The sequence below is a fragment of the Chryseobacterium sp. TB1-D10 genome (assembly GCF_059803555.1).
In genome coordinates this window covers 57,672-115,342 of sequence record NZ_JAPFHB010000005.1, presented here as the reverse complement: position 1 = coordinate 115,342, position 57,671 = coordinate 57,672, and the positions used below count along the sequence as shown (strand labels likewise).

The 57,671-nt window shown below is 36.2% G+C and carries 45 protein-coding genes (2 of these 45 cut by a window edge); 1 reads left to right on the top strand and 44 read right to left on the bottom strand.

All coding sequences use genetic code 11. The features are described 5' to 3' along the window. From OPU68_RS08490 to bglX, 8 genes are all read right to left on the bottom strand, one after another. On the bottom strand, window positions 1-136 hold the beginning of the coding sequence (locus OPU68_RS08490; protein ID WP_498473557.1) for a response regulator. It extends 230 nt beyond the left edge of the window; 136 of the gene's 366 nt are visible here — the first part of the coding sequence; it begins with the start codon at window positions 134-136; its stop codon lies off the left edge, out of view. Window positions 137-154: 18 nt separating this feature from the next. Then, window positions 155-3,763 (bottom strand): response regulator, encoded by a 3,609-nt coding sequence (locus OPU68_RS08485; RefSeq protein WP_498473556.1) that lies wholly within the window; start codon window positions 3,761-3,763, stop codon window positions 155-157. 4 nt (window positions 3,764-3,767) lie between these two features. Further along, entirely contained in the window at window positions 3,768-5,234 is a 1,467-nt protein-coding gene (locus OPU68_RS08480; protein WP_498473555.1) for a hybrid sensor histidine kinase/response regulator, read from the bottom strand. Between the two features lie 286 nt (window positions 5,235-5,520). Continuing rightward, the gene (locus OPU68_RS08475; protein WP_498473554.1) at window positions 5,521-7,986 is read right to left on the bottom strand and encodes a glycoside hydrolase family 31 protein; all 2,466 of its coding nucleotides are present in this window, start codon (window positions 7,984-7,986) and stop codon (window positions 5,521-5,523) included. A gap of 33 nt (window positions 7,987-8,019) precedes the next feature. Next, entirely contained in the window at window positions 8,020-8,841 is an 822-nt protein-coding gene (locus OPU68_RS08470; protein ID WP_498473553.1) for a sugar phosphate isomerase/epimerase, read from the bottom strand. Then, on the bottom strand, window positions 8,841-9,668 hold the full coding sequence (locus OPU68_RS08465) for a phytanoyl-CoA dioxygenase family protein (RefSeq protein WP_498473552.1): 828 nt from the start codon (window positions 9,666-9,668) through the stop codon (window positions 8,841-8,843). The genes OPU68_RS08470 and OPU68_RS08465 overlap by 1 nt, the downstream gene beginning before the upstream one ends. A gap of 22 nt (window positions 9,669-9,690) precedes the next feature. After that, entirely contained in the window at window positions 9,691-11,121 is a 1,431-nt protein-coding gene (locus tag OPU68_RS08460) for a glucoamylase family protein (RefSeq protein ID WP_498473551.1), read from the bottom strand. After that, window positions 11,109-13,376, bottom strand: a complete 2,268-nt coding sequence (bglX, locus tag OPU68_RS08455) for a beta-glucosidase BglX (RefSeq protein ID WP_498473550.1) — start codon at window positions 13,374-13,376, stop codon at window positions 11,109-11,111. Before bglX ends, OPU68_RS08460 begins: the two co-directional genes overlap by 13 nt. A gap of 187 nt (window positions 13,377-13,563) precedes the next feature. Here bglX and OPU68_RS08450 point away from each other — a divergent pair, with 187 nt between their 5' ends. Further along, window positions 13,564-14,454, top strand: a complete 891-nt coding sequence (locus OPU68_RS08450) for an AraC family transcriptional regulator (protein WP_498473549.1) — start codon at window positions 13,564-13,566, stop codon at window positions 14,452-14,454. Window positions 14,455-15,566: 1,112 nt separating this feature from the next. On the opposite strand, the gene OPU68_RS08445 is transcribed toward OPU68_RS08450, so the two are convergent. The 36 genes from OPU68_RS08445 to OPU68_RS08270 all read right to left on the bottom strand — a co-directional run. Further along, window positions 15,567-18,110 (bottom strand): multicopper oxidase domain-containing protein, encoded by a 2,544-nt coding sequence (locus OPU68_RS08445; protein WP_157450500.1) that lies wholly within the window; start codon window positions 18,108-18,110, stop codon window positions 15,567-15,569. A gap of 1 nt (window position 18,111) precedes the next feature. Beyond that, on the bottom strand, window positions 18,112-20,151 hold the full coding sequence (locus OPU68_RS08440) for a copper-translocating P-type ATPase (RefSeq protein WP_498473548.1): 2,040 nt from the start codon (window positions 20,149-20,151) through the stop codon (window positions 18,112-18,114). Window positions 20,152-20,241: 90 nt separating this feature from the next. Then, window positions 20,242-20,712, bottom strand: a complete 471-nt coding sequence (locus tag OPU68_RS08435; protein ID WP_028123603.1) for a heme-binding domain-containing protein — start codon at window positions 20,710-20,712, stop codon at window positions 20,242-20,244. Then, the gene (locus OPU68_RS08430) at window positions 20,713-21,375 is read right to left on the bottom strand and encodes a DUF3347 domain-containing protein (RefSeq protein WP_028123602.1); all 663 of its coding nucleotides are present in this window, start codon (window positions 21,373-21,375) and stop codon (window positions 20,713-20,715) included. Window positions 21,376-21,415: 40 nt separating this feature from the next. Next, on the bottom strand, window positions 21,416-21,937 hold the full coding sequence (locus OPU68_RS08425; protein WP_028123601.1) for a DUF305 domain-containing protein: 522 nt from the start codon (window positions 21,935-21,937) through the stop codon (window positions 21,416-21,418). Window positions 21,938-21,947: 10 nt separating this feature from the next. Next, entirely contained in the window at window positions 21,948-22,832 is an 885-nt protein-coding gene (locus OPU68_RS08420; RefSeq protein ID WP_498473547.1) for a DUF3347 domain-containing protein, read from the bottom strand. Between the two features lie 206 nt (window positions 22,833-23,038). After that, window positions 23,039-23,239, bottom strand: a complete 201-nt coding sequence (locus OPU68_RS08415; RefSeq protein WP_028123599.1) for a hypothetical protein — start codon at window positions 23,237-23,239, stop codon at window positions 23,039-23,041. A 277-nt stretch (window positions 23,240-23,516) separates the two neighbouring features. Beyond that, complete coding sequence (locus tag OPU68_RS08410) at window positions 23,517-28,730, bottom strand: helicase-like domain-containing protein (RefSeq protein WP_498473546.1); 5,214 nt, start codon at window positions 28,728-28,730, stop codon at window positions 23,517-23,519. Next, entirely contained in the window at window positions 28,720-29,406 is a 687-nt protein-coding gene (locus tag OPU68_RS08405) for a hypothetical protein (protein ID WP_168638712.1), read from the bottom strand. The genes OPU68_RS08410 and OPU68_RS08405 overlap by 11 nt, the downstream gene beginning before the upstream one ends. A 79-nt stretch (window positions 29,407-29,485) precedes the next feature. Continuing rightward, window positions 29,486-31,468 (bottom strand): hypothetical protein, encoded by a 1,983-nt coding sequence (locus tag OPU68_RS08400; RefSeq protein WP_498473545.1) that lies wholly within the window; start codon window positions 31,466-31,468, stop codon window positions 29,486-29,488. Between the two features lie 17 nt (window positions 31,469-31,485). After that, on the bottom strand, window positions 31,486-32,193 hold the full coding sequence (locus OPU68_RS08395) for a hypothetical protein (protein ID WP_212650790.1): 708 nt from the start codon (window positions 32,191-32,193) through the stop codon (window positions 31,486-31,488). Next, window positions 32,186-33,058: a M23 family metallopeptidase gene (locus OPU68_RS08390; RefSeq protein ID WP_498473544.1), complete on the bottom strand. Its 873-nt coding sequence runs from the start codon at window positions 33,056-33,058 to the stop codon at window positions 32,186-32,188. Before OPU68_RS08390 ends, OPU68_RS08395 begins: the two co-directional genes overlap by 8 nt. Before the next feature lies 1 nt (window position 33,059). Further along, complete coding sequence (locus tag OPU68_RS08385; protein ID WP_076395289.1) at window positions 33,060-35,051, bottom strand: type IV secretion system DNA-binding domain-containing protein; 1,992 nt, start codon at window positions 35,049-35,051, stop codon at window positions 33,060-33,062. A gap of 51 nt (window positions 35,052-35,102) precedes the next feature. Then, a complete protein-coding gene (locus tag OPU68_RS08380; RefSeq protein ID WP_040995607.1) occupies window positions 35,103-35,342 on the bottom strand; it encodes a hypothetical protein in 240 nt (79 codons plus the stop codon). 82 nt (window positions 35,343-35,424) lie between these two features. After that, window positions 35,425-36,294, bottom strand: a complete 870-nt coding sequence (locus OPU68_RS08375; RefSeq protein ID WP_076395287.1) for a DUF4138 domain-containing protein — start codon at window positions 36,292-36,294, stop codon at window positions 35,425-35,427. A gap of 4 nt (window positions 36,295-36,298) precedes the next feature. Further along, the gene (traM, locus tag OPU68_RS08370) at window positions 36,299-37,507 is read right to left on the bottom strand and encodes a conjugative transposon protein TraM (protein ID WP_028123319.1); all 1,209 of its coding nucleotides are present in this window, start codon (window positions 37,505-37,507) and stop codon (window positions 36,299-36,301) included. A 34-nt stretch (window positions 37,508-37,541) separates the two neighbouring features. Next, the gene (locus tag OPU68_RS08365) at window positions 37,542-37,895 is read right to left on the bottom strand and encodes a hypothetical protein (protein WP_498473543.1); all 354 of its coding nucleotides are present in this window, start codon (window positions 37,893-37,895) and stop codon (window positions 37,542-37,544) included. A gap of 2 nt (window positions 37,896-37,897) precedes the next feature. After that, window positions 37,898-38,512 carry a conjugative transposon protein TraK gene (gene traK, locus OPU68_RS08360; protein ID WP_028123317.1) on the bottom strand — a complete coding sequence of 205 codons (615 nt, stop codon included), beginning with the start codon at window positions 38,510-38,512 and terminating at the stop codon, window positions 37,898-37,900. 23 nt (window positions 38,513-38,535) lie between these two features. After that, window positions 38,536-39,783, bottom strand: a complete 1,248-nt coding sequence (locus OPU68_RS08355; RefSeq protein ID WP_028123316.1) for a TraJ family protein — start codon at window positions 39,781-39,783, stop codon at window positions 38,536-38,538. Window positions 39,784-39,785: 2 nt separating this feature from the next. After that, the gene (locus OPU68_RS08350) at window positions 39,786-40,616 is read right to left on the bottom strand and encodes a hypothetical protein (RefSeq protein ID WP_498473542.1); all 831 of its coding nucleotides are present in this window, start codon (window positions 40,614-40,616) and stop codon (window positions 39,786-39,788) included. 6 nt (window positions 40,617-40,622) lie between these two features. Then, window positions 40,623-41,288 carry a hypothetical protein gene (locus OPU68_RS08345; RefSeq protein WP_072410593.1) on the bottom strand — a complete coding sequence of 222 codons (666 nt, stop codon included), beginning with the start codon at window positions 41,286-41,288 and terminating at the stop codon, window positions 40,623-40,625. Window position 41,289: 1 nt separating this feature from the next. Beyond that, window positions 41,290-42,015: a hypothetical protein gene (locus OPU68_RS08340; RefSeq protein WP_228400878.1), complete on the bottom strand. Its 726-nt coding sequence runs from the start codon at window positions 42,013-42,015 to the stop codon at window positions 41,290-41,292. A gap of 8 nt (window positions 42,016-42,023) precedes the next feature. Continuing rightward, window positions 42,024-42,749 (bottom strand): hypothetical protein, encoded by a 726-nt coding sequence (locus OPU68_RS08335; protein ID WP_228400879.1) that lies wholly within the window; start codon window positions 42,747-42,749, stop codon window positions 42,024-42,026. Beyond that, complete coding sequence (locus OPU68_RS08330) at window positions 42,736-45,810, bottom strand: TraG family conjugative transposon ATPase (RefSeq protein ID WP_072410589.1); 3,075 nt, start codon at window positions 45,808-45,810, stop codon at window positions 42,736-42,738. Before OPU68_RS08330 ends, OPU68_RS08335 begins: the two co-directional genes overlap by 14 nt. Next, window positions 45,782-46,096, bottom strand: a complete 315-nt coding sequence (locus OPU68_RS08325; RefSeq protein ID WP_034975939.1) for a DUF4133 domain-containing protein — start codon at window positions 46,094-46,096, stop codon at window positions 45,782-45,784. Before OPU68_RS08325 ends, OPU68_RS08330 begins: the two co-directional genes overlap by 29 nt. 1 nt (window position 46,097) lies before the next feature. Beyond that, window positions 46,098-46,418, bottom strand: a complete 321-nt coding sequence (locus tag OPU68_RS08320) for a DUF4134 domain-containing protein (protein ID WP_371462110.1) — start codon at window positions 46,416-46,418, stop codon at window positions 46,098-46,100. A 135-nt stretch (window positions 46,419-46,553) separates the two neighbouring features. After that, window positions 46,554-47,147 carry a hypothetical protein gene (locus OPU68_RS08315; RefSeq protein WP_123902439.1) on the bottom strand — a complete coding sequence of 198 codons (594 nt, stop codon included), beginning with the start codon at window positions 47,145-47,147 and terminating at the stop codon, window positions 46,554-46,556. 34 nt (window positions 47,148-47,181) lie between these two features. After that, window positions 47,182-47,877 carry a ParA family protein gene (locus tag OPU68_RS08310; RefSeq protein ID WP_051259641.1) on the bottom strand — a complete coding sequence of 232 codons (696 nt, stop codon included), beginning with the start codon at window positions 47,875-47,877 and terminating at the stop codon, window positions 47,182-47,184. Window positions 47,878-47,925: 48 nt separating this feature from the next. Beyond that, entirely contained in the window at window positions 47,926-49,413 is a 1,488-nt protein-coding gene (locus OPU68_RS08305) for a relaxase/mobilization nuclease domain-containing protein (protein ID WP_168638723.1), read from the bottom strand. Further along, complete coding sequence (locus OPU68_RS08300) at window positions 49,410-49,772, bottom strand: hypothetical protein (protein ID WP_028122617.1); 363 nt, start codon at window positions 49,770-49,772, stop codon at window positions 49,410-49,412. Before OPU68_RS08300 ends, OPU68_RS08305 begins: the two co-directional genes overlap by 4 nt. A gap of 37 nt (window positions 49,773-49,809) precedes the next feature. Continuing rightward, window positions 49,810-50,133, bottom strand: a complete 324-nt coding sequence (locus OPU68_RS08295) for a bacteriophage spanin2 family protein (RefSeq protein WP_028122616.1) — start codon at window positions 50,131-50,133, stop codon at window positions 49,810-49,812. Between the two features lie 10 nt (window positions 50,134-50,143). Continuing rightward, on the bottom strand, window positions 50,144-51,235 hold the full coding sequence (locus OPU68_RS08290) for a phage tail-like protein (protein ID WP_498473541.1): 1,092 nt from the start codon (window positions 51,233-51,235) through the stop codon (window positions 50,144-50,146). An 83-nt stretch (window positions 51,236-51,318) separates the two neighbouring features. Next, on the bottom strand, window positions 51,319-52,104 hold the full coding sequence (locus tag OPU68_RS08285) for a phage tail-like protein (protein WP_498473540.1): 786 nt from the start codon (window positions 52,102-52,104) through the stop codon (window positions 51,319-51,321). A gap of 462 nt (window positions 52,105-52,566) precedes the next feature. Continuing rightward, window positions 52,567-54,612 (bottom strand): heavy metal translocating P-type ATPase, encoded by a 2,046-nt coding sequence (locus OPU68_RS08280; RefSeq protein ID WP_498473539.1) that lies wholly within the window; start codon window positions 54,610-54,612, stop codon window positions 52,567-52,569. Between the two features lie 18 nt (window positions 54,613-54,630). After that, window positions 54,631-55,887, bottom strand: coding sequence for an efflux RND transporter periplasmic adaptor subunit (locus tag OPU68_RS08275; protein WP_027379089.1), 1,257 nt, complete (start codon window positions 55,885-55,887; stop codon window positions 54,631-54,633). 1 nt (window position 55,888) lies between these two features. Next, window positions 55,889-57,671, bottom strand: the end of a protein-coding gene (locus tag OPU68_RS08270; protein WP_498473538.1) for a CusA/CzcA family heavy metal efflux RND transporter. The gene runs 2,582 nt beyond the window's last position; 1,783 of the gene's 4,365 nt are visible here — the last part of the coding sequence; its start codon lies beyond the right edge, outside the window; the stop codon is at window positions 55,889-55,891.

The window sequence follows — 57,671 nt, the reverse complement described above, 5'->3', positions numbered from 1 at the left end:
TATCTTCTTTTAAAATCCGGATTGCTTCATCTGCCATCATACAACTTTCGAGTTGGTATTTACGGGCTTTCAGGGTCAATCTCAGGGCAAAAATATTATTAGGATCATCATCCACAATTAAAATCTTTTTACTCATAAAAAATTTAAACAGTTATTAGTTTTCATATAGCCAGACACGCAGCAAAGATAGCAATTGATCTATATCTACAGGTTTTGTGATGTAATCTGATGCACCAGCCTGCAGACATTTGTCCCGATCACCGATCATAGATTTTGCGGTAACTGCAATGATAGGTAACTTTTTATATGAAGGCATCTTCCTGATCTCCTGAATGGTTTCGTAGCCATCCATCTCCGGCATCATCATATCCATAAGAACTACATCGATATCAGGATTTTGTTTAATTTGTTCCAAAGCTTGTTTGCCATCCATCGCCAATACCACTTCTACTTTGTATTTTTCCAAAGCTTTTGAAAGTGAGAAAATATTTCTAACATCGTCATCAGTTACGAGTATTTTTTTACCGCTCAATACCTCTGTCAATGAACCTAAAGTTTTGTTTCTGATGATTTCTACAGAGCTGTTTTTTTCTTCAACCAAATGCAAAAACAAACCAACCTCATCCAGAATTCTCTGGTAAGAGTGTGCCGTTTTCACAACGATAGAATCTGCATATTGTTTTATTTTCAGCTCCTCGGATTTGGATAGATTCCTTTCTGTAAAAATGATAATCGGCAAATTTTCCAGTCCTTCATAGGTTTTTATTGATTCTATGATTTTATAGCCATTTCTTCTATCCGGTCCAATGTCCAGAATCACACAATCCGTTTTGTCTGATGTGAGGGCTTTCACACTGTCTTCCACATTATCTTCTATGGAAAGTGAGATATTAAAATTGCTCAAGAAATATGACAATGCACTGGCATGTTTAGCATTTTCCTCTACAATCAGCACCTTTTGAGGCGATCTTTTCAGCGCTTCCTCGATTTTTTTGAAAACCTGCGTCATCTGCTCCATTGCAACAGGTTTATTAATGAAATCTATTGCTCCTTTCATCAGACTCTGCTGTCTCACGTGCAGAGAGGACATCATGTGAACAGGGATTGGTTTTGTCTGAGGGTTCGCTTTCAACTCATCCATAACCTGCCATCCATCTTTAACAGGAAGCTGGACATCCAGAAGAATAGCTGCGGGACGATATTTTAAAGCTGCAGAAATGGCGTGGTCTCCTCTGACTGCAACGATACCTTTGTAATTTTGAAGACGGGCATATTTCAATAATGCAACCGCAAAATTGGTATCATCTTCTACAATCAGAATGACTTTATCATCTTCCGTAATATTGTCACGGTCATCCGCTACATCTTCCGGAATTTCCAAAACATTGATGGCTGTTGAAATACCATATTCATTATAGTCTATGATGCTTTTGTTTTCCTCTGCCTCTTGCAAAAGAACATCGTCCAATATCAGATTTCTTTCAATTTTGTCAGCTTTAGATTCTTCATCTTTTGGAATAATGAGGCTGAATTCGCTACCTTCATTTACTTTACTTTCCACAACCAACTCTCCTCCCAACAATTTGGCAATTTCACGGCTGATGGATAGTCCCAGCCCTGTGCCGCCAAACTTTCTCTGCGTAGAGCCATCTGCTTGCTGGAAAGCTTCGAAGATCACCTTCTGCTTCTCAACTGGAATTCCTATTCCTGTATCTTTTACAGAGAAAATAATATAATTCTGATTCTTAGGATCTTGTTTTATATTCAAATCCACGCTTCCTTCTTTTGTGAATTTGATAGCGTTGGACAACAGATTCCTCATCACCTGATCCAGACGCAGACGGTCTGTTTCAATGATTTCCAGATTATCCTCGACATTGATATTGAATTCTATTCGCTTGTTTGTAGCAATAGGTGTCATCAGGTTTTTTAGATCCTTCACAACATCTTCCAAGAAAACTTCCTGATATTCCAGAGACATTTTCCCCGATTCTATTTTGGCAAGATCTAATATTTCGTCTATTAATGTCAAAAGGCTAGTTCCGGAACTTTGGATTACTTTGGCGGATTCTATCTGGTCTTCATTTAGATTATTATCAGAATTTTCTGCCATTAATCTTGACAAAAGCAAAATTGAGTTCAAAGGTGTTCTCAATTCGTGTGACATATTGGCAAGAAACTCAGATTTATATTTTGTGCTTAATTCTAACTCTTCCGCTTTTTTCTGAATTTCGTTGTTTCGCTCTGCTATCAGATGATTTTTCTCTTCCAGTAGTTTTGAACGCTCTTCTAATTCTGTATTGGTCTGCATCAGTTCTTCCTGCTGTACTTTCAGCTCCTCTTCGGAAGCCTGAAGTTTTTGGGTCTGTGCTTCCAGTTCTGTGTTCAGGTTTTCCAATTCAGAATGTTGAACTTGTAATTCTTCAGATTGTGCCTGAGTTTCCTCTAGCAATCGCTGTTCCTGTTCTCTGCCTTTTGCAGCACTCAGAGCCATTGCAATATTTTTGCAACTCTCTACAAAATAATCGATCTGCTGCTCATTGAAATTCGATGCGGAACTCAATTCTACGACGCCAATACTTTCTTTATGCAATAATATCGGAATCAGTACTATAGCATTAATTTTTACTTTGCCACTTGCGAACGAAATTGCAAAATCATTTTCATTAAGGTCATTATAGACCTTGGGTGTTTTCTGAATAAAAACCTGTCCAACCATTCCCTCTCCAAGGGCGAATGATTGCCTCATCGAATTTTCTAATCCGAATGCTGTGGTAAGCTTGAGTTTGGCATCATCAACTAAATAAATAGCACCGTTTGTGCAATTTCCGTACTCGATTAATTGATTTAAAGAGTCTATTGTTACCTGACTTACAGATTTGTTTCCGACCAACGATTCATTGAGCAAAGCCAAACCTTTCTGATGCCAGTCGCTCTTATTTATCTTATCGAATGATTCTTTCAGGGAATCCGTCATGTGATTTAGTGATTCTACCAAATCTCCAAGATCACCGTCAAAGTTATCTACCAGTCTTTGGCTGTAATCACCGTTGGAAACTCTGTTCGCCACCTGCTGAATCACACTTACACGTTTGGAAATTTCCAGATCTTTAGCTTTCAGTTCTTTTTCAAGTTTATCTCTTCTCAGCAAATCATTTCTGAGCTTGATATAGAAAAATACGGTAACGGCAATGGCGGCCAATGCAGAAAATATAATGAATAAAACTGTTGTATTGGAAGATCTATCCAGATCTTTGTTTTTTGTTGCCAGTTGAGCCTCTTCAAACTGTACAAAATTGTGAACCAGAATCCTGCATTTGTCCATATAGACTTTGCTCAGCATCATCTGATCCTGGGTCATTGTAATTCCGTTGCGCTTGTTTTGGACGAACTGTTTTATGTTACTCATATTGCCGTCAACATTCTGCTCAAGGCTTTTCAAGCGTTCAAGTTGCGCTTCGTTATCAATATCAAAAGATTTGGCTAATTGTATTGCCCTGGAATATTCTTTAATGCTGCGATTATAAGGTTCGAGAAAATTCTCTCGCCCCGTCAGTTGAAATCCTCTATTTCCAGTTTCTGCATCCAAAAGAGCAATTAAGACATCTTTTACGGCAGTCATAGATTTTCTGCTTTTGGAAACATTCTCGCGGTTTTCCATCTGTTTTTGGATGCTCCAGTAAGATGCGATGGAACTCGAAATTAGTATTATTAAAGAAAATCCAATCCCGAATTGTAGACTTCTGATAACTTTTTTCGGCATAAAATTAATTTAAAGGTAATGTGAAATAAAATGTAGAACCTTCTCCTACCACGCTTGATAAACCAATTGTCCCATCGTGCTGGCTGATGATTTCTGAACAGATGTACAACCCGATTCCCATTCCCTGGAATTGCAAGGATGACTCCTCTACCCGGTAGAATTTTTTGAAAACCGCATCCTGCTTGAAATCGGGAATACCAATTCCAAAGTCTGTTACGCTTACCCGCACTTCATTTTCATCTACAAAAGTTGTGACGATGACCTGGTTATTTTCCGGGGAATATTTGATGGCATTGGTCAGGAAATTAATCAAAACCTGCTCTATTCTAATCTCATCAAACGGAATAAGAATATCTGGAATTAAACCGTGACGTGTGATTTTCACCTTATCATCGTGTGTTTGAATAATTGTATCAATAGCGTTGCTAATAACGTGATCCAAGTTGTTTCTTTTTTTATTGATCTTCAGCTTTCCATTTTCAATTTTGGAAACATCCAATAAATCGGTAATCAGGCTATTCAGCTTTTCAACTTGAGATAAAGCCTTTTTTACATAAGTGGCTTCCGAATTTTCTTCATTGATTTTCAGTTTACGTTCCAGAAGCTGCATATAAGCTTTGATACTTGTCAAAGGAGTTTTGAGCTCGTGGCTGGCAATACTCAAGAATTCATCTTTTTCCTTTTCTACCTTTTTCTGGTCGTCTATATCTGTAAAAGTTCCTACCCAGTTTTTAATAGATTTCCCATCAAAAACAGGAGACATTCTCAGCAAATGAAATCTAAAATCTCCAGTTTCTCTATTCCTGATTCGAATCTCTAATTCAAGTGCTTTCTTTTTCTTTCGGCAACGTTCAAATTCCAGAAGAATACTTTGATCATCGGCATGTGTTTCCGGAAAAACTTTTTCAGAAGCCGAATATTCGTACCATTTACTATTCACAAAAGTTACTGCGCCAGCCGCATCCAGAGTAAATGCGATCTGTGGCAAAGCTTCCAGCATGAGATGAAAATGATCTATTTCAGATCTCATCGTGACCTGAGCTTCTCTCCTTCCCTGTACTTCCAGTTCCAGACTTTGCTGGCTTTTTTTCATCGCCAGATTATTCTCCTGCAGATTGTAAAAAGTTTTGACCTTGAGCAAAAGAATATCCGGATCTATTGGTTTTGTGACATAATCTATCCCGCCGGAAGCATAACCTCGGGTGATAAATTGCTTGTCTGTATTGACGGCTGATAAAAAAATGATAGGAATATCTTTGGTTTTGCTATAACCGGCGAAGGTTTCAGCCACTTCGAAACCGTCCATTCCTGGCATCTGTACATCCAGGATGATGAGGGCATAATTATTCTTCAGTGCTTTTCCCAAAGCTTCCTCACCTGAATCCGCCGTATCTACTTGAAAATCTTTGGACTCCAGTAGTTTTTTTAATGAATAAATATTGTTCTGATTATCATCAACGATTAATATCATGATTTATAAATGATCTGTAACTGATTATATTTTACTTTTTCAAAAATACTCACATATTTTCAAAAATTAAGCCATTTTTAAGACTTAAATAAAATAATAAATCATTATACAGAAATCAAAACAAAAAATTATATTTTATTTTTTCATTATTCTCAATTTAAACACAAGACGGTTTGATAAATGATAAATCAAAAATATATTGATCAAATGTAATTTTACTGGAAATCATTCTTACACTGCTATTAACATCAATAGAATATATGTGTAAACTTCATTTTTATCATAACTAGTAATTAATTATAATTTCTTCGTCTTTATTATCGATAAAAAGAACTTGTGAATCTCTTATTTCATTTTGTTTTCTCATATTTTTTAGCGCTGCAGCATCATAAAAAATCAGATCCAGATTAGCTAAGGGATCAAAAAGTTTACATTGTTCTTTTTTAGCATTCAAACCAGAAGAAATGCCATTGAAACCGTGCAGTATAATTTTTATTTTTTTGAAATTTGAGCTAAACTTACTTTCTGCTTTGAAAAATCGGATACTTCTTTTTTGAGGATCAAATTCTATATTCCTTTTATAAAAGTCACCTTTTTCATAATTTAGCGTTTCGCCGTCATCTTCGTAATATGAAAAAGTATTGATTTTACCACCATTGTAGATATGCAGCTGTAAAGTATCATTTGGTTTTTCCTTGGTAGATTGTGTCACATTCTGCAAGGGAATTATAGATGATTCTTTTACAAAAATAGGCAGGTGATACGGGTCAAGCTCTATCAGCTTTTCCTGATTGCCTTCGATTTTTTCATCAGTAAAAATATTATAGAATTTGCCTTCCGGAAAGTAAACTTTCTTCTGTTTATCTTTTCCCATCACGGGCGCAATCAGAAACGCATCTCCGAAGAAGAACTGATGCTGATAATTGACATCATAAATCTTGGAATCCAAAGGATAATCTACACATAAGGCTTTGGAAATCGGCATTCCGTTCTTTGAGGTTTCATAAAATTTTGAATACAGATATGGCATCATCTGATATCTGAAACCAATATAAGACTGTGAAATCAGTTCATTGTCTTCTCCATAGCTCCAGGGTTCATTGGCGGCGGCAAACTGCTCTCTGTGATTTCTGAGATAAGGCGAAAAAACACCCACTTCTACCCAACGTCTGTATAATTCTTTATTACCATCGCCAATGTAGCCACCCAAATCCGGTCCAACAAAAGGAATTCCCGAAAGGCTCATTTGGTTATTCAGCAAAACACCCAGGAGAATATGCTCATCCTTGGCCTGATTGTCTCCGCTCCAAACTGTGGCATACCTTTGTACACCGGCAAAAGCGGAACGTGTCATTACAAAAGGTCTTTTATTTCCGCCATATTTTTTGAATGATTCAAAAGAAGAACGCGCCATCAGAAAACCATAAAGATTATGAGATTCTGCGGTATTGGATTTTCTTCCGTTATAGTCAAAAACTACATTGTCCGGCATCATCTGGCCATCAATAGCTGGCTCATTCATATCGTTCCAATAACCATTAATACCGACATCCTGATAAATCTTCATCTGGTCTGCCCACCACTGTCTGGCTTTTGGATAGGTAAAATCTGGAAAATAGTTTGTATTCGGATAAATATCAGTAATGTATTTTTCGCCGTCCTGATATTTCAGAAAAATATCATTATTGATTCCATCATTATAAGCATCGTAAGTCGGGTCTATTTTGATACCAGGATTTACGGAAGCGGTCAGTTCGATGCCTTTGCTTTTAAGTTCTGAGGCCATTTTTTTCATATCCGGAAACTTTTTGGTATCGATGCGGAAGGGTTCATATTCCACAAGATAATCCGCATCCAGAACAATGCCGTCTAAAGGAATTTTTTTCTTTCGAAAAGTGTTGGCAATAAAATTTACCTGGTCTTCATTATAATAGTTGCATCTGGATTGCTGGTAACCAATACTCCATTTTGGCGGAAGCGGCATTCTTCCTGTAATCGAGGTATAATTTTCTATGACTCCGGCAACGGAATTATTGTGAATGAAGAAATAATCCATATCTCCGCCATCGAAACTGACGGACATAAAACGTTTATTGGATGCTCCAAAGTTGAAAGTGCCCTTAAAGCTGTTGTCATAATAAATCCCATATATCTTATCCTTCAGAATTCCGATGTAAAAAGGAACGCTGATATACATTGGAATCCTGGGATCATCATATTTGTAAAAATCCGTGTTCCAGGTGGTCACAATGGTTTTGTTTCTGTCAAGATTTCCCAATGATTCGCCCATACCAACAAAGCGTTCTCCAAAATGCTTCTTGTAAACCGTTACTTTGTCTCCCTGAAATGTTGTCCCCAAAGCTTTTCCATCCAAATCTTCATTGATTACTTCGCCTTTGGCGTTTTTATAGGTTATTTTGAAATAAGGTTTTTTCTGGATTTCCGCTGTAATCTCTTTTGTGGAAACTGATATGGAATTTCCGTAATCCAAAATTTTGAAATCGGAAAAATCAGGAATTTTTTCATCAACCAAAGCAAAAGAAAAATCCTCAATATTTTTACCTTTTGAAACCTGGATTCTGAAAGTATTGTGATTATAAACGGATACTTTGAAAAAATGCTTTGCTGTATTACCTTCCAGCCCGTGAGCGGTCTTATGATATTGTACAATTTCCCCAACAGATTCTTGTGCGGAAAATAGCTGACCAATTACGATACTGAAAAAAAGCAATTTGAGTTTAAAAGAATTCATAAAAGATAATGATTATTTGTTTTTAAACATTTTTTAATTGAAAGTTGTTTTGATTAAATCTTTCATCGCCAGATTCAGCTCCCATTGATTGGCGACCGGAACATTACTGAATGGAAGACTTGGCAAATAAGGCTCTGGACCAAACTCTGTAAGAAATGTAAAACTTGATTGATTACCATTCGCTTCAATGATTTGTTTCCACCAGTTTAAGAATTTTTGTCTGGTGCTATCCCATTCCGGCGCCATAAAGTGGTTGACCTGTGGCGCCTGAGGAAAACCGATTCTCGCGTGTACGTGTCTAACTCTTGGAAATATTTTCTCCAAAATGAAATCTTGACCAATTAATAAACTTTCTGAAACATTGCACCAATGAGACAAATCCGCTGTCAGTTCCATCTCAGGATATTTTTCCAGATAATCCAATGTCCCGAGACTATGGAATGAAAACTTGCCCCGATGTGTTTCGTGCAGAATACGGATTCCGTTTTCATTGGCAAGGTTATCTGCACAGTCTATAAACGCACAATTCTCATCGAAACTGAAAAAATCGGCACCAGTCTGTGCATTGATAAAATCCGGCTTCAGAGATATAACCTGTTCCAATCTTTTTTTATAGCTTTTCAAATGTTGCTTAAAACCTTCATCTTTGTAATCCAAAACTACCTGACCAACAAAAGAAAACTCTTTTTCACTCTTTATGATTTCCAGTTCTTTCGAGAATTCGGAAATATACTGGGAATTTTGAGGCATATTGATTTCAACACCGTCATAATCATTAGATCTTACAAAATCTAAAAATGTTTTCGCTCGCCAGGATTCGCTTCCCCATTGTGTAGCAAGGACTTTTATCTTCATTATTTCAATGCTTCGTCCTTATCCTTCGAGAGAAAATCTGTGTTTTCTGATAGACCTTCCGTTTTCCAATTCATCATCGCATCATCCGGAACTGTTTCTATCGGTTTGATGCAACTGAGATTAGGCTCATTATAGGGAAAATTGGAAGCACGGTTGTAGCAGGAAATCAAGCTCCATCTTGGGAATTCTGATGTGTTGGCTTCTGAGCGGTGCAATAAATTGGAATGAAAAAATAAGGCATCTCCCGCTTTTAGCTCTACATAGATATGCTCCATTGTTTTAAGAGCCAAATCAACATAATGCTGAGAAGCACCAACCTGCTCACCAGAGAAACCGTGCTCTATTCTGCCCATTTTGTGAGTTCCTTTAATCACCTGCAGGCAACCGTTTTCTCTATTGGCATCGGTAATGGCAACCATCACGGACATCATCTGGTCGGGAAACAGGAATTCATTTTTGTACCAGTAGCCATAATCCTGATGCCATTCCCACGCACCGCCAACTCTTGGTTCTTTCTGCATCAATTTTGAGTGAAAATGACAGACAGGCGCATCGCCATCCAGAAGCGCATTGACATTGTTAATCATTCTCTCCGATTTTGTCAGAAGTCCATAAGTATCATTTGCTGGTGTGTACCAAAGACTGAGCTTTGTTTTCTTTCCAGTCTGGTCATTGAGGTCAAAGGCATTTTTTCGCATCACGTCATCATTGACTGCAATGTGATGTAGTTTCTCTGTCTCTTCAAAATTCAGAAATTGATTGACGATAATAAATCCATCTCTGTGATATTGCTCTATCTGATTTTTATTTAAAATGAAGCTTTCCATAATTATGTATAGATTAAGGTTTCTATTTTTTGATGATCGGACTTTTTGAGGTAAAACCGAGACGTTTAAGTCCATTCTGAATTTCCGGGATGTTCATAAACAATTTCCAAAAAAGCCCGGTTCTGTAGTTTTCTATCATCACGATAATCGGCCCTTGGTCAATAGCGATATAAGTATTGGAAGACCAGTTCTTACCAAGGTGGAAACCATCGTGAAAGCCATATTCTCCCCAGATTTTATCGCCTAGTTCTTCGTAGAAATAACGCATTGCCTGCATACTTTCCTTTGGCGTAAAAGGCATTGAGGAAATGGCTGCTGTAGGCTGTATCACACCCAAATCTGTCGCCGGACTATGTGCTACATAGCCTTTGTAACTATCACCTGCTGTCAATCCCCAGCATCTCTCACTGTAACCAACATGTTTTTTCGGATTTTCGATGCAATAGGCTCTGTTAATTAGCGTATGATTTCTCGTTTGAACTTCATAGGCAATATTCAAACTATCTCTGAGTCCTCTCGGGTCAATGCCCTGAAAAGTGTATTGTTCAAAGAAAAGCGGACCACCTTTATCTTCTTCATAATTTCCAAGCGGCAATTCGTAGCCATAATATTTTGTCTTGTTCTTGAATGTTGTTGCACCAGCCCAGGAACCGTCATAAGCTTCTTTCGGAATCGGATGCCATTTGGAGGACGCACCCATAATGTAAGTGATCAGTGCTTCATTATAGCCCCAGATTGGGAAATTCATATCAAATCCTTGCGTTGGCGACCAATGCCAGTAGAGCTTCTTTTCATTGTTGGTAAACCATTTCCAGTTGATGGCATCCCACATTTCGTTGACTCTCTTTTTAAGGTAAAGATCTTTGACGGTATTTTGATTGAAATATTCTCTTGCGCATAAAAATCCCATCATCAGGTAAGAGGTTTCCACCAAATCTGCAGCGTCATCCAACCTGCCAAATGCAATAGTCTTTCCAGTAGTACCATCCATAAAATGCGGAAAAGCTCCGTGGAATCGGTCTGCCTTTGTGAGAAAATCAGCGATCTGAATAATCCTGTCCAGACCGGCTTCCCTCGAAATCCACTTGCGCTCGACAGCTGCAATCGTGCTCATAATCCCAAAGCCTGTTCCGCCGACTGCAATAGCTTCCGGTCCGAAAGTTCCTTTGCTGAGATTAGGCTCGTCCCAAGCTTCATTGATATAATCCCAATAGTAATTACACTTAACCGTGTTGCTACGCTCTCTTGCCATTCCCGAAACCGGATGTCCATAGTGCCAGAAAAATCGGAATGTCTGTTTCTGTACGGTTTCCATCAGCTCTTCATCCGAAAGCCCTTTCTTCACACCTGATACAGGAATTTTTTCAGAAACATTGGCCTCATTTGGTTTTTGTGAATAAAACAATGACGAGCTCAAAAGAAATACAATGATTTTAAATTTTATTTTTGCCATAATACGGTTTTTGTGGTTACATTATCAGAATTGGTTCCTATCATAATATCGAATTCGCCTTCCTCCCAATCGAAAATTAATTCTTCATTGTAGAATTTCAGAAGTTCCGGCGTAATATCAAAACTTACAGTCTGGCTTTCTCCTTTTTTAAGGAAAACGGTTTTGAAACCTTTCAGTTCCTTTACCGGCCTTGTAATGCTGGCGACTTTGTCCCGGATGTAAAGCTGAACAGTTTCTTCACCATCATAATTTCCTGAGTTTTTGACGACGAGGCTCGCTTTCAATGTTTCATTTCCTTTAATCTGAATTTTTGAAAGATTAATTGAACCATATTCGAATTTTGTATAGCTCAGTCCAAATCCAAAAGGAAATAAAGGGTCGTTTCTTTCATCAAGATAATTGGATTTGTATTTTTCAAATCGATGGTCTGTAAACTCCAATGGGCGACCGGTATTTTTATGATTGTAATAAATCGGAACCTGGCCAAGTGAGCGTGGAAAGGTCATTGTTAATTTTCCGGAAGGATTTACTGCTCCAAACAAAACATCAGCAATGGCGTGGCCCGCTTCAGTCCCCGGAAACCAGACATTAAGAATAGCATCTGGCAAATCCACCATTTCAGAGAGATCCAAAGGTCTGCCTGTAAACAAAATTACGGTTAAAGGTTTCCTTAATTTCTTGAGTTCTTTCAACAGCTCCAACTGATTTATTGGAAACCTGATATCTGTTCTGCTGGAAGATTCGCCCGTCATTTCCGAAGCTTCTCCCAATATTAAAACTATTTTGTCAGCTTTTTTAGCAATATCGATGGATTCCTTCAAAAGCTTTTCAGGAGATTGTCTCGGATTTTCTTTTGTAAACTCAATATAAGAATTTTTCTCAAGGCTTAAATTTTCTGTAAGGTTGGCACCTCTTGCAAATAAATAATTGCCACTTTCCGGAAGTTCTTCCAGCGCTGATTTCAGTGTTATTGATTCCTTATAATCAACAGCGACAGCCCATGTTCCGGGCATATTAGCCTTGTCATCCAGCAATGGTCCTATGAAAGCTATTTTATCTGATTTTTTTAAAGGCAATGTTTGCTTTTCATTTTTCATCAAAACGAAAGTCTGCGCTGCAACTTCTCTTGCAACTTTACGATGTTCAGGCGTGAGAATATCTGTTTTCAATCTCTTCTCGTCAATATAACGGTAAGGATCATCAAACAAACCAAGATTATATTTCATCTCCAATATCCGCCTGCAGGCTTTATTAATATCTTCTTCGGAAACTTTGCCTTCGTCTAATGATTTTTTAAGCGTATTGAGAAAATATTCTCCCACCATATCCATATCTGTTCCAGCTTTCAGAGCTCTGGCAGACACGTGCTGGTTATTTCCAAGGCCATGAGCAATTAATTCTTTAATTGCTGTAAAATCTGTAACTACAAATCCATTGAATCCCCACTGTTTTCTCAAGACATCTGTAAGAAGCCATTTGTTAGCAGTAGAAGGAATACCATTGATATCATTAAAGGATGTCATAACTGTAGCAACACCTGCATCAATAGCAGCTTTATAAGGCGGAAAATAATCATTATACATCCGGTGAAGACTCATATCAACCGTGTTATAATCTCTTCCTGCTTCGGATGCGCCATATAGTGCAAAGTGCTTGACACAAGCCAGTAAAGTGCTTTTATCAGATAGATTGCTTCCCTGATAACCTCTCACAAAAGCTTGTGTAATTCTGGATGCAAGAAAAGGGTCTTCACCCGCACCTTCGGCTACACGACCCCAGCGTGGATCTCTTCCGATATCTGCCATCGGTGAATAGGTCCAGGTGATTCCATCTGCTGTTGCTTCTTTCGCTGAGATTGTTGCTACTTTTTGTACCAATTCAGGTTTCCAAGAAGCTGAAAGCGCCAACGGAATAGGAAAACCAGTTTTATAACCGTGAATGACATCCAATCCAAAAATAAGCGGAATCCCTAGCCTTGACTCTGCCACAGCAATGTGCTGGGTTTCTTCGATTCGGCTGAGACCTGTCATATTGAGTACAGCTCCAAGCTTACCTTTTTTGATGTAATTTTCTGCGTCGGAACTTACCGCAGCACCCGTCTGGATATCTCCGGGAGGGGAAATAAGATTTAATTGGCCTATTTTTTCTTCGATAGTCATCTTTTTCATCAGATCATCGATAAAGATATCTTTCTTACTCTGACCAAATGCTACAAAGAAGTTGATTGACAATAATAAAATACTGATACGTTTCATTAAAATTTTAATTGAGAAAATGAATAGAACTATAATTCAAATGTTGACTTTGATAAAATTATATCAATATCAATTTTATGACTGATATTATTATGTTGTAAACTAATACTTTTATGTCAGAAAATTACAATTTCACTATCAAGCAATATGATTATACCTTAATATTGTATTTATATGTCATGTACAGATGAAAAATAAGAAGAATATTTCTGCTATTCCGGCATTAGAACATCTCACCAAATCTGAAGATGAATCATTTGTTTATCGAGATTTCGAATATGATTATTTTCCTACGCCCTGGCATTATCATCCGGAATTTGAGATCGTTTTGGTAATTTCTAGTACGGGGAAACGCCACATCGGCAATCATGTTGAAGATTTTGGCCCTGGAAATCTTTGTTTTATTGGCAGTAATATACCGCATACCTACAAAAGTGATGAAAAGTACTACCAGAGAAAAAAACAGCTGAAGGCCAAATCTATTGTTATTCATTTTTCACTAGATACATTTGGTGACTCTATATATCTTCCTGAGTTCAAATCTATTTTGTCATTTCTTAAGAACTACAAAAGAGCTTTTGATATTACCGGCATCGAGCAGGAAAAAATTTCTGACCTCATGCGAAAAATGAAATATTTTAAATCACTTAAGAGATGGTATTCTTTAGTACAGATCCTTGAGATTCTTTCTACGTCTGATAATTTAAGTAATATTTTGGAAGATGGGACAGAGGGTTTTAATCCACTTGAATCAATGCGGCTTTTAAAAGTCTTCGAATTTGTAAAATATAATTACCATAAGCCTATAAAAATATCTTCACTATCAAGCTTGGTTCATATGACTGAAACATCTTTTTCCAGGTTTTTTATTCAGAGGACAAGACGCTCATTCACGGATTATCTGTTGGAATATAGATTGTCAAAAGCACAGAAATTAATCTTAGAAACAGAAGAAAACATTGAAAACATAGCTAATAGAACTGGATTTAATAATCTATCCAACTTCAACAGGCACTTCAAAAAAAGATTCGGAGATTCACCTAGAAATTATAGAATGGCGAAATATAAAACCAATTAAAATAATGGTATTTCAGATTTCGGTATTTGAAACTATTGAACTAAAACAAAGTGTGATTTTATTAATGAAAGACCTTCAATAAATCGTTGCTGAAATTACCGAAATAATGGATAAGGATCTTAAGGTGCTAAACTGAACAAGTTTTGTCTGAATTTTTAGTGACCATCTTAAACCTACTCCAATAAGTCACTTGAAGATTGTGCTTTTTAAGTTCTATTTGAACCGACATAAAACAAAAAAAAGCTTTAAAACATATGTTTTAAAGCTTTTGTACTACTTGATATTGTAGTTGCGATCCGGACGGGACTTGTTATTTTTTCAAAAAAGTCCTATCCATAAGCTTTATATTGTTCTCTTGTTTAAGAGGTCACCGAATAGGTCACTTTTTTAAACAATCAAAAGATCGTCGTTTTTACTGGTGCAAATATATGTATTTTTTAATAATTTCCAAATAATGGGTGCATTTTTTTCGCATATACTATGCAATCAGCACATAATCAATTATTTTAATTACTTTCCCATCTGCTATATATTAGGTGAGTTAGAAATAATCCTTTTATTTTTATTATCCAGAGCATTCTTCTCTGAAATAATGATTACCTCATCTTGTTTATTCTCTCTTTCAATTCTTCTAAAATAGCAAATCCATTACCGTTTGGGTAGCATAATATCCAAGAGTCCGCAATCATACTGGAACGTTTCTATCGTCTCTATTGCTTCACTGAAAGTGAGCGCAAATTCACAGATTAATTTCTCCCAAAAGATATTCTGCAATACTTTTTTTCTAATTCTTTCTCGTCTTCAATAATTAAGATTTTCATTTTGCTACTTTAAGGGTTCAATTTTGAATAAATTTTTAATTCTACAATACCATAAATTCATTATAAAATTATTATAGAAAAAAGACAACCGATCCAGATACCAATTTTAAAAAACATACATTATTTCCTGTTTTATAATTTGCTCCAGAACGGAAAAGAGGCTGTATTCCTACATAAAATATTGCTCATAAATATAATACAGATATGCGTACATATCTGTATTATATTACAAAGATTCAAGATGAATCTTAATAACTATTTCAACACCACGAGCAGGTTGTTGAATTTATTTTAGTAATTAAGAGATAAGCCTACTCCCCATCCCATATCACTATCATAATGTGTACGAATGCCCACATTTTTATTGATAATATATTTTAGTTCTGTCATATATTCCATATCGGTGTTGACCATAAAACCTGCTCTCAACCTTTTTGTAATGGGGATATCTTCACGCATTAAGGAAAGACGTACTATACCATCGTGATAGACTTCTGCCTGAAAGTTCACTAACATTGGCAAAGTGTACATAAAACCTAAACTAATGGCTCTACGTGTATCTTTTTCATTTTTCTGACCAAATAAATTGGTTTCGTGTTCATCCATACCCATTTTACGATACCTCCAGTCGAAACCGATGAATGGCATAAACCATTGCATTTTACCAATATATCTTCCTAAATGAGTTTCTATCTCATAGCCGTGCATATCATTATAACCTAAACGCCATTCTGTACCTAAACTCCATCTTGCATTTTGAAGCATTGCGTCACCATCATTTCCGTTAGTTGCAAAATCATTTTGTGCCATAAAATGAGGCATATTGCTTTCTCTTTGCAACATATTATATGCTTGTTTCTTGTCAGGCAAATTTGGATTTTGATAATCATCAACCGCAAATACCCTGTTCATTCCTGACATCATATGATAAAGGATATGACAGTGGAAAAACCAATCTCCTTCTTCGTTTGCTAAAAACTCAATAGTGTCAGTTTCCATCGGCATTATATCTAAAACATTTTTAAGTGGAGATTTTTCACCTTTGCCATTAATAACTCTAAAATCAAAGCCGTGCAAGTGCATCGGGTGTCGCATCATTGAGTTATTATGAATGGTAATTCGTAGAATTTCTCCTTTTTTTACAGGTATTTTATCAACTTCTGAAAGTATTTTATTATCCATACTCCACACATAACGGTTCATATTTCCTGTAAGGGTAAATTTCAATTCTTTTACTGGAGCATCTTTAGGAAGTTCCGTATTGGAAGGAGATTGTAACATTGCATAATTAAGGGTTTTAATTTCTCCCAAAGCATTTGCATTGTAACGGTTGGGATCATTTTCCATATTCATATTCATATTGTGTTGGCTATGGTCTTCTTTCTGCTTACTATCTCCTGTGATTTCAGGATACATTACTACGTTCATATCCATTTGGTTCAAGCTCATTTTCATTCCCATATCGTCCAAATCTCCGTTCATCTTCATCATATCGTTCATCATTTTCATTCCCTCAAAATATTTCAATTTAGGAAGTGGTGAAATGAGTTGTTTGATGCCATTACCTACGAAATAGCTTGCCGATTGTGTTCTGTCTTCAGTAGTAGCTAAAAACTCATAAGAAACTCCATCTTCAGGAATCGTAACAACTACATCATATGTTTCTGATACTGCAATGATTAATCTATCTACTTCCACAGGTTCTACATCATTGCCGTCATTTGCAACTACGGTAATTTTACCTCCTGCATATCGCAACCAAAAATAAGAGGATGCACCACCATTTGACACTCGTAATCTTACTTTATCTCCTGCTTTTAGCGTTTTGCCATCAACATTTTTTAAATCGGTAGTATGATTTCCGTTGATTAAAATTTTGTCATAATATACATCGCTTACGTCCATTGCCAACATACGTTTCCATTCGTTGGTTACTTTTGTTTTGAAATGACCTTCTTTGATAGCTTCTGCGTATGATTGTGTAGCATTTTTTTTAATAGCCGCCCAATCATTGGCATTATGTAACATCCGATTAATGTTATTGGGATTGAGGTTTGTCCACTCGCTTAAAATGATGGGTACAGTAGGCAAATCATCTATTCCTTCTCTAAAAGTTTTATCATCCTCACGCTTTTTCATCACAAAACTACCATACATACCAATCTGCTCTTGCAAACCAGAATGTGAGTGATACCAGTGCGTGCCATGTTGGATAATCGGAAAACGATAGGTATAAGTATCGCCCGCCTTAATTGGTTTTTGTGTAAGCCAAGGCACACCATCCTCTTTATTGGGTAAAAAAACGCCATGCCAATGCAATGATGTACTTTCTTTTAATTGATTATGTACGACAATTTCGGCTGTATCGCCTTCTGTAAAAGTGAGTGCAGGCATAGGTATTTGACCATTTACGGCAATAGCTCTCTTTTCTTTCCCTGCGTAGTTTACTAGTGTATCTGTTACATATAATTCGTATCGAACTGTTTTTGGAGGTTTTGTGTTTACAATTCTTTTTACGGTTTGAGGCTTTTCTTTTTGCATAGACATATTGTTCATTTTGTCCACCTTTTTCGGCTGCTCTTTTGGAGGCATCTGCATTTCATCATTTTTTTTGTTTGATGACTGCTTTACCGTTTTAGCCTTTTCTTTTATCAATTTCATACCACACTTTGGGCAGTTGCCTGGTTTTGTGGCGTGAATTTCGGGATGCATCGAGCAAGTATAAGTTGCCTGTTGAACCTGTTCTTTTTTAGTCATATCCATACCTTTCATATCCTGTGATTGTGCACAGGTGTACGTTGCAACGATGAATATTATTAATGTTATCTTTTTCATTTTATTTTTTTACTTTTAAAAAACTTGCATTGATTGCAACTACGACTGTGCTAACCGTCATTAAAACCGCACCTGCGGCTGGGCTTAACAATATGCCTTGCTTGTACAAAACACCTGCTGCCAAAGGCAATGCGATTACATTGTAACCCGTAGCCCAAATTAAATTCTGTATCATTTTACGATAGGTGGCTTTGCCAAATAAAATAAGATTTACAACATCCTTAGGGTTACTGTTCACTAAAACAATACCTGCGGTTTCGGCTGCAATATCACTACCGCTGCCAACTGCTATACCAACATCTGCAATTGCCAGTGCTGGTGCATCGTTTACGCCATCACCTGTCATAGCTACGAATTCGCCATTGCTTTGCAGGTCTTTTATCTTTTCTAATTTTTGATGTGGTAATACTTCGGCAATAAAACTATCCATACCCAAAACATCGCTTACACTTTTTGCTACTTTGTTATTATCACCGGTAAGTAAAATAGATTTGATATTATTTTCTTTCAAGGTCTTTATTGCTTCGGCAGCTTCAGGTCGAATTTCATCTGACAAAGCAATATAACCTGCCAACTCATTATTTACGATTACAAACACAACCGTTTCCGTACCGTTGGCATTAAAGCCTTCGGGAATTGCTAAATTATTTTCTTTTAAATATCCCGGACTGACTACCAATATTTTTTCGCCTTCAACCGTTGCTTCAACCCCTTTGCCTGTTATGGCATTAAAGTTTTCCGTTTCAGGAACGGTGATCGATAGGTCTTTTGCTTTTTGCAAGATGCCTGTTGCAATGGGATGTTCTGATTTTTGTTCTAATGCAGACGCAAGGCGAATGATTTCATTTTCATTGAACTCTTTTTGCAGCGAAACAATTTTTGACACTTCAAATCTTCCTACAGTTAATGTTCCTGTCTTGTCAAAAACGATAGTGGTTATTTTTCTTGAATTTTCAAACGCTGTACGATTTTTAATAAGTAAACCATTCTTAGCTGATAATGCTGTTGATTTTGCAACAACCAATGGTACTGCCAAACCCAAAGCATGAGGGCAGCAAATAACAATTACGGTTACCATTCTTTCCATTGCAAAAGCCAATGATTGCCCTGTAAGATACCAATATAAAAATGTGGCAATGCCTGTAACCAATGCTATAATCGTAAGCCATCTTGCTGCTTTGTCTGCTAATAGCTGCGTTTGTGATTTTGATTTTTGTGCATCGTCTACCAATTTGATAACCTGTGATAAGTAAGAGTCTTTTGCGGCATGGGTAACGGTAACTTTTATAGAACCGTTGCCATTGATTGCACCTGCAATTACTTTATCGCCTTTTACTTTTTGTACTGGTTTGCTTTCGCCTGTAAGCATACTTTCGTTCAGGTAGCTTTCGCCTTCTAATATTATTCCATCTGCTGCTACTTTTTCGCCTGGCTTTACTAAAATAATATCGTTCTCTTTTAGTGTGTCGGTTTTTACATCATGCACCATGTTGGGCATTACCATGTGTGCATCGGCTGGCATTAACTGCACCAATAATTCTAATTCTTTTGATGCACCTGCAACAGATTTCATTTCTATCCAATGCCCCAAAAGCATGATGAGTATAAGGGTTGCCAATTCCCAAAAGAAATCCATGCCCTGTAACCCAAACACAATTGCAACGCTGTAGATGTACGCAACTGTTATGGCGAAGCCGATTAAAAACATCATGCCGGGGTTCTTTGCTTTTACTTCGTCAACCAATCCTTTTAAAAATGGAAAGCCGCCATAAAAAAACACAACGGTTGACAATGCAAAGAGTATGTATTGCGAACCTGCAAACTGCCAATCAACTTTTATAAAATGTTGTATCATGGTTGATAGCAACATGATTGGAATGGTTAGGATGAGCACGACATAAAACCTTTTTTTAAAATCGGCTATCATCATGGCATGATGGTTATGTCCTGCCATTTCCATTGATGGGTTTGCTCCATGATGCATATTGCTCATTTTATGCCCTGCACGGGTTTCTTTATTTTCTGTATGTTGATGTTCCATATAAATAATTTCATTTGCAACAATCCTGTTTATGAATAAAGATTGCTTTAAAAATGCTGATTAATATTTGTTTAATTTTTCGCATTGTATTTAATTTTCTGTTGAAAGGCTGTCTGCTGTTTTGTTCATCCAATCCACTATCATTTTTTTTTGCTCCATTGAAAGCTGTGCATTTCTGTGCATTATTTTATAAGAAGCTAAAGGCATTTGTTCGTCTTTAATTTGGTTTGCTATTCCTTTCAATTTACTTATTTGCCTTCGACTAGTAATACTGCCAAACTCACTAAAGTTTAATTTTTCTTTGCCATTATCAATATGCTTCTTCATCAGCCACGCAATTGGTTGAATGTTGGAATACCAAACATTATTGGTATTGTTGCTATGACAATCGTAACAGGCATTCTGTAAGATGTTTTGCACATTCGGCGGAACTGTATAAACTTTCGAAAAATCGGTTGTGTAAACCTGCCCTTTATTTACATTAAGGGCAGGTTGATAAAATTGTATTGCAATAAAAATAAACAGCACTATTGCCAACATTATCTTTAATACTCTCTTCATTTAGAACTCTTTTTTTACAGAGCCACAAGTAAGCATCTTGCTACCGTAATAAGGATTTTTTATTGTCTTAGCTTCGCTAATCCAAACAGCACCTTTACCATCATTATACATTGGGCAGAAGTCCTGATAAACTTTTTGAGTTGTGCCAAACAATACGATAAGGTCTGAAACATCTTTACTCAACATTGCTAAATGCTCTCTTTGGTGGTCTATCTTTCCCGCGTTGTCACCAATATGCTCAGCATTTTCTTTTGCACTCTCCGCAATGTCCATAAACTCCTTATGCTTGTTTGCGGCTATTGATTTCATATCTACATTGTTTATAGTTGTAAATAATTGCTTCCCTGCGTTAGCAGCTACTTTGTCATTATCTGCAACGAGTGCATTTTTTAAAACCAGATAATCTTTTACAATTGGTTCAATAGAGAAGTTTTGTGTCTGCTCTTTTGAAGCAGACTTTTCCATCTTTTGAGATACTGTATCTCTTGAAGTAACGGAAGGCGCTGTATCATTTTGTGTTGCTGTCGACAAATCTTGGGTTCTAGTTATCACTGTGCTATCATCGGCCTGCTGGTCGCTATTATTATTGGAAGATTGCTTACAGGAAATTGTTGCCGCTGCAACTGTTACTAATGTAATGACTGAGAAAATTATATTTTTCATTTTATTTAAATTTTGATATCATTAAAAGAATTTATCTTATTTATTTGTTTTCAAATTCATTTAGCTTCCGCTTCATAAATTCTATTTCTTGTGCTTGGGTTCTGAGTATGTTTTTTTGCAACTGTATTAGTTCGGGATCGGTAAGGTTTGCTTTTTCGGACATTAGTACTGCCGCTGCGTGGTGTGGTATCATTCCTTTTACAAACTCCTTATCACCAACAAATAATTGTTCTCGAATACCAAACCAAGAAAAGATGCCAACTGCAAGGGAAACTGTAATGATTGACCAGTTGATTTTTTTGTTTTCATACATTCCTTTCATTATCCATAATTCAATAACCAGCATTGCCGAAATCATCAGCAGGGTCATATATAAATTATTGATGTTCGGAATAAGATTATCAAATCCGTCTATCATAGCATACATAATAAAGTACATTGCTACAAACATTGCAACAGCCATTACAGCAAAGCGTTTGTACATTGCTAAAGAATTATTATGGTCATTTTCTGCACTCTTTTGCGTATGTTGCATTCCGTGTTGATTTTTCATACTTTCCATAACATTTTTTTTATTTGTTATTAATAGTTTCTTGTACACTGCCACAAGTGAGCATTTGAGAACCGTAATACGGGTTTTTAATGGCTTCTTCTTTACTTAACCAATTTGCACCTTTGCCATTGTTATACATTGGGCAATGCTGATAATAAACAGGTGTTTCCTGTTTTGAAACTTTGGCTAATTCGTACATATTGTTAGCCAGTAAAGCGAAAAATTCTCTTTGTTTGTTAACATCTTTTGCCACAGCAATTTTTTCTGCATTAGTAGTTAAATCTTTCATTATTTTCATCCAGACGGTATGTTCTTCGTTGGAAAGTTTTGTCATTTCTATAGCTTTTATTGCCTTTAATAATTCAGCAGCTTTTGCAGATGAAGTGCCTGCATCAGTTTTTACCAAAGCATCTTTCACTGAAAAATAGTTATCGAAAATAGCTTTCAGTTGTGGCTCATTTTGGGTAGTTGCCATATTTGTGGCTGGCATTTCTTTGGTGTTGTGGTTAGCGTGATCAGCTTTCATATCCATACCTGCATCTTTAGATGTGGCAATTGGTTTTAGTTCCCTGTCATACTGGCAACAACCTGATAACTTTGCATAAACATCATCAGGTGCTAAAAATTTTTCATTGTCGTACCCTGCTAAAGCAATACGTTTCAGTATTTCATCCTGGCTTGTTTTTTTATCATCGTATTTAAGTGTAGCCATTTTGGTGTCTTTATTCCAATTTACTGTGGCTACATTTTTTACATTTCCTGCTTTCTCGATTGTGGTTTTACACATTTCACAGTTACCATATACTTTCACTGTTTCTGTTTTTGCATTTTTAATTTGGGCAAAACTGCTTATGGCTGATAGTAATACGGTGATTACCATCAATATTTTTGATATTGACTTCATTTTGAATTTTTTAAATTATTAAGGGATAGAGAGTTTTACGAAAACTAATATTAGCTTTCGACAAGACATAACTGTGGCGTACAAGCCATCTTTTTAACCTATTTTAGGCGGTTGCCAAAAGGAATGGAAGCCCGATGAATAATAGGCTTGCTTGAAACCGAATTTTTGCGTTTTAATTTCTGCAAACTGGTTTTCTGTTTTTATATCTATAAGTATTGGTAAACCAAATGAAGATGAAGAAATGCTACATTTGCAAGAACTGTGTTTACATTTACCGTTGCAGCCGTGACCATCGTTGCATTTTTCACAGGACTTGTCCTTGCAACTGATTTTATCTTCTGATTTTTTGGATTGTTCTTTTGAGCAGGACTTTTGCTCTGTCTTAACTGCTTTTTTAGCACAAGCATAGGTTATGTTTGGCATTAGGAAAAAGCCCAAACACAATAAAATGACAAAGCTGATATGTTTACTCAAATTTTTCAACGCTACAAAATTATGAATAAATTCTTTAAATTGCTATATTTTATTCTATTTAAATCGTATTCTAAGCACCAGAGGCAGAGTATTTAATTTAGGTGATCCTTTCCCCCCCTCTAACTTTGTTTTAATAATAATCTGCTTACACTAGTGATCTGAAATATACTATGACTTACAAAATACTTTAGCTATATTTATAAGATTCATTTACCTTTTTCTGATTACAGTTGAGAGATCTTTCAAATTTGCATCTTCATTTTCGTTTATTGTTATACCGAAAGAATTTTTAGTTTTAAAATCATTAATAGAATTAGCCTTTATTAAAATATTATAGAGAGTTCTATTCTCATCTTCCCTTTCCCTCACATAATCCCTATTTTCATTCGCTTTAAGCATTTCAGCCTTTTCTATTTTATACAATGTCACTAAATTCTCCCTCGTTTCCGTAAGTTCCTCCAGCTTTTTATCCAGTTCTGCAATTTTATCTTCAGTGGTTTTGGTTTGATATTCAATTTGAGTAACATCTATTCCTTTCTGAGCTAAATTTTCAATTACTTCTTGAACTTGAGCTTTATGCAGGTCAATTGTTTTCTGATAAGAAGGAAGCTGCTTTTTCCAATAGTCAGCATTTGCATCGCCATTTTTCGAATAGCCTTCAATTCTATTGTATGAATGCTCAGCTTTGGTTACTAATTCTTGAACTTTCAAAACATCTTCGTATTTTCTCAAGACAAAAGCACTATCGGCCAAATGTTTATTTTTTTCACTTTCAATCCTTTTTTTCATTAATTCGATTTCAATGTTGGCTCGGGTTTCTGGATTGGTAATGATGGAGGTTTTAAGCTCTTGAGTGCTAATATCAGATATATCCAAAACATCAGCGCCCTTTTTCATCGCTTCTAAATATCTTGCCTGTTTGGATTGCAGTTTTTGAAGCATAAAAACATCAATACTGTCATTGGTCAACATAAAATTGATTCTCACATTTTCGTTTATATTTCCTTGCCTCCACGCTCGTCCCTCCACTTGTCTGAGTGAAGTAAAATTATATGGCAACGTAAGCATATAAACATCTGTTGTGTTTTCCTGAAGGTTCATTCCTTCCTGTATGGCTTCGCTTCCAACAACTACTTTTATTTTTCCTTCATTAAAATCATTTTGAATAGAAATTCTTTGATTTTTATTGGTAGCTCCTGTGATAATGCCGATTTCTTCGGGTTTGTAACCAATTTCTGTAATGAGATATTCTTTTAATTTGGGAAATTGCGCAACCGCCAATTCAGAATAAATGATTTGTCCGGATTCCGGAATGTCTTTTTTATTTTGATGAATTAAATCCATCGTCTGTTTCAGCTTGGGAGAATTTTCTACAAATTCTTTTACTGAAGGTTCTTCTCCATCATAATATGGTGATAGGTACGGCGAAATTGCAATCAGTCGGGCATTGAGAATATGAGTAAGAATTGCTCCCTTTTCAGTTTCGCTGAAATTTTCATTGAGCAAGTCATATTGTTCTCTTGTGAGATCATTCTGCTCAATTTTATACTCTTTGTTGATTTTGTTGGGACGAATCAATTCAGGGTTATCCTCCTCTCCTTTTATATCGATAAATTCAGATAACAGTTGTTGGAATAGGGAATTATTTTTAAACCTCCGAACATTTGCTTTAAATTTAACATCGCCTTTTGCATCAATTTCCATATCATTGTCCGCTTCCATAAAGGTCTCGAAGAATGTATTCACATTGAAATATCCCGATTCTTCTAATCTTTTATTTGCTATTAAAGAAAGAATGGAATAATATTCCAAAGGCTTGTTGGTAAAAGGCGTTGCGGAAAGTAGTGTTACATTTCTGCCGTCATTTTTGTCTTGAATGTACTGAGCTGCCATCCAGGTATTGATTCCCAATTTGGAAGTCTGTTGGTTTTGACTTCTGAAATCGGAAGCAAATCTTCTGTCCTCAATTTTTACTTTTCCTACAATATGATTGGCGTTGTGAACTTCGTCGTAAGTCAAATGGTCGAATCCAAAATCTTCCCAGTCATAGATTTTACCACGCTTCATTTTTCCCTCAATCTCCTTTTCTTTCTGCAACTCAATTTGGAGGTCTCTTTCCGTATTGGTAACACCTTTCATTTCACTTGTAGAGATGTAACTGAATTTTGACGAAAGTTCTTCAGTTATTTCTGATGAAAATCCAATATTGTTAAAACCTTCATAAGTAACGATGGTAATTTCTCCGTCTTTATTATCAAATTTTGAGAGATCATAATCTTTCCCCAAATTCCCTAATACATTGACTTTCGCATTGGGAATCGTTTCAAAAATCGTTTCCACCCATTGTTTCAAAATACTGTCATTGGGAACTACGATGATCGGTCTTTTCGCATTCCCTCGCTCCATTGCTTCGTGCATAGAAAGGATTCCGGAAAGCGTTTTTCCAAAACCAACTTCGTGAGCTAAGAGCCCTACTCCTTTTGTGGTCTGTCTTCCGATTCCTGCTTTCTGAACTTCGGTCAAACGCAACTCTTGACCTTTGAAATGCAGATAGATTCTGGAAAATAATGGGAACTTAGAATAGTCCGGAACGTGGATGTTATTATAATTACGGTTAAAGTCTTTTACAAAACGATTTCTAATATCATCGGAAAGTTCCTCCCGGACAAATTTGTAAAACAAATCATTCGCAGCAGCTTTTCGTCTTTCTCTGATTAGCGCATTCCTTTCTTTATCGCTTCCTGTAACCGTTTCATTATCTACGAAGCTTCGGACTTCCCAAGCTGAAGAACCCGCAAAGGCTTCACTTGGTAAAGTGCCTACAAAATCTTTGAATCTTCCTGCAAGATTGTAATCTACAATGACTGATTCAGTACGTTTTGTAACATGATTATATTGGTCTTTTTCTATTTGACCTAACTCAAATTTGTGTACGAACTCATGATTCGGACTAATATAAATCTCATCTAGCGATTTCGCTTTTGGTAGAACATTTTCTAATAATTCTTTTTGTTTTTCGTATTGGTTTTCCGTTCCTCCAACTGCATTTTTATCAGAAAAATCCCGCTCCAATTGTTCCAGTTTTGCGTAAATATTTCCTTCAGTGTAATAAAAATCGTGAACCCAGTTTCCATCAATAAAGTTGGCAAATTGATAATGCTTTCCACGATTATCTAATGTACCGTCATAATTGGTATCTCTGAATGCTTCAATTTGTTCTTGGGTAATCTCAGAACTGTTTTGTAATGAAGTATTGACAATTTTATCTTGCTTGGAGAATTGATATTTTAAAACACCTTTTTTGAGTTCGGGTTTTGACTGAATTTTATACTCGTTCTGATTTTTTGTATTGTGAATAGAAATAATCCTATCACTTTTTTCAATCAATTCTTTTAATTTTTCCTCTGAAAATGCTGCTGGTTTTGTGATCAGATCTTCTCGCAGTTTTTCATACTTGCCAATTTCAGTCGTAATTGTTGGAGATTTAAACTTGATGTCATTAAGTTTGGAAAGTACTTGACTAATTTTTTCTTGAGTTTCTGTTACATTGAGTTCATTTTTATTTTGGTTTTCAATCCTCGTAGAATCTTCGATTTCTGCAATTCCTTTTTTGGGTACAGGAACTTTATTTTCAACTTTAGGTTCTTCCTCTAAAAATAAATCTTCAAACAGATTTCCGATCCGTTGGGTTTCTATCCTATTTTTAAACTGGTCAATCTTAAATAAAGCTTCATCTAAATTTCCGCGAATATATTTTTCTAATCGCCCGAACCGGTTGGTTTTCTCTCGGGTTTCACCCAAAATTCTTGCTGGGTTATCATCGAAATAATTAGAAATATCAGTAGAGATATTTTGAGTGTTTTTTCTTAGAATGATAATGTCGGTTCCGATTTGTGTTCCTGCAAAAGCTCCATTGGGTAAGCGGAAACCTTCCAGAATATTGGCATTTTTTAAATTGCTTCGACGGTTCAGCCAAGATGATGGAAGTACCATTGCCAAAACTCCATTAGGTTTTAGTGAATCCAAAGACCGTTTAACGAAATAATCTTCGTATTTTGAAATTTTAGGCTCCTCTCCCAACCCCTTGTAAAGTCCCCGATGTTCACCATAGGGCGGATTCCCGATGACCAAATCATACTTTTCTGAAAAATCTTTTGAGTCTTTTCTATTACCTCGATCATCAATAAATTCAGTTTCAAACGAACGAAGATTAATGTCCGCCTCGGGATGTAGAATTTTGGCAATTTTTGCGGTGGTCTCGTTGATTTCAAAACCTGTAATTTTAGAATTTACAGATAATCGGTGAGTAGCATAAATGAAATTTCCGGTTCCAATACTAGGTTCTAAAATAGAAATTTCTTTTTGGGTTTTGAAATGGTCTTTGATTAAATTACGGACGGCATCAACGATTTTATCCTGCGTGTAGTATTCATCTAAAATCCCTCTACCCTCTTTTGAAGTTCCACCACTTTGGAATTGGTTGCAGATTACTTTTAAATTATCAGTGATGTTAAGATTTTCCTTTAGAAAGATTTTGTGGTCGTCAGAAACAAAACAAGCTGCGGAAACCAATTCTGCAACTTGTTCATTATTCAGTTTTCGGTCTTTATATCTTGAAATGAGAGCATCAAGCTCTACATAATTTGTTGAATTTTCGCTTACCTCGGAAAATCTTCCTTCGGATCTTCGTCTATCGGATACAGGTCTCCCGGATATGATTCCGCCCAAGGAATGTTCTCTTCCCTCATTTTTTTGAGCATTTTTCGATTGTGTTCCACCATCGGATCCTCTTTCTCGGTCTCTGTTTCCCAAATTGCTCCGCTCTGTGCCTGCAAGTCCATTTCCAGCATTGTTGCTGCCCAATGATTGTCCGCTTCCGTAACTTCCGATTTGCTCGGATTGGTTTTTTGAGCCAAGTTCTCCAGTGTGTTGTTCAGGTGTTCCGTTTCCCACTTGCTGAGAATCGGATGTTGTTCCGGATTCAATTGCATTGCTTTCATTTTCAGAAATTTTTGGTTCAACTAAATTAGTATTTTTATCTTGAAGATTGAGTTTATTCTCTAAATATTCGGTCAGGTCTTGATTCCCATTTTCAGAAATTTCATACAACGGACGAACGTCTTTGATATTTTTGCCATTAAATTCTGTAAGAATTTTCCTGGTTATTGCATTTCCCGTTCTGTCCCCGGTAAGACAAAGAAACATTTTACCATCATAATTCTGATATCTATTGAGGAACTTTTTGCTATTTGAACCGGAATTAAGCGTAATCAATGTTCTATTATTGACTTTCTTATTCATTTGAAGAAGCTCCAAGAATGAAAGCATATCCTTACTGTTTGTGAAAACAATAAGTTCCTTTTTATTTCCTTCAACTACAGAAATGTCATTATTTATCTCATTAAAAAAATCTTCATCTTTCACTTTTTCTGCTTTTTATGAAGTGGTTAAATTCAAAAATTTCTTTGGCTTCACTGTCCCAGTTTTTTCTTGCTATCAATTGAAGCGTCACGAATATGTCCGTCTTTTTATTGTAAGAATCAATCCTTTCAAGCCTACCTTGGTAGTCCTTTTCCACGTGTTTGTAAATAGAGTACGGTAAAATAGTGTCCGTTGGATAAATGTAAAACCGGGTGTACATCCAAGGTGAGTTGATTTCAAATCGTTTGTATTTTTTCTTAAACAAAACCGTATCACTCAGATTTTTTCTGTTTCTGTAATTGGGGATTTTTTCCTGAGAAAACAATGTTCCTCGTTTTTTCTCTTCAACCGAAAGCGGCTTTTGTTTTTTTATGACGTCTGACAGAATAATTTTGCCCGGATTTTCATTTTCAATGGTATAGCACAATGAATCTTTAATGAAATAAATCTGTTGGGTTATTTCGGGAGCATCAGCATCCGGAATCCTTTCTATAATAGAATCTCGCGAATAATTAAGGCTTGACAAATGAAAACTTTGGATGTTGTTCAGATTTTTGGAAACATCAAAATACACATTGGAGAAAACATCGATTCCTCCTTTTTCGGATTTGATTTCTTTGTGGCAGGAAATAAGGGCAAGTAGTAAAAATAAACAGGGAAGTATTATAAGTTTTTTCATTTTGGTAGATTTAAAAAAAGCGGTAGCCAAATTAATTTGACTTACCGCTGGGATATAAATGATTGGTTGTAAGTCTTATCTATCGTTTAATGCTTTGTTCCTTCACATTGTTTTTTTCGTGCTTGTTATCCTGTTCCAATCCTTCTAAAGGTTTATTGGTGTTGATTCTGTTCATATCCTGATCGTATAGGCTTAGATTTTTATACTGCGGATTCAGCACCGCTTTACCTTCTAATATTTTATCATCTAATTCAAATTTTACCTTAACAATATTTCCTTTTTCCAAAGATTTTATGGTGTTTTCCTTCCATTCCGGTTTATCAAAGATCAGATTGGATTTTTCTACGATCTGAGCCGTATCAACACCATAATTTTTGTAAAAATTCTGGAAATTGTAATTTTCTTTTTCCGTTTTGGGTTCGTTAAAATTGAGCTTGGCAAATGCAGGTTCTATTTTTTCTGTTTTCGGATTGTGAAATTCTATTTTAACTGTGCGCCCTTCTAAAAGGTTGACTGCTTCTTTAGCAGTAAATGTATTTACCCTGTTAACAGGAAAATTGTGGGAGATAACGTCGCCATTTTCTTTCGTGAGTTTAGCATTGTAAAAATTCATAAAAACGCTCCCATTTTCTATCTTATTAAATTTTAATGTAAATTCCATTTCATTTCCGGGCATCGTTTTGTCGGAAGTGCTTTTAATTTCGAACTCTTTTTCGGGAGCATTAATACCATTTTCTAAATCTTTGTGCAGTTGTTCTCCTTCTCCGAAACCAAGATATTTTAACTGAAATTTCGGATACTGAGATGGTTCATATTCGTTCTGTGTTTCCATAATGTTTGGGTTTTGATTGTTAAATTTTATATCATTCATTGTTAATATTCTGTGTCTTGAAAAAACATTTTCATCCAGATAATTTTTTAGAATTTCACCGCTATCCAATAATTCGTAGGATTCCCCATATAGCTGTTTTTCCAATAGGCCGAAAGCCAATTCGTATTTGTCATTTTTTGACAACGTATGACCATCAATAACATTTGGGATTGTGTCCATTTGTGCCTTTGTAAGAGAATAATCTCCATCTGTTTTTCCGAATTCCATTTTTTCTGAATAAGCCTCTCTCTGGTTTGATGTGATCTGCAAGTTCTCCAGTATGAATTCGTTTTCTTTCATAAAGATCCTGTAATTGAGAATATCATTTTTTTCATCTTCGGAAAGTTTCGGATAAAGATTATTTTGCACTGCTTTTGCTTTTAAGTCGTTTTCGACATAGCTTTTGAATTCGTTCAAACTTTTTGGAGCATCATAAAAATCTCTCATACCTGTCCATTCTCGCCGACCGTACGGTAATGTATATTCCTGAGTTTGCAGATCATAGCTGTAATACCTATGACCGCTTGGACTCTTCAGCGAGCCACTCCCATCATCGTAATCGTTCCAGGTCCAGCCGTCCGGAAGACTAGATGCAGGGATTAAATTTTCCTCAAAACCTTCATCTGAAAAAAAGTCTGCATTTTCTTCCAGATCAGTCATTTCAATTTGATGACCCCCTTCTAATGATAACTTTGCAGCTTCAACTTCATAATTTCGATAATGATGAGCTTGCTTTTCATCAATTTGTGTATAGGTCAATCCGGAACTTAAATCAGTTTTTTTCTCCAATTCCTGAGCCCAGAGATCAGAGAGAAATTTCTTCTTTATTGACTCGTTATCTATAGTTATTTCGGTAGACTCCCTGTTATTTTGCAAAATCAACTGTTTATTGACTAGTTGCTGCTTTTCAATAAATCTGACTAATTCAGCGGTAGTATTAAATTTATCCTCAATAGGGAAACCCTGATTTGAATTGAAAAATGTTTTCAATGTAAAATTTGAACCTTGAATAAATTCTCTTCCTTTAGATTGGTAAATTGACATAAACTTTTTCTCTCTATCGGTAAACGTCCGCTCTCCGTCCCGAAAAAAATGTTCAGGTGACATACTTTCCATATCTTTTACAAAATTTTTATAGGCTCCTGTTCTTGGAGTTATATTCCTATCCTTCCAGTTTAGTTCATCTTCCATTTTTCCAGGTTCTTAATTTATCTTCTGAATCCTCTCGATTTTTGAATTTCCTCGTCCTGCTCTTGGCTTTCCTCTTCTCTTATTCGATTGACATCCTGATAAACATCGGGGTCATTCACATTCAGTTGGATGTCTGATTTTTCTTGTTTTTGAGAATGATTCTGTCTTTCAGAGATTCCAGCAACCGTATTGAATTCTTTGGACACAATATTCAAATCGTTCGTAATTTCTTTTGCCATTTCTGGGAATTGAACTATTTTATCTTGCAGAAAAGATTTAAGTTTTAGAAGTTCTGCTATGTAACGGTTAAGTTCTTCTGTATTCTTTTTGTCGGCAATAATTGCGGTCAATTCTCTTGCATTTTTAATGAAATCGAATTCTACTACCTTATTGGTTTCATGATCGAAAATGAAGGCTTTTTTTTCGACACTCAGTTCATTTGCAGATTTAGAAACATTCTTGACATCAGTATATTGAATATTATTTTTACTGTTTTCGAGGATGTCAGAAATACTTTTATCTCGTTCCAAAAAGATGACCTTCAGTTTAGTATTATTATCAGTCAGCTGAAAAGTCGCCCTGTTTTTGTCGTGGTCTGCAACGATGGTATATCCTTGCAGAAATTTCTGAACATCCTCTATATTTAGCTTTTTAGAGAAAGAATTATCCTCATTAATAATTCCGTATTTTTTCAGTTCATCGGTAGGTAAGGTTGTGTTATTCATTGTATGTTGCTATTAAATTGTTTACTTTTATGAGGTCATTTAAAAAATGAGAAGGATTGATGCTCTGTCCGAATTCTTTTACCGAAAAATGCAGATGTGGTCCTGTAGAGTTTCCGGTATTCCCGCTTTTTCCGATGACAAATCCGGCTTTTACTATTTCTCCAGCTCGATAATATATTTCTGAGAGATGCAGATAGGAAGTTTCGAAACGGTTAAAATGTTTTACTTTTATGAAATTCCCCCCGCCCTTAGAATCCCAGCCTGTTGCTGTAACAATTCCATCCATTACAGAATAGACATTCTCATAGCTGGCTTTTAGGTCGATCCCATTGTGTGTCTTTTTTGTTCCGAAAATAGGATGAGTTCTTGTTCCGTAGGAAGATGTAATGGTAATTTTGTTTTTAAGAGGCATCACAATTTTTGAAAAAGATGCTGCAGGTTCGTCTACAAAATCATACGTTGTAAAAAAGTTTTGTTTTTTTGATGCTTGGTTTTTTTCTTCTACTCTATTTTGTGCTTGCAGCATCAAAGAATCTTTCAGTTTTTCAAACTCATTTTTTCGTATTTCTTTTACACTGCTAGATTCTTTAATCAACATTTTCAAAGAATCAATTTGACTCGTTAACCACTTCGTCGAACCTTTGGTTTCATTTTTTAAATCTGATTTTGTGGTGATATTTAAAACTTGCTTCCAAGATTTCTTAGCATTCTTTTGTTTTACTGGATCTTCAATATTAGATTTTTCGGATAGCTTTGGATTTTCAGATTTTTTCGGTATTGTTGGTGTAATCGTATTAAATTGCGCAGATGATAAACAACTGTAAAACAGCGCCATCAAGGTAAATGTGTATTTTAGTTTTTTCATTTTATGCAGCTTTAATATTTTCATTCACAATGAGTTCCACTTCTTTGTTGATCTTTCTAAAGTTGGTCATCAACACTTCTTCTTTGCGGTTAACTCCTTTTTTATCTACAAAAGAATAATAAGAGGGCATTTTCACATAGTGTTTTTCTTCTTCTTGAATGGCTTTCATATCCAAATTTATTTTACCCCTAATTGCAGACGTTTTATATTCCTCAGCAGCGTTTTCTTCTCCCTGTGCGATCATTCCAACCATTTCTCCTGTTTTCAGAGCCGCAATTTTTCCGGCAGGAATCATATTGTCCATTTTTTCATTGATACTGGTGGTCGTTCCTTGCTGGGAAATAGATTGTGAGTATGACTTCTGTTTTATTTTTCCGAATAGTTTTTCCAGCCAATCGAGCGTATTTTTGTCTCTGGCGGAACCGGAAAGAATATTTCCAACAATTGCAGAAATGGTATCTGCTACTTCTTTTTTATAAAATTGTCGAAGTTGTGGTAGTTCCTGAAGCCCTAATAAAACTGCAACCCTATTGCTCCTTGCAGTTGCTACGATGTTATCAATTTTATGAATATAAATCGTCGGAAATTCGTCTGCGATAATTCCTCCCGGTAAATTGTGTTTGGAATTGATCAATCTTAAAGTCCTGTTTAATACCGAAGAATACAATGCAGAATTAATATCCTGTGTTCCCGGGTCTGATGCCAGAATAATAATAGAAGGATTATCTCTGTCGGTTATCTTCAATTCTACTTCATCTCCTGAAAACACCCAAAAACTTTCTTTTGTTGCCAATCTTGAAAGGAAAATTTTGAGTGTTCCGATTTGGCCTTCCAATTGGTCAAATGCTTTGTTGTCATAGGCCGTCTTGAAAGGTGACAGCAAAGAGAAAATTTCTTCATTGGTAAAAAGAGTATCGAAAATTTCTTTATAGCTTCTATTCATAAAGGAAAGAATATGAGGTAAATCAGAATATTTTCCATTTTCGAATGTTGCAAAAAAATAAATGCAGGACGAAAGGAAATTTATCGCAGATTGGGTAAAGAAAGCTTCAGAACCACCTCCGGAACTGGAACCTCCTTTCTGTAAAGATGAAACCATCGATTCTGCCATTTCCTGGGCTTCTGCCAAAGTTTGGATGTACTTTTTATGAAACGGGTTAACTCGTTTTGATTTTTCAACTTCATTCAGATTGATAACATAAAATTGATGTTTGTAATTGGGATCTTTTTGTTTCTTTAATAGATAATGATAATAAGCAATTTGGGCTAAATCCGGGAACTTAAAATCATAGATGCAGAGACAGAAACCTTTTGCGATCATTTGTCTTATGGCAGGATTGATGACACCGAACGACTTCCCTGAACCCGGTGTTCCGATGACCATTGTTCCTCTAAAAGGATCAATATTAATATACCCTTTATATGTCTTATTGTTATATCTGAAGATGTAAGGAATGTTGATCGATGTGTCAGTGTTCACTAACTCCTGGTTTTGATCGAAGGATTCTTCCTCTACATTCCATCGGTCTTTTCCCATTTTCTGCTGCATCAGTTTTGAAATACTGTCTGCACCCATTTGAAGGATAACGGCTCCCAAAAAAGAAAGAACAGCATAAATTACCTGATAGAGATTGAAGCCGGGAAATACTTTTGGAAGTGTTGCATTTCCTGCCTCATTTTGCCATATCAGCGAAGAGAAAATCATCAGCAGTCCGAAAATCATAGGAGCGATAATTTCTTTACTAATATTAAGGTCTTTCTTTTTCTTGGCTTTTGTTCCTACAGCTACTAATCCAATCAAAATTAATGTTGCAAATTTGGCATTGATGGGCGGGTAAATAAAACTCAGCTTTGAAAAATTTTTTAACAAGTTTGATAATACCCGAACATCAGCATTAAGGTAAAAAAGCGAAGCACAATCTAATGCAACGACTGCATAGACAGCTTTTTGTAGAAAGCCATAGATCTTGATTTGATGTTGTTGTTCTTGCATTAAGAATAATTTTCGAAGTATTGATTCAGTAATTTGTGTTCTTCTAATAGGTTACTGTGTAGCTTTTGTTGCTGTTCCTGCAATTTTTTTTGCTTTTCTTGTTATTGCAATAAGATTGGAATTCAACAGATTCAATTGATTAATTAGCTCATTTCCTCTTTTTTCGACTCTCTCAATAATGTATGAGCGGCTTGCTTCTTCAGATATTTTCTCATACCAATCTTTAAGGTTTAATAGCTTTTCATAGTCATTTATGAGTAATTTTCGTTTTTTAGAAAAAATGATTATCAAAATAGAATGGTAGGTAAATATTAATAGCAAGAGCGCGAAGCATAGTGTAATTGAAAAATTTTCCATTGTATAAATCATTAAATTAAAAGGTATCGGCTTTAAGAATTTCAGAATAATTGACCTTCATTTCTATGGTACGTCCGGAGAGTTGCTCTTCAATGAGGCGAATCATCATTACCTTACTGTTTGGATAGGTAAATTTTTTGAAAACATAAACGTTTCTAAAATTTTTCCTAAAGTGCTTTTGAGGATTGAGTTGTAAAATGGGCGTCAGATCTACACTTTGGTTGTTTGTTGCTTTGTGGATTTTTTTGTCTTCTAACGAAAATTTCAAATCCTCAATATCATAGCTCAGATTAGAATTGTTTTTGATAGTCATATCCAAAAAGATGTAATCGCTTATCACATATACATTATTGAGTTGAAAGCTGAGTTTTAAATTTTTCTCTTCTCTAATTGGATTTTTCTCAGATTTTTTTTGAATAATATCCATCGCAAATTTTCGCAATTCAAGATTTGAGAAAACCATTTTATCAAACTCTATAGGTTGCATCGCTTCGGGTTGAATATGGATATTGGTAATCGTATTGAGGTTGTCCTGGTTTCTGTAAACAGCTTTATACTGTGCGATGAAAGATTGAGCAACAACGGTTATCACTCCGATTTTCTTACCATTAAAAAAAACAGATGGTGTTTTGATTTTTCCTTTCTCGTCAGAATCAGGATGGTCTGTGATTTTTATTCTGGCAATATTGGTAGTTGGAAGATCTCCAGTCAGTTTTTCTGTTGACAGATCCACATACTGAATGGGCTCCGGCGAAATAATATGCAGGTTGATTCCTTCAGTAATTTCAATTTCCGGTAAGTCGGAAATAATTTGCTCTTTGGTTGCTGTTTGTGCAGTGAGTAAGTTTGCTACGAAAATTAAAAGCGTGTATAATAAAGTTTTCATTGTTTTATTTTTTTTGGTTTTGTGAATCTTTCAATTGTTTTTCGTCGATGAGAAAGACATAAGAATTGTACTTCAATTTTGCTTTGTTCTCTTTGATCAGGTTGGCAATAGATTTGGATGTTGATGTAAACAGGCTGGATCCAATACTTGAGAAGAATCCTTTTCCGCCCATATCCATCTGAGTGCCTTGTACAGAGTTACTTCCCATTTCCCGCATCATATCTCTGAAAACACTTTGTGGAACGTACAATCCTTTCATACCGTCAACATCATAAATAGATAGATTGACCGGATAGATTTCTCCATTAGTAAAGACCGAAACAATATTGAGATTAACTCGTTGCATTGAAAATCCTGAGATCTGACCATATAAAATGGAACCTTTTGTTATTTTTTTGTTTCCAACAAAGATGTCTTCCAACAAGCGGAACCTGATCCTGCTTCCTAAAAACCCTTTGTTATTTTCGTCAATGACCGCCTTGATAAAACTATTTTCCTTCTCTTTATAGAAAGCATTGAAACCACTGTTGATTCCGGATTTGCTCACATTGAAAGTTGAATTGAGAAAATCATCCATCTTATCCTTATTTGATTTGAGTTTCTGTTCTGCAGCAAGTTTGTTTTGGTACTCAGGATCACGGGACTTTTCTAAAGAATCCATCACAAGCATTTGTTCTTTCAGATATTTTACAGGGTCTGGTTGGGTAGTTTGAGTATTGGTTTTCGGATTTTCTAAAGCATAATCTTTTTCTGGCTTTCCGTAAGATTTGTCATTCAGCATTTTTATAATCTCAGAAGACCTGTTGTAGTCTTTGTCATCCCTTTGTGATTGATTTGGTTTGTAATACGAGGATTGATTTTCTTTCGTCTGGTATCTGTTTTGTCTTCCGTTTTCTGCTTTTAAGGAATCAATTTTTCTTTTTTGTGCCAATGACAATTGGTCATCATAGTTTAACAAACTATCTTGTTCTTTGTCCAATCCACCAAGCATTGTTCGGTTGTCCTCTTTTTTGAAAAACGCATCGTAAGCATCATTTTTGGTCATAATCGAATCTTGCGTATCGCCCAGTGAAATAGACAATTCTTTTAGTTTCTCTTTTTCAGACGTGTCTTCTTTGACAAACTGCGCTCCTACATAGCAGAAAAGAAAAAGAAATGGTAAAGCCAATAGTGGCAAAACATATTTTTTTTCTTTAAAATTTATTTTTTTCATTTATTTTTAATTTTTATATAAATTGCCTCCGGTGCTACCGGCCATTTTTTAATTTTTGGTATTGGTTGAACAGATAGTCAATTCGTAAGCTGTCTTCTTTGTTCAGTGCGTTTTGGTCTCTTTTTATTTTTAAAGTTTTCAATTCCGTCACGATTTTCTCCATTTCTTTATCATTGTTTGCTGTCAGATTTTGAGTGGTCTTGTTTTTAGAGTATAAAACCGGAGGCCTTATTTTAAATGCTGTTTCTGAAGGGAAAAATATGCCCTGAATAAGAGACCCAATAAATGAAACCGACAGTAGAATCATTGAATACGTGAAGAATTTCTTCGGATGTTGAACTGCCCACTGCAGCCATTTCTGACCTTTTTTTTTAAATGTAGTTTCCATTTTTAGTAAGAGTTTTTGTTTTGATTGGATAGTTCTTCGTTATTGATGATCCGCCAGTTTTTAAGGATCACGCCGTGAGGATTATTGGGACTTCTGATGATGTCTTCAAAAAATCCTTCGGTAATCAGCTTCCTAGTAATGACGGAAGATTTTCTTGTGATCATTTGTTTCCCGAAAAAAGAGAATTTCTCCTGTTCCATATTGAGTGCAATTGAATCGGTATGGATACTTACCATCGAACTGGAGGCGATGATCTGATTGTAAAAACCTTTTTCTTTTAAGTTGGTATATTCTTTTTTTCCGCTGTCATCTATGAGATACAATGACTTTTGAATATTATCTTTGATATAGGTATCATCTGGTGCGAGCGTAAAAAACAATCGGTGGAAAAGTTCTATTTGCGCTTTGTATTCTACAGGTCGATTCAGTAGTACGTCCGTTTGCTTGGCAAGAACCGGAACGCCATTGTCTAAAATGTAAATTGATTTTCTGGAATCCTCAATCATTCTGTATGCAAAGAAAAATCCGGCAATGACAATGAAAACGGCAAAAACAATGGTTGAGATTGAAATGACCTTGTTGATTTTAATTCTTTGTTCTATATTTTTGATAAGCATTTTGTTTTGGTATTTTTTTGAGGTTATTTTCCATTTTTCAGCGCTCTTTGAACTCTTCCCGATGCTGAACCTGCTGCTGCATTTTTTGCTGTGGCTGCTGCTACAGATGCACCACCTGTTTTAGCTGCCAATATTGCTGTCTTTGCACTGCTTGCCATTTTTCCTGCTGCACTTTTCATTTTAGTCATCGCTCCCGCCCCTCCGGCTGAAACAATACTGTCTGCAATTGTAGGGGTCATTAAAACTCCGATGCCTGTTACAACATAGGCAACACAGGTAAAGAGCTGGTTATAAATCATTCCCGAATTACTCACATAGACCATTAAAGCGTCTAAGTTGGTAATGGTTCCATTGGATAATAAGGTATCATACCTTTCGATCTCCATTGTATAACCGGAAGCGATCAATTGCTGACCGATGTTGATGATCGTGTAGGCAACAAATGTGTAAAGATTAATGTTGATGAATTTTGAGACCCAACTGTATAATGAATTTTCAAATCCGGGAATAAGAGCCATTCCAACAGCTATCGGTCCTAAAATGATTAAAATGTAAGACCATATTTTTTGAATGAAGAAAATGAGATATACACAAATCCTAAGAATGGAAAGGCAACAAAACTCAATGAGTTCTGCGACTAATTTTTGCATTTGGAATTCCATTCGTATTGACCATTCTTTGATAGGCTGAATCAATTTATCCAATCCCTCACTGATATCAAACCACGAATCATCAGCATCTTCAGTGGTATTCTCAATGACTTCCTGCTTCGCATCTTCTTCCGCTTTCAGTTTTATAACAGCATCCAATAATTGTTGCTGTTTTTTAAATCTTTCAACCCGTAGATCATTGACTTCCGATTCGATTTCGCTGAAAATTGAGATTCCGGGTTCGGCAATGGCCTCAAATGGCGCTTGAATCATACTGACAAATCCACTCCAATAAACAAGCGTAAATCCGATAAGAATTGGTTTCAGCATTGGAGTGATTTCCCATTCTCTATCTCCGGCCGCCATTTGCCAACCCATATATCCAAGGTACATGAGAGCGCCTAAGCCGCCTATTGCTTTTCCTACCAAAGCAGATCCGGCGGCGCTATCTTGTACACTATTGTCTAATTTGGTAAAAACCTCCATAAACCATTTTTCAAAAGCGCCATCTCCTTTTAAAAATTGGAGTAGATTACTGTAATCGCCGTCTGTCTGGGCGAAACCCATTACAGGTAAAAGAATTGCTAATAAGCAAAAAGTTAATGTTATCGTTTTATTCATTTTTAAAATCGGTGTTTATAATGATTCATCATATTTTGAACAATCTGCCCGTCTGATGAAGGTGTCCACGCAGGTGGCAAAGCAAAATTTGAATGGTTTTTCAGAATATTCTTGTAATCTGTAAGAAGTGTTGTCTTGTTGTTGTGCTTCCTTAATTCCTGAACAAATTTTCGCCATTTGATAAGGGTTTCGTGGTACATAATGAACCTTTTTCCCCTTGGCATATCCATACTTCTGGACATTGAATATTTTTCTTTGATGAGATCCAGTTCTTCCTGAAGTCTTTTTAATGCTCCTGTTGAGCTGAGTGTTTCAAACGTTTGCAGGTCTTTCAGTCGCCACTCAATAAAATTTTGAGGTGTATCGGGAAATTCAGTAATAGGTTTTAGCATTCGTTTGTAATACAATAGCCAAAGAGGATCGGCATCGACAGTAGCGGACGTCCAATGGGCAAAATCCTGAACGCTCCTTTTATGAATGGTATCTGAAGCTGCTTTTATCTTTTTTGCTTCTTCCTCTTGAAACTTTAGCTGGGCAAACCTTTGATTTTGAACTCCTGTCGGTTTTAATGGACGAATGTCTTCCCCATCCTTATAATCCCTGTTGATTTTTGGAGCCCAAATTCCCCACACCGTTGCGTAGGCAAAATTGGTTTGGATTCCTAAAAAGTATTTTGGATATGGTCTCCAATCTCCCCAATCTTGAAAGACCATTCTTTTATGCTGGGCAACAATGGAAGGATCATTTAATCTCTTGACGCTGACTTGTCCAAACACACTGCCTGTAATCAAGATGAACTGAAATAGGCTGATTTTTTTTAGTAGATTTTCCATAATTTTTTAATTAAAGAGGTAATGGTATTTGGTGATGATGTCGCCAACAATGGCTTTGTCTATATTGATGTAATTACGAAGCACCGGAACCTGATACAGATAAGGGATTTTCTTGGCATTCTCTAATCGTAAATTGATGTACAGAATATTTCCGTTGATATTTCTGACCCTTGTAAAAATCTTTTCAATCAGCATTTCCCTATCCATTGCGTCCATTAGAAAATCTTTTTCCTCATTTAGAATGTCCTGCGTAACTTCCTGCTGAAGTTTCGTCGTCTGCTTCCCGATTTCAACATAATATTTTGAAATGAGTACCGAATATTCAGGATGCTGTGCTGATAGATCCAGCATTTTATTGGAGTTCGTTACTATTTTACCCAAATATTGATAGAGATAAATGAGTTTTTTGCTCTGGGTCAAGGCTGAATTCACATTTTTCAGTTGTTGATAGATGTATTCCTGAATCGCAATGATCTGCGTGATTTTATTGTTGATATCATCATACAATTCTTTTTGCTTTTCATAGGAATCCAGAAAAGCCTGTTCGCTTCCTAATCGAACACCGTGGTTTACGGTGATCTGTGACAGAAGTTTGTCGTTAATCACTATTTGCTGGCTTTTTACAGATGCAACAGAGAAGAAAAAAACTCCGGAAAAAAATATTTTTTTCATTTTAGAAAGATTTAATGTTATCCATGATGCTTTCAACTACTTGCTTATCCCTGTTGACATAATATTGAAAGGCTCTTTTGTTACGTTTTACCTTGGCTTTAATATCCCTTATCTTTAAAAGCATATGGGTAGAATTTCTGCTTATCGCCTTTACTTCACCCAAAGCATAGTCTAATAATACTTTACGTTCTGATTTTTCCATTTGGTTGATGGCTCCGTAAGACAAAATGATCCCGGTTACCAGCCGTGTTACCATTTGCAGATCATCAACAAACTGAACCTGAGAAGGCAAAACAGCGATAATGGAATAGGGAGCATCGTTTATTTCATTGATAATAGCAGTCTGATTGTTTGTTATTTTGGTTATTTCCCTGCTCATTGCTATTCCGGTGGGTATCGCTTGAATGGCAAATGAAACAATTCGCAATCTGTCCTGAACTTTGGTGATTTTTTCTTTAAAATTGTTCCATTGGTTTCTGTTGGCCGTTTCTACGGTGGCATTCGCAATTTGTTTTTGTCGCATTTCTTTTTGCCTGTCGTGTTCTTTCATCGTGGCATTGATTTCTATATCCATCATCGGAAATGAAACATTTTCCTGTTGCCATGCAGGGGTAGACCCACCACCGGAGGATCTCAATACCAAATAAACTAGAGGAATAAGCAAACTGACAACAATTTTATTTTTGCCACCGTAAGGTCGGCGAATCTCATTTTTCGATTTCATCATAGAAAAATTTAAAAATTCCGTTTATACCGGTTCATTATATTTTCAACAATAGCTTTGTCTGTATTGATATATCCGGCAAATGGATTAATAGAATTCCAGAATCCCAATCGGTTTGCTTTTTCTAATCGCAGTTTGATTGCTAAAAGCCAAAGCTTCAGATTTTTCACATTACCGGAAATATTATGAAGAATTTTGTAGCGGTCTCCTGCTGTTGCAAGATTCAGCTCTCCGGAAGCGAGAATATCAGAAACGTCGGTAACAATCTTTAGACTTTGCTCATACGTTTTTTGTGAAGCTTTCACCCCAAAAATGGCATACTCAGGATGTTCTGATGCTAGTTGTACCACTTGTGATGAATAAGCATAACATTTATTGAGCTCAGAGTAGATTTCCTGTGCTTGGATTCCATTTTGTAAAGTGCCGGAAACCTCTTTTAAACCCTTCAGAATTTTATTCTGAATGTCATTAGCCGCTACCATCTGTGTTCCCACCCAGGTCTGTGCGTCCTTTAATTTTGAAGTTTCCTCAATGACTTCGTTCTGCTTGGCTTTTAGATTTTCAGAATAAAGAATCATTGCCGCTGTTACCGTAGGGTCGATGTAGGTGTTTTGGGCGAATCCCATTGTCCCCCAGAGGGAGAAAATTAGTAGAAAAACCTTCAATATAATATGGTTCGCCAGAGATGAAACGTGACGAAATCCTCTTGGGAAATTTATAGGTTTAAACGTTTTCATAAGCGTAATTTTGTTTACTGATTAATTCTGAAAAACTGATATTACGGTCTTCCAGTTGCTGTGAAATGATTTTAAAAACATTCTTTCCTTTGTTCTCTTTTTTCATCATTCTATAAAAGGAATTGATTTTTTGATCTAAAGGATTTTGGTATAAATTCACGAGTGACACTAAGTTTTCCAGACTGTCTCCGAAGGTTTTTAAATCACCAACTATTCTGCGCAATGCTTCATCATAGTCTCCGTATTGGTGCACATAATATTCAACTGCCGATTTTTCCGGTTTTTCTGTAGTGTAGGTGAGATATTGTTCAAGCGAAACTTCATTTCCATAGACCTCTCCTTTTGAACCTCTTTTTAAGTAAAATTCTTTGAATCGGCTTCTCCCGAATTTGTTGTTGAGATTGTTGATGGTAAAAATCTTGTTTTGCTCTACTTTATTGAGCGATAGCAATGAAGCGATTTTATCAAAGTTGTCTTTGAACTTCGTCTGGTCAAGCAAAATAAATGTATCCGAATTATTGATGATGGAATCTTTAACCACTGCATTTCCAATAATGTCATCCAGTTCCTGCGTTACCACCACCGCTTCTCCCCAAAATTTCCTCACCGTTTTATATAAATAAAGAATGTATCCACCCATCAATTTACTAGCAATGGCCTTCCATGCTTCTTCGATTATTAAGGCTTTTCTGCGGTCTTTTCTGAGTCTCATTTTCTGAATGAAAGTGTCCATAATAATGAGCGTTACTATCGGAAAGAGCTTGGGATTATCTTTTACATTATCAATTTCAAAAACGATGAAAGATTCATCGAACAGCGTATTATCTGCACTTTCATTGAGCGTTGTTCCGTACCTTCCGCCTTTGTAAAAATCTTTCAGTACAAATAAAAAGGTGCGCAGATTAAACTCTTTCTCTATAATATTATGTTTTTTATTATTCAGGTAAATAGGAAGAAATTGATCGCAATAATCATAAAACCCATTGAACGAAAGTTCTGTTACAACCAGCTTTTCTTCCAGTTCTTTTATTTTCCTGATGATGGCTTTTCTAAAGGATTCATTCCATTCTTCTGCTGATCGGGGTTGCCTGATGATGTCATTCGACTTGATTAAAATCAACTGCGTTTCATTGTATATTTTCCTTCTTTCTTCATCGTTCAGCGTGTCATACGCTTCATACACTTTATAGAAATTTTCGCTTTCATATTCCGGGTTATTGATGTTCTTATCAGGATGATAGAATTTCAATAATTTTCTTCCCGCTTCCTTTATTTCATCGGAACTGGCATCGAAAGTAATTCCCAAAATGTCATAGTAAGTATGCTGTCCTTTTGCTTCATTCTCATATTCCGTGAATAGATCATCTTCGTGAATGTTGTATTTTCCGAGATATAGAATCAGTTCTTCTGAAGTTTTATTTTCATACCATCGAGTTCCAGCATTGAAATACCCGTGGTAAAACGACATCAACACATTGTCTAAAATGGATTTTTGTGCGGAAGACATTGAAGAATCCGGACCTTGCCAAATCAAGAAGATCAGGTTGGTTAAAAATTCTATTTTTTCGATATTAAATTCTTTTTGATCCATAAGAAAAGGATTCATCGTGATTGGTTTTTCTTCAGTGTATTGGATGTATCTGCCTCCCTTATATTTGCACGTTCCCGAATACGAATCTCCTGTATCAACAATGACCACGTCATAATTGTAGGTCAAATACTGCTCAATAATATTGTTCATCAGGAATGATTTCCCCGAACCTGACGGTCCTAATACAAACTTGTTCCTGTTGTTTATTCTTCCTGTTTTCATCGGTAGATCCGATGGGTCAACTTTTAGCGGAACACCTTGTCTGTCGGTGAATCTCAGGTAGAAATTGGACTCTTCATTGACGGGGTAACTTTCCTTAAAAAAAAAACACAAGGCCGCTTCGCTTGTCGTCATAAATAAATCATACTCCCTAAGTTCTGTTCCATTGCCCGGAATAGCTGACCGAAAGAGTTCCAATTGGTTATAAGCGTTTTTAGAAACAATGATTCCTTTCGTAAAAAGCTTGTTTTCAATCATTGACTGAATATTTTCCATTTTCTCCAGTGTCTGTGCTGAAAAAAGGATTGAAAAATGAGCATTGACAACGAGCTGTCCGTCAATGGCTATGTTATGAAGCAGGGTCTGGATTTCATCTGCTATAATGGCGTTGGACGGAGAATTGTTGGCTGCTCCTTCGTGCTTTTTCTTTTTTTTGTCGAGTTCCCTCTGCTGTTGTGCCTGAAGCGGAATCGTAATGATCTGATTGTAGACAATGGTCTCATAATCTTCTAGTTCATTGATAAAACTAAAATTATCAACTGCTGTTTCTGCTGCTGCACCGTTACCGCCGAGAACAGAGTAAGGCTCAATTTCTGAAGGAAGATCAATATTTTCTACATCCACGTAGGAAATATTTTTTACAAACCTGTTTCCGATCTGCAAAAATTCGTTGGTGCTTTTGATATTATCAAATATGGGAGAATCGGAAAATTGCATCGACAAAACACCTGATATATAATATTCAAAATCTTTCTCAAACAAAAACTGCGGTTCACAGTCATTCTGCTTCAAAAGCATCAATACTTTCTGACATTTGTCCCGTAGTTCTTTATAGCTTTTTTCAGAGAAATTGTAATGCTTATTTTTCTTTTTCAGCTTGTCATCAATAATATCGGTAAAGAACAGAACCGTTTCAATGGTTTTGAAAAGTCTGCCGTCAAAATGTTCCGAATATTTTTGTTGTAGAAATTGGTTGGATTGTTCGGCTGAATATTTCTTTTTTGAAAAAATATCGAGCTTCTGAACAATTCTTCCTTCTCCAATGATTGATACCACCTGATTTAAAACCGTGTGGAAAGTGAGATAGCTGTCAGGATCTGCCGAATATTGCTCGACAATGTTTTTTATCTTGATCCCGATAATAGGGTTTCCGTATTGTCCGAAAAGTACATCAAAATCCCAATTGAAATCCTTTCCAAGATCATATCCGATAAAAGGAATGCTAAATGCCTGTTTTTTTGTTGTTGCCATTCTTTAAAAGTTTATTACTGTCTAACCTTTTGGGAAAAATTAAGATGTGATCGAAGTTTTTGGTTTTGTCATACAAACCATATTTGTCCTGTCTTCTGAAGATGAGATAAACTCCGCCTGCGGTGACTGCAAGACCAAGTAAAGAGCCTAAGAGACCGAACTTCGAGAGTACCAATGCTGAAATGACCCCGCCTCCGATGACACCAACTGCGTAAAAGATATATTTCCCTTTGAGTCCGAAGAATATAAGGGGCTTTTTCAGCCCCTTATAAAGGTAGAATCCCATATTAGGCAAAGAATGCTGTTACGAATTCCGGAACTACAATCAAGAAGATCATTGCTCCCCCATAACCAAGGATCTCTTTGTTGACGTCCTGGTCACCATTCGTCCATTTATTATACACTCGGAGACCTCCGATAAAACCGACCAATCCTCCTACTGCTTTCAAAATCAGCTTGACCGGATCCCAATAATCAGTGATATCACTTGCGGCATTTGAAATAGCGGTTGCACCACCTTGTGCAAATGCTGGAGTTATCGCCATAATTGCCAAGGCTAGGGTTAGAACTTTCTTTGTTGTCACGTTTTTTGTGAAAAAATTTTTCATCATAATTCAAAAAATTTATAAAGGGTTAATAATCAATTGAGTGTTAAATTTTGGGCATAGAAGTCCCGGACAACGGATGGAAATCCGCTGTTAAGTCTAATAATCAGTACGTTAGATTTTGTTTAAGTTGACTAACTACATAATGGATTGATAAACCTTATATCCATCGTGATTTGCAACCAATTGAACCAGGGTTTCAGAAAGATTCAGCATCGCCTTCCAATCTTTAATTCTGGAAGTTTTCTGGTCTGCACTAACCGTGATCGGGTTTTCGCTAATCACTTCATTAGGTTTCTGATTTTCCTTTTCGGTTGATATTTTTTCCTTTTGTTCAAAATACTCTTCGCTTGATTCAGCATTTTCAGGATGTGATTGGTTTTCAATTTCGGTAAAATCCTTTTTTGATGGATTATCGAATTCATCCAGATCTTGTTCAGATTCAAATTGTTTTCTTAAATACTCCAGATCTTGTCGTTCTTCATTTCCTTCAGTGATATCAGAATGGATTACATTTTTATTAAAGGACTTGGGAGTGTTGAGATTTTCTACATCTTCAATCCCTATAGTTGCAGTAAGATCTTCGTACTGTTCGGAAATTTCGGACAAAGAAAATTCCTCCGTCTCTTCTTTATAGGTTTCTCTTTCTTTTTTCAGAAACAGATCGTATAAGATATTACCTGCATAATACATCAGATAAACAGCCAGAATGGTAAGTGAGATTTTTATCATTTTTTATTGATTTAGTTGTCAGTCGATCGTTGTTTTATGTTGGTATTGAATCTTTTATTTTTTCCTTCTTTTTAATCACTTGTATTTTGATTTTTGAGGTTTCATTGATGTATTTTATAAGTTCATCGAATGTATGTTCTACTGCATATTTTTGTTTGCTTATCAGGCTTCTGGTATTAATAGTTTGTAGGCAGTTTCTTTTGAATACCGGACTTGGCAGCAGCATTCCATATTTTGCGAGCTCAATGTCCATTGCTTCCTGATTCAGATACTTGTAGCCTTTATCATATTTGGAACGGATAAATACTCTTTCAGCCTCACTTTCCAATAGTCCCAGCATATTGATAAAGACCAAAGTCGATTTTACAGAAACATCGGAATACTCAAAAGGTGTTACGATAAAATCACTGTATATGAGCAAATCACTGTATTTTGCATCGAGCGTTCCGGCCAAATCAAAGAGGTTAATCTCATCGCTTTCTTTTAAATTAATGAGAGTTTCAAAGTCTGAAAAAGGCTGCTCTTCTTCCTCGCCAATAATTTCTACATCGTACAATTTTGGAATGTCCAATAGCTCATCATCTTTCCATTTGTAGTAAAATGATTTCTGATAATCAAAATCGAAAACATTGATTTTCCTTTCTGAAATAGCGGTAATGTAATTGGCAAAAGCTATGGCTAATGTCGTTTTTCCGGTTCCTCCTTTTTGGGTAGCAAATGTGATGATCATAGGTTTTAGTTGATTTTTACTGGACTGAAGACGATTTTTCCATCAACTTTATCGTCTCTTTTTTCGTCTTTTTTTGAGTTCATTTTCGGCAGGGTCTTTTGCAGTTCCCGAACTTTTCATCAACTCAAAAAGAAGTTCGTTGACGGCTTTGTTTAATTCTGTTTTTTCATTATTTTCAGTCCGGTTTTCTGTTTGCACTTCATTTACGCTTATGGGATTCAGAAATTTTTGATATTCCTTTTCTCCGATTAATGGCTGAAGTTCACCCACGTAATGGAACTTGGTATGAACAGCATACAGCTTTCCGTCTTCAGCAGTCGTTATAGAAATATCTTTTTTTTCATCATTTGTGTTTTTGTTATTTCTAATAAAGTCCTTTACTTCAAACTGGACTTTTCGATAGGTTTCCAGATCTTTTTTACCCCGGTTTTCAAAAAGCATAAAGTCCTTGATTTCTGCTTCCGGATTATTCTTCTTAAAAAATTCAAGCAGGATCTTTTTTGTTTCCTGGCTGCGAATATTATAATCCTTCAGGATTTCAAAAGTCTTCTTATCCAGCTTTTCAGAAGTAAATTCAAATACTTCATTCATTTTCAGTAGATCACTACCTTTATATACTTTTTGTGTTTTATGGTCGATTACAGTGTAGCCAAAAGGATTTTTTTCTTTATGATGAAAAACCATATCGATCCCGAAAACATCTCTCAACTTTTTTTGAAGTTCACTTTCAAAAGTGATTTTTACTTTTAAATCATTTTCTTCTAATTTTTCTTTTGGGAGCATCGATTTCAGTTGCCTATCATCTTCTACTTTAAAAACCTTGGTGGAATACAATTCTTTGTATTTGCTTAATATACCTTTGATCTGCTTTGCCCTTTTATCATTTTTGCTGTTATCAAAAACAATCTGACTTCCTGAAAGTGTTTGCTGTATTACCCCGTTTTTTAAAATTTTAAAAGAATTTTCATCATTTGTGTTTTTGCCTATCTTATATCCATTTCTATTGAGTAGAGTTTCCAACTGATTAAGCGAACTTATTTTGTAGTTCAGCAGTTTTTCCAGTTCTTCTTCCGGTTTCTGACCATACAATTTTTCCATTGTAACGCTTAATGCTTTTTGGGCTTTAAGCCTTTCATAACTGTCATTGATCTTTTTCCCTGTCTGTTTATCAACTCGGGTAGAAACTATGTGTACGTGATTATTATCTGTATCCTTATGAAACACCACAATGAAAGGCTGTTCGCCATATTTCATTTCATCCATAAAATTCGCCGCGATCTTAGTCAGCTCTTCTTTCGAATGTCCTTGAAATTTCGTAGAGATCATTGCGTGAAATTGAGGTTTCTGCACTTTTTTGTTCCCAATCGAAATAGCTCTCAAATAGTTTCTTACTTCTTCCTTGCTGCTTGATTCGTTAATGAAGGAAGGAAAATTTTTCATCAGCTTTAATTCTCCGGTTCCATTATCAATTTTCTTATCGTTATAATGAACTCCTGGAAAACTCGGACCTGCCGGATCCATGATCTTAACAATCATTTTGATAGCTTTGCATAGATTTTCATAAATATTTCGTTCTGTTCTTTTTTCAGAATTAAGATCTCTGCTAACTTATCCGAAAAATTTCTGAGCTCTTTTTCGCTGATGAACTTTTGACCATTTGCTATTTTTGCTACCTGATTGATGTTGGTTTCAATTTTCCCGAAAATGTTATCCTGTTTTTCAATGAACGCCAATATTTTTCTCCTCTCATCATTTAAAATCCTGTTCTCAACAGAGTCGATGATTAAGCTTGTCAGAGAAATTTGCTTTTTGGAACAAAGATTTTTCCAGTCTTTCTTTTTTTGACCCTTGATCCTGATCAAAATCACCTCATCTTTTGCTTCATCAGTATTCATCTTTCAAATTCAAATTTGATTTTCTAAATGTTGTTTTCTATATTGGAACAAGGATGACCGTTGCAATTGCCATAATGCCTACAACGATAGAACTCACGACCTTTACTTTTTTCACTTCCCTGATTTGTTTTTTATCGATTGAGATAGTCTCTCCTTTTTTGGAAATGCCATAAATACTTTTATTATCAATTAATGTGATTTTTATTTTGTGGATTTTTGCAGTGAAATCCTGAACTTCATATTTCTGATTTATTTCTAGAGAATTATCTTTTAATGGTTTGCCCGGATTCGAAATAATAGCTCTACAAGATGTTAGCGAAACGATAATTATTAGCGATAAAGATTTAAAAAAAATTTTCATAGTTTTATGATTATGGCGTTACCCAACTTGTTACGCCGTTAACACTTTTCAGAATATATGTTCCGGTAGACGGAGGGTTAGGAACCGTTTCTGTTGCGAAACCAAATGATCCATTAGCTTTGGCAACCACTTTTTTTGTATAGGATAAATCTCCGTCTGCATTGGGCATTTGGGAAGGTGTTACGCTGAGCTTGCCATTGATATTTAACCATCTTTCAGAAAAATCCCCCGAAATCAAAGCAAATTTGTAATCCGTATAATTGTTCGTGATACTATCCCAAAAGCTGGTTGAACTTGTTGTGACGGGGGTTGAATGTATAGCTAGTTTATTACTTACGCTTCTGTTTCCGGTGGCCGGGCTACCAGCGCCAATACCAATGAAAATATTGTTAGATCCTGTTCTGTTTCCTGTTCCTGACAGATAGCCAATCGATATGTTATCATTTCCTGAAGTAATGTAGGACATAGCTCCTGGACCAATTCCAATATTTCTACTTCCTGAAATCACACCGTTTGAAATACCATTCAATGCCGAAACTCCCGCGCCATAATTGAGCTTGCCAGTAATTTCGCCTTGAGACATTGCGTAAGCACTGGCTGAATTTCCTTTTCCTGACGTTATATTAGAATCGGTGGCAAAAATAGAATTGTAGTCACCGGTGATTGGACTTCTGGAAATGCCCAGTATGTAATTTTCTTTCTCATCAAAATTAAGATGCAGACTGTTCTTGACAATAAGTTCAACCGTAGAAGTGTTGCCCTTGAGTGCAACTGTATTTAGTGGGTCTTCTTGTATAAATGACTTCCATAGATCACCGTCAAAATAATACAATCCGGACTTTGTGATATGAATGACCTGACCGGATAAATTAGTAGCTGGAGATGTTACAAACACGACAGCTCCTTTTTTCGTAGATGAATATGTTTTTGCTGCGAGTTGGTTTCCTGTAATCCGTGGAGGAATAATCCCGTCATAATGATTGGTGTCATTTGGTTTCCCTACAACTTCTAAAGTCGCCTCCGGCGTCTGGGTGTTAATTCCAATCTGTCCCTGTATTGTTATTGCTATGAAAGGCAGAAAAAAATAAATTAATGTTTTCATTCTATTTTTTATTAAAATTCATTTGGTCTTAAGAATCGTATTAATTGTGTATAATTTGTATTAATTGCTATAATTTTAGCATCCTATTGTAGATAGGGTCTGATCCAATTTGAGTAGCCCTGAACTTCTCCATAAGTATAATATGATGTTGATATTGCGCCTAAAGAAGCTTGAGGAATTTTTATGGTAAAATTTTCAAGCAAGGCAGGAATAAGCATTGTTGAATTCTCAGGATGTAAAAAAACAATCTGGTTAGGAATATACCCTATGTCACTAAAGATATCCGGAATATTTATAAGTGCGTCTGAAGTAATTGGTTCTGAATCAGTCGACCTGAATATTTGAAATTTTACATTGACGATACCATTAACTTTTCTGAATGATACGGATCCTTTTAAGCCTCCATAATTTTTTGTCCCAATGGTATAGTATTTAGAAGCGGTTAAATGATTATTTGTATTTCCATTATAATTAACCGGAGCGGACCAGGTAGAAGTTGCACTAAGAGTCGCAGTGCTGGTATGATCAAATGTCAATAGAATTCTATATTCAGTGGGTTGCTTTTCTTTTGAAAATGTTTGCCACAAATTGCCATCAAAATAATATAATCCGGGTTCAGTTATTTGAATGACCTGTCCTGATAAATTGGTAGCCGGAGATGTAACAAAGACGACAGTTCCTTTTTTTGTAGATGAATATGTCTTTGCAGCGAGTTGGTTTCCTGTAATTCGTGGAGGAATAATTCCGTCATAATGATTGACATCATTTGGTTTTCCTACCACTTCTAAAGTCGCCTCTGGATTTTGGGTATTGATGCCGACCTGACCTTGGATTGATACTACTATTAATGCCAGTAGAAGATGACTCAATTTTTTCATTAGTATTTTGATTAAAAATTCTGTGACAAAATTGGGCGTTAAAACCTTCTAAAACAATAGTATTCAAAGGGTTTTGGCTAAATAAGAATAATCTGGATTAGTTTGGAAACTTAAGAAGATTAAAAAAGAATAAAAAAGATTAATCTGGAATATTCGCTCAAGATAAGAACAATGTAAAAAATGTTGGTTAAAAATTCTTCCTTTATAAGAGTAATTTAATAATTCTTTATTAAACAATAAACTACTTAAATTTTGGAAGTATGGAACTAATAGAAATAATATAGTTAAGCAAATTAAATAAAGGATTGCACTATCAATGATTTATACTTAAAGCGAAAGGACGTTAGTTTTAACCTAACGTCCTTTTTGCCTGTAAAAAAATATTTCTGCAACTTACAATTTACTCGCAGTTACATCTAATCTCTCTGGATATAATTTCGAAGAAAATATTTACTAAAATTTCATCCTCTGGATTCTGACAGCATTTAATATAGCTAATAAAGCAACGCCTACGTCTGCAAAAACTGCTTCCCACATTGTGGCTAATCCACCAGCTCCCAAAACCAATACAATAGCTTTCACAGCAAAAGCAAGAAAAATATTTTGCCAAACAATCTTCCGGGTTTGCTTTCCAATATTGATTGCCATCGGTATTTTGCTTGGCTTATCGTCTTGAATGACTACATCTGCGGTCTCAATGGTTGCATCACTTCCTAATCCGCCCATTGCAATACCTACGTCGCTCAGGGCAACAACCGGAGCGTCATTGACGCCGTCTCCAACAAAGGCAACTGTTTCGTTGTGTGATTTGATCTCTTTAACTTTGTTGACTTTATCTTCCGGTAGCAAGTCGCCAAAGGCGTTAGTTATTCCCAGTTGATCTGCAACAAATTGTACAACAGTGCTCTTGTCTCCGCTTAACATCGTTGTTTTTACACCCAAGGCTTTAAGTTTATCAATGCTCAGCTGTGCATCGGCTTTTATACTGTCTGCAATAGTAATGTAGCCTGCAAATTTTCCGTCATATGCGATTGCAATTATTGTATAAACGATCTGCTTAGGGTCAAGATCATATTTGATATTGAATTTATCCATCAATTTAAAATTTCCCACAAGCAAATCTTTTCCGTTGATACTGGCTTTCAATCCGTGCCCAGCAATTTCTTCTGTATTTTCTAATTGTATAGAATGGTCGATTTCGCCGACATATTGATGGATTGCCGTAGCGACCGGATGGGTACTTTTGCTTTCTAAAGCATTTACCATCTTCAGAATTTCATCTTTATTAAATTCAGATTTTAAAGTAACTTCCTGAACTTTAAAGACGCCCTCGGTCATTGTTCCGGTCTTGTCCATTACCACATTTTTAATATTGGCGATAATGTCTAAAAAATTACTTCCTTTAAACAGTATACCGTTCTTTGAAGCTGCGCCAATTCCGCCGAAATAACCTAGAGGAATGCTAATAACCAAAGCGCAAGGACAAGAGATAACTAAGAACACTAATGCTCTGTAAAGCCAGTCACGGAAAACATAATTTTCCAAGAACAGATATGGTAGTAGGCATATCAGTACTGCGAGTCCAACGACAATGGGTGTATAAATCCTTGCGAATTTTCGGATAAAAAGTTCGGTAGGTGCCTTCTGAGTCGTCGCATTTTGTACCAATTCCAGAATTTTGCTCAACTTACTGTTTTCGTAAGCAGTTGTCACTTTTACCTGAGCAATAGTCTGTAGATTGATCATTCCGGCAAGCACGCTCTCACCTTTGTTTTTGGTATCAGGCTTACTCTCACCCGTTAATGCAGCAGTATTGAACGATGCGGATTCACTTACCAACTCTCCGTCCAGAGCCAGCTTCTCTCCTGATTTTAGCTGTACAATATCCCCAATTTTCGCCTGTTTAGCAGGGATGGTCTTTGGTTGGTTACCTTCCAGAATGGTCACTTCATCAGGACGCTGATCCAACAATGCTTTGATATTATTCTTTGCTCTCGAAACAGCAAGTGTCTGGAAAACCTCTCCTACACTGTAGAATAACATAACAGCAACCCCTTCTGGATATTCTCCGATTGCAAATGCGCCTATAGTAGCAATGCCCATTAGAAAAAATTCCGAAAAAACGTCACCTTTGGCAATGCTTTCATACGCTTCTTTTAGAACGGGTAGACCCACAGGCAAATAAGCCACCGCATACCATACGATCCGTACCCAGCCTTTAAACCACTCCTGCGGAAAAAAGTTATCCAGTACGATCCCTATCAAAAGTATAACCAGAGAAACAATTGCTGGTAAAAACATTTGAAATGTATTTTTCTCACCATCGTTATGGTCGTGTCCATCATCGTCACTGTGCGTTTCAGATTTATTATTCTCTGTAGAGCAGCAGCTATCGTTATTAAGCAATTTTTTGGCACCTGCGTCTTTGTAAATTTTGCCTTCCTGCGCTGTACAACAAAGCTGGTTTCCTTCCTCGTCGTAAATATGTTTGTGTTCCATTACAGTTATTTTAAAAATTTAATCTTCGTGTTCACCTGAATTACTCAGTTTAGCATTGACAAAAAATGCGCCTTTTACTACTATTTCAGCATTTGCCGGAATTTCATTGACAGCTGTAATCGCCGTGTAACCCATATCAGAAGAACCTTTCACAACTTCTATCTTTTCGAAATTAGTCATTTTTTCTTCTTTGTTAGATATTTTCTTTTCATTTAAATGTTCATCTTCTCCCTCTTCTTGATGCTCTTCAGCCTTTTTATCTGTTTTGATAAAAATGAAATATTTGCTGTCCGCTTCTACAATAGCTTCATTGGGAACCGCAGGCGTGGTACTTTTATCGAGACTTACGATTCCTGTGATATTCATTCCGTCGATCAATCCTGATTTGTTTCCCGTTACAGAACAGTGTACTGAGATTGTTTTGCTGTCGTTTTCAAAGGATGAACCAATGCTGTAGATTTTGGCATCGTACTCGGTTTCAGGATTATTTGTTAATTTAAAATGAACGATTTGTCCCACTTTCATTTTTGGCAGATCCTTTTCAAAAACCTGCAAATCAAGATGCAGGGAACCATTATCTATAATTTCCGCAACGGGCGATGAGATGTCAACGTAACTTCCAATTTGTGCAGAAATAGTACTTATCGTTCCACTGATTGGTGACGTGATCACTAAACCGGATCGCAAATTTCCATTATTGACATTTGCGGGATTGATGCCCATAATTTGAAGCTGTCTCTGCAAAGATGATCTTTGTGTTCTCAGGGTTTTCAGCTCAGCATCTGAACTCTGAAGGTTCTTCTTTGCGCCGGCATCATTATCAAATAATTCCTTTTGTCTCCTGTATTCCTGTTCTGCAAATGCAATCCTGCTTTTCACGGTCAGGTATTGCTCTTGCAACTGAATGTATTCCGGATTTGAAATGGAGGCAATTACCTGTCCTCTTCTTACAAAATCCCCGATCTGTACATTCAAAGTTTTAATAATCCCACCATACATTGATGTGACGGTCGCTTTATTATTGTTCGGAACTCTAAGTGCTCCATTGGCTTTGATGGTAGAAGTCAATTCCTTCATCTCAATCTTTCCTAGATTGATGCCAACCGCTTTAATCTGTTCTTCAGACAGGCTTGCTATGGTCTGTGGAACCTCATCACCGTGTTCTTCTGCCTGCTCAGTTTTGATTTCGCTTTCCGATTCTGTGTTGGCCTCCTTCTTTCCACAGCTCATAAGAATAACAAAAACGAAAGCAGTATAGATGATATTTTTTTTCATATTATTTATTGATTAAAGAGTTAATGATGACTACAGACTGATTGACCTGTTGAATGGATTCCAGATACTTTAGCTGAATATTGGTTGCAGTCTGCAGAGCGAAAAGATATTCGACGTAGGAGATTTCTCCGGTTTTGTAACCGAGCTGACCTGCTTTTACAATTTTTTCTGCATTTGGAATAGCCTTACCTACATAATATTCATATTGCTGCACATCCTGCTTATATTGCTCTAAGGCATTCTCAAGTTGAACTGTCAATTGCCTTTGCTGGAGTTTTGCGTTCGATTCTGCCATTTGCCTCTGATAATCCAAAGACTGGATTCTCGCTTTCGTCGCTCCAAAAGTCAAAGGAATTGAAATTCCAAGATTGGCAATGTGAAATCGCTTTCCTGCATCAAAATATTTTTCCTGCCCATTGAGTGTATGAAAACCTATGATCGACTGGTTCGTGTAACCCAAACTGAACTCAGGTAAGCCCTGCGATAGCTCTACGTTTTTATTTTTATCGGCAATTTCCATTTCCTGATAAAATGCTTTGACGGTTGGATGGCTGGAAATCGCTGTACTGTCAAGAACATATTCCGCTTTCATCGGTTCATAATTTTCTTTAAACAAAACCTTTATATCATCGTCTGTATTTAATAGTGCTTTCAGATTTTTGTATGCATTATCAAGATAAATTTTATTCTGATTTAGCAATAGACCGATCTCCCCTTTCTGAGTTTCTGCTGTACTGATTTCAATTTTTTTGATGTCACCTGCATTGAATCTGACAGTGGCTATCCTGATAAAATCCTGATAAAGGCTGTCGAGCTTCATCAGTTTGGTCTGGTTGTAGTGCAGATATTCAATCTGGTAAAAATAAGTTCTGACCTGCCTTGCAACTTCGTTGGCGGTGATGTCTTTACTGATCTGTTTAGCTTTAATCTCTTCTGCAATCAGGTCTTTTCTGGCTTTAAACAAAGTCGGAAATGGGATGCTCTGCGAAATGGAAAACGACTGATCGAACTTCGGACTGTTGTATTGACCTAACTGTGCATTGAAATTCATTTTTGGAAGTTCATTAGCGGTCGGTTTCAAGGCCTCGGAAACTTTAATATCCAATTCTTTCGTTTTTATTGAATAACTATTGCTCAATGCCATTTCTGTAGCCTGTTCCACAGAAAGTGTTTTTGTTGTTTGAGCATTGAATGTTTGTCCGACAAGTAGAAATCCTAACACGATAATTGTTGTCAAAGATTTCATCTTCATATTTTTAATTCTGAAGTTACTGTTGAAAATGATGTAAAGAATCGGTAGAACAAATAGCGTTAGAAACGTCGCAGTGATCAAGCCACCTATTACCACCGTTGCCAAAGGTTTCTGAACTTCTGCTCCAGCTCCTGTCGAAATTGCCATTGGAAGAAATCCTAATGAAGCCACTGTTGCGGTCATCAGAACTGGCCGAAGTCTAGTTTTAGTACCTTCTACGACACGTTTCATAAGATTTGTTTCGCCCTCTTTTTCCAGCTGATTAAATGTTCCTATGAGGACAATTCCGTTGAGAACAGCAACGCCAAACAATGCGATAAAACCTATTCCGGCACTGATACTGAATGGCATATCTCTGATCAATAAAGCGAAGATCCCGCCGATGGCACTCATTGGAATGGCCGTGAAAATCAATGCAGCCTGTTTGAAAGAGCGGAATGTAAAATACAGTAAGAAAAAAATCAGAAGTAAAGACACAGGAACAGCAATCAGCAGTCTCTTGCTTGCAGCCTGCAGATTCTCAAACTGTCCG

Bases quoted from the DNA above. Each gene is read 5' to 3' on its own strand.
- OPU68_RS08485 (WP_498473556.1), bottom strand. From the start codon at position 3,763: ATGCCGAAAAAAGTTATCAGAAGTCTACAATTCGGGATTGGATTTTCT.
- OPU68_RS08480 (WP_498473555.1), bottom strand. From the start codon at position 5,234: ATGATATTAATCGTTGATGATAATCAGAACAATATTTATTCATTAAAA.
- OPU68_RS08475 (WP_498473554.1), bottom strand. From the start codon at position 7,986: ATGAATTCTTTTAAACTCAAATTGCTTTTTTTCAGTATCGTAATTGGT.
- OPU68_RS08470 (WP_498473553.1), bottom strand. From the start codon at position 8,841: ATGAAGATAAAAGTCCTTGCTACACAATGGGGAAGCGAATCCTGGCGA.
- OPU68_RS08465 (WP_498473552.1), bottom strand. From the start codon at position 9,668: ATGGAAAGCTTCATTTTAAATAAAAATCAGATAGAGCAATATCACAGA.
- OPU68_RS08460 (WP_498473551.1), bottom strand. From the start codon at position 11,121: ATGGCAAAAATAAAATTTAAAATCATTGTATTTCTTTTGAGCTCGTCA.
- bglX (WP_498473550.1), bottom strand. From the start codon at position 13,376: ATGAAACGTATCAGTATTTTATTATTGTCAATCAACTTCTTTGTAGCA.
- OPU68_RS08450 (WP_498473549.1), top strand. From the start codon at position 13,564: ATGAAAAATAAGAAGAATATTTCTGCTATTCCGGCATTAGAACATCTC.
- OPU68_RS08445 (WP_157450500.1), bottom strand. From the start codon at position 18,110: ATGAAAAAGATAACATTAATAATATTCATCGTTGCAACGTACACCTGT.
- OPU68_RS08440 (WP_498473548.1), bottom strand. From the start codon at position 20,151: ATGGAACATCAACATACAGAAAATAAAGAAACCCGTGCAGGGCATAAA.
- OPU68_RS08435 (WP_028123603.1), bottom strand. From the start codon at position 20,712: ATGAAGAGAGTATTAAAGATAATGTTGGCAATAGTGCTGTTTATTTTT.
- OPU68_RS08430 (WP_028123602.1), bottom strand. From the start codon at position 21,375: ATGAAAAATATAATTTTCTCAGTCATTACATTAGTAACAGTTGCAGCG.
- OPU68_RS08425 (WP_028123601.1), bottom strand. From the start codon at position 21,937: ATGGAAAGTATGAAAAATCAACACGGAATGCAACATACGCAAAAGAGT.
- OPU68_RS08420 (WP_498473547.1), bottom strand. From the start codon at position 22,832: ATGAAGTCAATATCAAAAATATTGATGGTAATCACCGTATTACTATCA.
- OPU68_RS08415 (WP_028123599.1), bottom strand. From the start codon at position 23,239: ATGCTTGTGCTAAAAAAGCAGTTAAGACAGAGCAAAAGTCCTGCTCAA.
- OPU68_RS08405 (WP_168638712.1), bottom strand. From the start codon at position 29,406: ATGAAAAAACTTATAATACTTCCCTGTTTATTTTTACTACTTGCCCTT.
- OPU68_RS08400 (WP_498473545.1), bottom strand. From the start codon at position 31,468: ATGGAAGATGAACTAAACTGGAAGGATAGGAATATAACTCCAAGAACA.
- OPU68_RS08395 (WP_212650790.1), bottom strand. From the start codon at position 32,193: ATGAATAACACAACCTTACCTACCGATGAACTGAAAAAATACGGAATT.
- OPU68_RS08390 (WP_498473544.1), bottom strand. From the start codon at position 33,058: ATGAAAAAACTAAAATACACATTTACCTTGATGGCGCTGTTTTACAGT.
- OPU68_RS08385 (WP_076395289.1), bottom strand. From the start codon at position 35,051: ATGCAAGAACAACAACATCAAATCAAGATCTATGGCTTTCTACAAAAA.
- OPU68_RS08375 (WP_076395287.1), bottom strand. From the start codon at position 36,294: ATGAAAACTTTATTATACACGCTTTTAATTTTCGTAGCAAACTTACTC.
- traM (WP_028123319.1), bottom strand. From the start codon at position 37,507: ATGAAAAAAATAAATTTTAAAGAAAAAAAATATGTTTTGCCACTATTG.
- OPU68_RS08365 (WP_498473543.1), bottom strand. From the start codon at position 37,895: ATGGAAACTACATTTAAAAAAAAAGGTCAGAAATGGCTGCAGTGGGCA.
- traK (WP_028123317.1), bottom strand. From the start codon at position 38,512: ATGCTTATCAAAAATATAGAACAAAGAATTAAAATCAACAAGGTCATT.
- OPU68_RS08355 (WP_028123316.1), bottom strand. From the start codon at position 39,783: ATGAATAAAACGATAACATTAACTTTTTGCTTATTAGCAATTCTTTTA.
- OPU68_RS08350 (WP_498473542.1), bottom strand. From the start codon at position 40,616: ATGGAAAATCTACTAAAAAAAATCAGCCTATTTCAGTTCATCTTGATT.
- OPU68_RS08345 (WP_072410593.1), bottom strand. From the start codon at position 41,288: ATGAAAAAAATATTTTTTTCCGGAGTTTTTTTCTTCTCTGTTGCATCT.
- OPU68_RS08340 (WP_228400878.1), bottom strand. From the start codon at position 42,015: ATGATGAAATCGAAAAATGAGATTCGCCGACCTTACGGTGGCAAAAAT.
- OPU68_RS08335 (WP_228400879.1), bottom strand. From the start codon at position 42,749: ATGAAAACGTTTAAACCTATAAATTTCCCAAGAGGATTTCGTCACGTT.
- OPU68_RS08330 (WP_072410589.1), bottom strand. From the start codon at position 45,810: ATGGCAACAACAAAAAAACAGGCATTTAGCATTCCTTTTATCGGATAT.
- OPU68_RS08325 (WP_034975939.1), bottom strand. From the start codon at position 46,096: ATGGGATTCTACCTTTATAAGGGGCTGAAAAAGCCCCTTATATTCTTC.
- OPU68_RS08320 (WP_371462110.1), bottom strand. From the start codon at position 46,418: ATGAAAAATTTTTTCACAAAAAACGTGACAACAAAGAAAGTTCTAACC.
- OPU68_RS08315 (WP_123902439.1), bottom strand. From the start codon at position 47,147: ATGATAAAAATCTCACTTACCATTCTGGCTGTTTATCTGATGTATTAT.
- OPU68_RS08310 (WP_051259641.1), bottom strand. From the start codon at position 47,877: ATGATCATCACATTTGCTACCCAAAAAGGAGGAACCGGAAAAACGACA.
- OPU68_RS08305 (WP_168638723.1), bottom strand. From the start codon at position 49,413: ATGATTGTTAAGATCATGGATCCGGCAGGTCCGAGTTTTCCAGGAGTT.
- OPU68_RS08300 (WP_028122617.1), bottom strand. From the start codon at position 49,772: ATGAATACTGATGAAGCAAAAGATGAGGTGATTTTGATCAGGATCAAG.
- OPU68_RS08295 (WP_028122616.1), bottom strand. From the start codon at position 50,133: ATGAAAATTTTTTTTAAATCTTTATCGCTAATAATTATCGTTTCGCTA.
- OPU68_RS08290 (WP_498473541.1), bottom strand. From the start codon at position 51,235: ATGAAAACATTAATTTATTTTTTTCTGCCTTTCATAGCAATAACAATA.
- OPU68_RS08280 (WP_498473539.1), bottom strand. From the start codon at position 54,612: ATGGAACACAAACATATTTACGACGAGGAAGGAAACCAGCTTTGTTGT.
- OPU68_RS08275 (WP_027379089.1), bottom strand. From the start codon at position 55,887: ATGAAAAAAAATATCATCTATACTGCTTTCGTTTTTGTTATTCTTATG.